This is a genomic window from Sphingomonas sp. BK036 (assembly GCF_004216825.1).
GTDB lineage: Bacteria > Pseudomonadota > Alphaproteobacteria > Sphingomonadales > Sphingomonadaceae > Sphingomonas.
The window spans coordinates 1-55,225 of the sequence record NZ_SGXR01000006.1; the positions used below are offsets into that span (position 1 = coordinate 1).

General features: G+C 67.2%; 58 protein-coding genes and 3 tRNA genes. 41 read left to right on the forward strand and 20 right to left on the reverse strand.

All coding sequences use genetic code 11. From position 1 onward, the window contains the following. Positions 1–15: 15 nt before the first annotated feature. A tRNA-Met gene (locus EV283_RS13260) sits at positions 16–92 on the forward strand. A gap of 202 nt (positions 93–294) precedes the next feature. Here the strand turns inward: EV283_RS13260 and EV283_RS13265 are convergent. Together EV283_RS13265 and ung are read right to left on the reverse strand one after the other, a co-directional pair. Further along, positions 295–606: an alkylphosphonate utilization protein gene (locus tag EV283_RS13265; protein ID WP_130326182.1), complete on the reverse strand. Its 312-nt coding sequence runs from the start codon at positions 604–606 to the stop codon at positions 295–297. Further along, a complete protein-coding gene (gene ung, locus EV283_RS13270) occupies positions 599–1,300 on the reverse strand; it encodes a uracil-DNA glycosylase (RefSeq protein WP_130326184.1) in 702 nt (233 codons plus the stop codon). The genes EV283_RS13265 and ung overlap by 8 nt, the downstream gene beginning before the upstream one ends. A 206-nt stretch (positions 1,301–1,506) precedes the next feature. On the opposite strand from ung, the gene aguB reads away from it, so the two are divergent. Beyond that, positions 1,507–2,367, forward strand: coding sequence for an N-carbamoylputrescine amidase (gene aguB, locus EV283_RS13275; protein ID WP_055874312.1), 861 nt, complete (start codon positions 1,507–1,509; stop codon positions 2,365–2,367). Between the two features lie 135 nt (positions 2,368–2,502). Here aguB and EV283_RS13280 read toward each other — a convergent pair whose 3' ends face one another. Continuing rightward, positions 2,503–3,078 (reverse strand): DUF4337 domain-containing protein, encoded by a 576-nt coding sequence (locus EV283_RS13280; RefSeq protein WP_130326186.1) that lies wholly within the window; start codon positions 3,076–3,078, stop codon positions 2,503–2,505. Positions 3,079–3,173: 95 nt separating this feature from the next. Between EV283_RS13280 and EV283_RS13285 the strand changes: the two genes are divergently transcribed. Then, the gene (locus tag EV283_RS13285; RefSeq protein ID WP_242615972.1) at positions 3,174–4,193 is read left to right on the forward strand and encodes an MBL fold metallo-hydrolase; all 1,020 of its coding nucleotides are present in this window, start codon (positions 3,174–3,176) and stop codon (positions 4,191–4,193) included. Between the two features lie 201 nt (positions 4,194–4,394). Here EV283_RS13285 and EV283_RS13290 read toward each other — a convergent pair whose 3' ends face one another. Then, positions 4,395–5,126, reverse strand: coding sequence for a uracil-DNA glycosylase (locus EV283_RS13290; protein ID WP_130326190.1), 732 nt, complete (start codon positions 5,124–5,126; stop codon positions 4,395–4,397). Positions 5,127–5,148: 22 nt separating this feature from the next. On the opposite strand from EV283_RS13290, the gene folK reads away from it, so the two are divergent. The 3 genes from folK (at position 5,149) to EV283_RS13305 (ending at position 6,483) form a co-directional block, all read left to right on the forward strand. Beyond that, entirely contained in the window at positions 5,149–5,667 is a 519-nt protein-coding gene (gene folK, locus EV283_RS13295) for a 2-amino-4-hydroxy-6-hydroxymethyldihydropteridine diphosphokinase (RefSeq protein WP_130326192.1), read from the forward strand. Positions 5,668–5,688: 21 nt separating this feature from the next. Continuing rightward, positions 5,689–5,764, forward strand: a tRNA-Lys gene (locus EV283_RS13300). Between the two features lie 239 nt (positions 5,765–6,003). Next, positions 6,004–6,483, forward strand: coding sequence for a phosphatase PAP2 family protein (locus tag EV283_RS13305; protein WP_165391787.1), 480 nt, complete (start codon positions 6,004–6,006; stop codon positions 6,481–6,483). Between the two features lie 227 nt (positions 6,484–6,710). On the opposite strand, the gene galE is transcribed toward EV283_RS13305, so the two are convergent. Then, on the reverse strand, positions 6,711–7,724 hold the full coding sequence (gene galE / locus EV283_RS13310) for a UDP-glucose 4-epimerase GalE (protein ID WP_130326196.1): 1,014 nt from the start codon (positions 7,722–7,724) through the stop codon (positions 6,711–6,713). Positions 7,725–7,783: 59 nt separating this feature from the next. Between galE and msrA the strand changes: the two genes are divergently transcribed. Next, the gene (gene msrA, locus EV283_RS13315) at positions 7,784–8,341 is read left to right on the forward strand and encodes a peptide-methionine (S)-S-oxide reductase MsrA (RefSeq protein ID WP_130326198.1); all 558 of its coding nucleotides are present in this window, start codon (positions 7,784–7,786) and stop codon (positions 8,339–8,341) included. A gap of 119 nt (positions 8,342–8,460) precedes the next feature. Here msrA and EV283_RS13320 read toward each other — a convergent pair whose 3' ends face one another. Continuing rightward, the gene (locus EV283_RS13320; protein ID WP_130326200.1) at positions 8,461–9,465 is read right to left on the reverse strand and encodes an L-threonylcarbamoyladenylate synthase; all 1,005 of its coding nucleotides are present in this window, start codon (positions 9,463–9,465) and stop codon (positions 8,461–8,463) included. 46 nt (positions 9,466–9,511) lie between these two features. Between EV283_RS13320 and EV283_RS13325 the strand changes: the two genes are divergently transcribed. Beyond that, positions 9,512–11,224 (forward strand): acyl-CoA dehydrogenase, encoded by a 1,713-nt coding sequence (locus EV283_RS13325; RefSeq protein WP_130326202.1) that lies wholly within the window; start codon positions 9,512–9,514, stop codon positions 11,222–11,224. A 268-nt stretch (positions 11,225–11,492) separates the two neighbouring features. Continuing rightward, positions 11,493–12,308 carry an arylamine N-acetyltransferase gene (locus EV283_RS13330; RefSeq protein ID WP_130326204.1) on the forward strand — a complete coding sequence of 272 codons (816 nt, stop codon included), beginning with the start codon at positions 11,493–11,495 and terminating at the stop codon, positions 12,306–12,308. A 146-nt stretch (positions 12,309–12,454) separates the two neighbouring features. On the opposite strand, the gene EV283_RS13335 is transcribed toward EV283_RS13330, so the two are convergent. Together EV283_RS13335 and EV283_RS13340 are read right to left on the reverse strand one after the other, a co-directional pair. Then, entirely contained in the window at positions 12,455–12,811 is a 357-nt protein-coding gene (locus tag EV283_RS13335; protein WP_107957659.1) for a GntR family transcriptional regulator, read from the reverse strand. A gap of 38 nt (positions 12,812–12,849) precedes the next feature. Next, complete coding sequence (locus EV283_RS13340; RefSeq protein ID WP_130326206.1) at positions 12,850–13,425, reverse strand: nitroreductase; 576 nt, start codon at positions 13,423–13,425, stop codon at positions 12,850–12,852. A gap of 117 nt (positions 13,426–13,542) precedes the next feature. Between EV283_RS13340 and EV283_RS13345 the strand changes: the two genes are divergently transcribed. Next, positions 13,543–15,336: a peptide MFS transporter gene (locus EV283_RS13345; protein ID WP_056477607.1), complete on the forward strand. Its 1,794-nt coding sequence runs from the start codon at positions 13,543–13,545 to the stop codon at positions 15,334–15,336. 107 nt (positions 15,337–15,443) lie between these two features. On the opposite strand, the gene EV283_RS13350 is transcribed toward EV283_RS13345, so the two are convergent. Both EV283_RS13350 and EV283_RS13355 read right to left on the reverse strand, forming a co-directional pair. Continuing rightward, complete coding sequence (locus EV283_RS13350; RefSeq protein WP_130326208.1) at positions 15,444–16,436, reverse strand: aldo/keto reductase; 993 nt, start codon at positions 16,434–16,436, stop codon at positions 15,444–15,446. After that, on the reverse strand, positions 16,411–17,673 hold the full coding sequence (locus EV283_RS13355) for a cation:dicarboxylase symporter family transporter (protein ID WP_130326210.1): 1,263 nt from the start codon (positions 17,671–17,673) through the stop codon (positions 16,411–16,413). Before EV283_RS13355 ends, EV283_RS13350 begins: the two co-directional genes overlap by 26 nt. 68 nt (positions 17,674–17,741) lie before the next feature. On the opposite strand from EV283_RS13355, the gene glmM reads away from it, so the two are divergent. The 7 genes from glmM to EV283_RS13390 all read left to right on the forward strand — a co-directional run bounded on the left by glmM (position 17,742) and on the right by EV283_RS13390 (position 24,667). Continuing rightward, positions 17,742–19,082: a phosphoglucosamine mutase gene (gene glmM, locus EV283_RS13360; protein WP_130326212.1), complete on the forward strand. Its 1,341-nt coding sequence runs from the start codon at positions 17,742–17,744 to the stop codon at positions 19,080–19,082. After that, the gene (locus tag EV283_RS13365; RefSeq protein ID WP_130326214.1) at positions 19,082–19,297 is read left to right on the forward strand and encodes a DUF1272 domain-containing protein; all 216 of its coding nucleotides are present in this window, start codon (positions 19,082–19,084) and stop codon (positions 19,295–19,297) included. Before glmM ends, EV283_RS13365 begins: the two co-directional genes overlap by 1 nt. Positions 19,298–19,589: 292 nt before the next feature. Beyond that, entirely contained in the window at positions 19,590–20,459 is an 870-nt protein-coding gene (locus EV283_RS13370) for a bifunctional hydroxymethylpyrimidine kinase/phosphomethylpyrimidine kinase (RefSeq protein ID WP_130326216.1), read from the forward strand. Beyond that, entirely contained in the window at positions 20,447–21,085 is a 639-nt protein-coding gene (locus tag EV283_RS13375) for a ribonuclease HII (RefSeq protein ID WP_130326218.1), read from the forward strand. Before EV283_RS13370 ends, EV283_RS13375 begins: the two co-directional genes overlap by 13 nt. Positions 21,086–21,260: 175 nt before the next feature. Beyond that, on the forward strand, positions 21,261–22,400 hold the full coding sequence (locus EV283_RS13380) for a site-specific DNA-methyltransferase (protein WP_130326220.1): 1,140 nt from the start codon (positions 21,261–21,263) through the stop codon (positions 22,398–22,400). A gap of 256 nt (positions 22,401–22,656) precedes the next feature. Next, positions 22,657–23,715, forward strand: coding sequence for a dihydropteroate synthase (gene folP / locus EV283_RS13385; protein ID WP_130326222.1), 1,059 nt, complete (start codon positions 22,657–22,659; stop codon positions 23,713–23,715). 67 nt (positions 23,716–23,782) lie between these two features. Beyond that, on the forward strand, positions 23,783–24,667 hold the full coding sequence (locus EV283_RS13390) for a bestrophin family ion channel (protein WP_107957670.1): 885 nt from the start codon (positions 23,783–23,785) through the stop codon (positions 24,665–24,667). A 38-nt stretch (positions 24,668–24,705) separates the two neighbouring features. Here the strand turns inward: EV283_RS13390 and EV283_RS13395 are convergent, their stop codons facing one another. Further along, positions 24,706–26,121 (reverse strand): sigma-54 dependent transcriptional regulator, encoded by a 1,416-nt coding sequence (locus EV283_RS13395; RefSeq protein WP_130326224.1) that lies wholly within the window; start codon positions 26,119–26,121, stop codon positions 24,706–24,708. A gap of 138 nt (positions 26,122–26,259) precedes the next feature. Between EV283_RS13395 and EV283_RS13400 the strand changes: the two genes are divergently transcribed. The 8 genes from EV283_RS13400 to EV283_RS13435 all read left to right on the forward strand — a co-directional run bounded on the left by EV283_RS13400 (position 26,260) and on the right by EV283_RS13435 (position 31,335). Further along, positions 26,260–26,382 (forward strand): aa3-type cytochrome c oxidase subunit IV, encoded by a 123-nt coding sequence (locus EV283_RS13400; protein WP_107957672.1) that lies wholly within the window; start codon positions 26,260–26,262, stop codon positions 26,380–26,382. A gap of 4 nt (positions 26,383–26,386) precedes the next feature. Continuing rightward, positions 26,387–27,508 (forward strand): NAD(P) transhydrogenase subunit alpha, encoded by a 1,122-nt coding sequence (locus EV283_RS13405; RefSeq protein WP_130326226.1) that lies wholly within the window; start codon positions 26,387–26,389, stop codon positions 27,506–27,508. A gap of 59 nt (positions 27,509–27,567) precedes the next feature. Next, positions 27,568–27,957: an endonuclease domain-containing protein gene (locus EV283_RS13410; RefSeq protein ID WP_130326228.1), complete on the forward strand. Its 390-nt coding sequence runs from the start codon at positions 27,568–27,570 to the stop codon at positions 27,955–27,957. A gap of 41 nt (positions 27,958–27,998) precedes the next feature. Next, on the forward strand, positions 27,999–28,214 hold the full coding sequence (locus EV283_RS13415; RefSeq protein ID WP_130326230.1) for a type II toxin-antitoxin system HicB family antitoxin: 216 nt from the start codon (positions 27,999–28,001) through the stop codon (positions 28,212–28,214). A gap of 19 nt (positions 28,215–28,233) precedes the next feature. Further along, positions 28,234–28,539, forward strand: a complete 306-nt coding sequence (locus EV283_RS13420) for an NAD(P) transhydrogenase subunit alpha (RefSeq protein WP_130326232.1) — start codon at positions 28,234–28,236, stop codon at positions 28,537–28,539. A gap of 113 nt (positions 28,540–28,652) precedes the next feature. Beyond that, positions 28,653–30,140: an NAD(P)(+) transhydrogenase (Re/Si-specific) subunit beta gene (locus EV283_RS13425; protein WP_130326234.1), complete on the forward strand. Its 1,488-nt coding sequence runs from the start codon at positions 28,653–28,655 to the stop codon at positions 30,138–30,140. Between the two features lie 113 nt (positions 30,141–30,253). After that, the gene (locus EV283_RS13430) at positions 30,254–31,195 is read left to right on the forward strand and encodes a MarR family winged helix-turn-helix transcriptional regulator (protein ID WP_130326236.1); all 942 of its coding nucleotides are present in this window, start codon (positions 30,254–30,256) and stop codon (positions 31,193–31,195) included. 64 nt (positions 31,196–31,259) lie between these two features. Then, positions 31,260–31,335, forward strand: a tRNA-Val gene (locus tag EV283_RS13435). A 16-nt stretch (positions 31,336–31,351) separates the two neighbouring features. Here the strand turns inward: EV283_RS13435 and EV283_RS13440 are convergent. Continuing rightward, positions 31,352–31,912: a helix-turn-helix transcriptional regulator gene (locus EV283_RS13440; RefSeq protein WP_130326238.1), complete on the reverse strand. Its 561-nt coding sequence runs from the start codon at positions 31,910–31,912 to the stop codon at positions 31,352–31,354. Positions 31,913–31,997: 85 nt separating this feature from the next. Between EV283_RS13440 and EV283_RS13445 the strand changes: the two genes are divergently transcribed. The 3 genes from EV283_RS13445 (at position 31,998) to EV283_RS13455 (ending at position 34,086) form a co-directional block, all read left to right on the forward strand. Further along, positions 31,998–32,474 carry a DUF6456 domain-containing protein gene (locus tag EV283_RS13445; protein WP_130326240.1) on the forward strand — a complete coding sequence of 159 codons (477 nt, stop codon included), beginning with the start codon at positions 31,998–32,000 and terminating at the stop codon, positions 32,472–32,474. Between the two features lie 39 nt (positions 32,475–32,513). Further along, positions 32,514–33,452: a diaminopimelate epimerase gene (dapF, locus tag EV283_RS13450; protein ID WP_130326242.1), complete on the forward strand. Its 939-nt coding sequence runs from the start codon at positions 32,514–32,516 to the stop codon at positions 33,450–33,452. A gap of 79 nt (positions 33,453–33,531) precedes the next feature. After that, entirely contained in the window at positions 33,532–34,086 is a 555-nt protein-coding gene (locus tag EV283_RS13455) for a fasciclin domain-containing protein (RefSeq protein WP_130326244.1), read from the forward strand. A 118-nt stretch (positions 34,087–34,204) separates the two neighbouring features. On the opposite strand, the gene EV283_RS13460 is transcribed toward EV283_RS13455, so the two are convergent. After that, the gene (locus EV283_RS13460) at positions 34,205–35,470 is read right to left on the reverse strand and encodes a nucleoside transporter C-terminal domain-containing protein (protein ID WP_130326246.1); all 1,266 of its coding nucleotides are present in this window, start codon (positions 35,468–35,470) and stop codon (positions 34,205–34,207) included. Positions 35,471–35,632: 162 nt separating this feature from the next. Here EV283_RS13460 and EV283_RS13465 point away from each other — a divergent pair, with 162 nt between their 5' ends. The 6 genes from EV283_RS13465 (at position 35,633) to EV283_RS13490 (ending at position 39,747) form a co-directional block, all read left to right on the forward strand. Then, positions 35,633–36,280, forward strand: a complete 648-nt coding sequence (locus tag EV283_RS13465; protein ID WP_130326248.1) for a queuosine precursor transporter — start codon at positions 35,633–35,635, stop codon at positions 36,278–36,280. A gap of 178 nt (positions 36,281–36,458) precedes the next feature. Then, entirely contained in the window at positions 36,459–37,376 is a 918-nt protein-coding gene (gene argB / locus EV283_RS13470; RefSeq protein ID WP_055874213.1) for an acetylglutamate kinase, read from the forward strand. Positions 37,377–37,632: 256 nt separating this feature from the next. Then, complete coding sequence (locus tag EV283_RS13475) at positions 37,633–37,935, forward strand: YggT family protein (protein ID WP_055874210.1); 303 nt, start codon at positions 37,633–37,635, stop codon at positions 37,933–37,935. After that, the gene (locus EV283_RS13480; protein ID WP_130326249.1) at positions 37,932–38,243 is read left to right on the forward strand and encodes a DUF167 family protein; all 312 of its coding nucleotides are present in this window, start codon (positions 37,932–37,934) and stop codon (positions 38,241–38,243) included. The genes EV283_RS13475 and EV283_RS13480 overlap by 4 nt, the downstream gene beginning before the upstream one ends. Next, complete coding sequence (gene folD, locus EV283_RS13485; protein WP_130326251.1) at positions 38,240–39,130, forward strand: bifunctional methylenetetrahydrofolate dehydrogenase/methenyltetrahydrofolate cyclohydrolase FolD; 891 nt, start codon at positions 38,240–38,242, stop codon at positions 39,128–39,130. The genes EV283_RS13480 and folD overlap by 4 nt, the downstream gene beginning before the upstream one ends. Further along, positions 39,127–39,747, forward strand: coding sequence for a MarC family protein (locus EV283_RS13490; RefSeq protein ID WP_130326253.1), 621 nt, complete (start codon positions 39,127–39,129; stop codon positions 39,745–39,747). The genes folD and EV283_RS13490 overlap by 4 nt, the downstream gene beginning before the upstream one ends. A 40-nt stretch (positions 39,748–39,787) precedes the next feature. On the opposite strand, the gene EV283_RS13495 is transcribed toward EV283_RS13490, so the two are convergent. After that, positions 39,788–41,575, reverse strand: coding sequence for an AcrB/AcrD/AcrF family protein (locus EV283_RS13495; RefSeq protein ID WP_207223142.1), 1,788 nt, complete (start codon positions 41,573–41,575; stop codon positions 39,788–39,790). A 90-nt stretch (positions 41,576–41,665) separates the two neighbouring features. On the opposite strand from EV283_RS13495, the gene EV283_RS13500 reads away from it, so the two are divergent. Together EV283_RS13500 and EV283_RS13505 are read left to right on the forward strand one after the other, a co-directional pair. After that, positions 41,666–42,091: a GtrA family protein gene (locus tag EV283_RS13500; protein WP_199861061.1), complete on the forward strand. Its 426-nt coding sequence runs from the start codon at positions 41,666–41,668 to the stop codon at positions 42,089–42,091. Between the two features lie 28 nt (positions 42,092–42,119). Next, on the forward strand, positions 42,120–42,848 hold the full coding sequence (locus tag EV283_RS13505; protein ID WP_130326255.1) for a class I SAM-dependent methyltransferase: 729 nt from the start codon (positions 42,120–42,122) through the stop codon (positions 42,846–42,848). A gap of 369 nt (positions 42,849–43,217) precedes the next feature. On the opposite strand, the gene EV283_RS13510 is transcribed toward EV283_RS13505, so the two are convergent. After that, on the reverse strand, positions 43,218–44,240 hold the full coding sequence (locus tag EV283_RS13510; RefSeq protein ID WP_130326257.1) for a glycosyltransferase family 2 protein: 1,023 nt from the start codon (positions 44,238–44,240) through the stop codon (positions 43,218–43,220). Positions 44,241–44,287: 47 nt separating this feature from the next. Further along, positions 44,288–46,393: a bifunctional (p)ppGpp synthetase/guanosine-3',5'-bis(diphosphate) 3'-pyrophosphohydrolase gene (locus EV283_RS13515; RefSeq protein WP_130326259.1), complete on the reverse strand. Its 2,106-nt coding sequence runs from the start codon at positions 46,391–46,393 to the stop codon at positions 44,288–44,290. Between the two features lie 146 nt (positions 46,394–46,539). Here EV283_RS13515 and EV283_RS13520 point away from each other — a divergent pair, with 146 nt between their 5' ends. Continuing rightward, entirely contained in the window at positions 46,540–47,013 is a 474-nt protein-coding gene (locus EV283_RS13520) for a helix-turn-helix domain-containing protein (protein ID WP_055874186.1), read from the forward strand. 12 nt (positions 47,014–47,025) lie between these two features. On the opposite strand, the gene EV283_RS13525 is transcribed toward EV283_RS13520, so the two are convergent. From EV283_RS13525 to EV283_RS13535, 3 genes are read right to left on the reverse strand one after another with little or no spacing between them, the layout of a single operon-like run. Next, positions 47,026–47,454, reverse strand: a complete 429-nt coding sequence (locus EV283_RS13525; RefSeq protein WP_130326261.1) for a thioesterase family protein — start codon at positions 47,452–47,454, stop codon at positions 47,026–47,028. Between the two features lies 1 nt (position 47,455). Further along, positions 47,456–48,232, reverse strand: a complete 777-nt coding sequence (locus EV283_RS13530; protein ID WP_130326263.1) for a sulfite exporter TauE/SafE family protein — start codon at positions 48,230–48,232, stop codon at positions 47,456–47,458. A gap of 7 nt (positions 48,233–48,239) precedes the next feature. Continuing rightward, positions 48,240–49,448 carry an LL-diaminopimelate aminotransferase gene (locus EV283_RS13535; protein ID WP_055874176.1) on the reverse strand — a complete coding sequence of 403 codons (1,209 nt, stop codon included), beginning with the start codon at positions 49,446–49,448 and terminating at the stop codon, positions 48,240–48,242. 301 nt (positions 49,449–49,749) lie between these two features. Here EV283_RS13535 and phaC point away from each other — a divergent pair, with 301 nt between their 5' ends. From phaC to clpS, 3 genes are all read left to right on the forward strand, one after another. Continuing rightward, positions 49,750–51,462, forward strand: a complete 1,713-nt coding sequence (gene phaC / locus EV283_RS13540) for a class I poly(R)-hydroxyalkanoic acid synthase (RefSeq protein WP_130326265.1) — start codon at positions 49,750–49,752, stop codon at positions 51,460–51,462. Positions 51,463–51,948: 486 nt separating this feature from the next. Continuing rightward, entirely contained in the window at positions 51,949–52,410 is a 462-nt protein-coding gene (locus EV283_RS19180) for a phasin family protein (protein WP_165391788.1), read from the forward strand. A 195-nt stretch (positions 52,411–52,605) separates the two neighbouring features. Then, positions 52,606–52,941 carry an ATP-dependent Clp protease adapter ClpS gene (clpS, locus tag EV283_RS13550; RefSeq protein ID WP_055875355.1) on the forward strand — a complete coding sequence of 112 codons (336 nt, stop codon included), beginning with the start codon at positions 52,606–52,608 and terminating at the stop codon, positions 52,939–52,941. Between the two features lie 66 nt (positions 52,942–53,007). On the opposite strand, the gene EV283_RS13555 is transcribed toward clpS, so the two are convergent. After that, positions 53,008–53,691 carry a Crp/Fnr family transcriptional regulator gene (locus EV283_RS13555; RefSeq protein WP_242615973.1) on the reverse strand — a complete coding sequence of 228 codons (684 nt, stop codon included), beginning with the start codon at positions 53,689–53,691 and terminating at the stop codon, positions 53,008–53,010. 216 nt (positions 53,692–53,907) lie between these two features. On the opposite strand from EV283_RS13555, the gene murA reads away from it, so the two are divergent. After that, entirely contained in the window at positions 53,908–55,191 is a 1,284-nt protein-coding gene (murA, locus tag EV283_RS13560) for a UDP-N-acetylglucosamine 1-carboxyvinyltransferase (protein WP_055874164.1), read from the forward strand. Positions 55,192–55,225 lie beyond the last annotated feature (34 nt).

Genomic DNA, 55,225 nt, shown 5'->3' on the forward strand with positions numbered 1-55,225 from the left:
CGCTAACGCGAATGTCGCGGGGTGGAGCAGCCCGGTAGCTCGTCAGGCTCATAACCTGAAGGTCACAGGTTCAAATCCTGTCCCCGCAACCAACCAAGCCCGCAAAGTCCACAAGACTATGCGGGCTTTGTTGCGTCTATAGACATTGCCTCTCTACAGCACTGTGCCCATTCGCTTTGAACCCAACGGGCCGTGCTTCTGAACGACCGTCGTCACGTCGGGCACTGTAAGCATCGTACGACGCAGCCTAGGGGACGCGGGACAAGACCGCGCGCCCCAGACAGTAGGACAGCCTCACCGCTTCCTGACGAACTCCGCGCGCAGCACCAGGCCCTTGATGCCCTCATACCGGCAATCGATCTCCTGCGCGTCGCCGGTCAGGCGGATCGACTTGATCAGCGTCCCGCGCTTTAGCGTCTGGCCTGCGCCCTTTACGGTCAGGTCCTTGATCAGCGTCACCTGATCGCCGTCCGTGAGCACGTTGCCGACCGAATCGCGCACCACAATCGCACCGTCGTCCGACGCGACAGGCGCCGCGCCCCCACCCGCGACCCACTCGCCGGTCGCTTCGTCGTACACATATTCGTCGTTGGCGGTCTCAGTCATCAGATGTCTCCGGCAGCGCCCAGTCGATCGGCTGGCGCCCATGGGTTTCGAGAAAGGCGTTGGCCTTGCTGAACGGCCGCGATCCGAAGAACCCGGTCCGCGCCGCCAGCGGCGACGGATGCGCGGACTGGATCACCAGGTGCCGCCCGCCCGTCGCGATATCGTCGACGAACGCCGCCTTCTTCTGCGCATACGCCCCCCAAAGGAGGAACACGACAGGTTTCGGTTGCGCGTTCACTGTGGCGATCACGGCGTCGGTAAATCGCTCCCAGCCGCGCTTCTGATGCGATGCGGCCGCCCCCATCCGCACGCTCAGCACCGCGTTGAGCAGCAGCACGCCCTGCTCCGCCCAGTGATCGAGCATGCCGTGGCGCGCGCGCGGGATGCCGAGATCGGCCTCGAGCTCCTTGTAGATGTTCACGAGGCTCGGCGGTGTCCGCACCCCCTTGCGCACCGAGAAACTCAGCCCGTGCGCCTGGCCCTCGCCGTGATACGGGTCCTGGCCGAGGATGACGCACCGGACCCGATCGAGCGGGGTGAGTTCCAGCGCGCGAAACCGATCCGCATCGTCGGGGAAGATGCGCGCGCCCGCAGCGCGCTCGGCCTCCAGAAACGCGTCGAGGTCTCGCATGTACGGCGCATCGAACTCGGGGCGGAGCGCCTGCCAGCTCGGTGGAAGAGGGGGTGTCGTCATCCCCGGCCGCATGTCGGACAGGGCAGGGGCGTGTCAATCTGCGCTACGTCTCGTTCCCCCGCGGAGGCGGGGGCCCAGCATCTCGCAGCGCAACGCCCGTAACCCTGGACCCCCGCCTGCGCGGGGGAACCGCGACCGTGCGTTGCCCTGCGAGATACGAGGCGAAAGGCTCGCACAACGCATGCGGGCTCATTATATGCGCCGCCATGACAGAGATCACCGTCGCCGCGCTGCAGCTGGGCTTCACGCCCAACATCGACCGCAACATCGCCAACGTCTCGCGGCTCGTCCACGAGGCCGCGGCTAAGGGCGCGCAGGTGATCCTGCCCCCCGAGCTGTTCGAGGGCGAGTATTTCTGCCGGGTCGAGGACGAGGGCCTGTTCGCCAATGCCGCCCCGGTCGGCGAGCACAAGGCGGTGCTCGCGATGCAGGCACTCGCCGAGGCGCTGAAGGTCACGATCCCGACCAGCTTCTTCGAGGCCGACGGCCCGCATCATTACAACAGCCTCGCGATGATCGGCCCGGATGGCAACATCCAGGGCGTCTATCGCAAGAGCCACATCCCCGACGGCCCGGGCTATGAGGAGAAGTTCTATTTCCGCCCCGGCAACACCGGTTTCAAGGTCTGGCCGCACGCGTCGGAGGCGGGGCGGACGACGCTCGGCGTCGGCGTCTGCTGGGACCAATGGTATCCCGAGACCGCGCGCGCGATGATGCTGATGGGCGCGGAAGTGCTGTTCTACCCGACCGCGATCGGCAGCGAGCCGCACGACACCTCGCTCGATACCGCGCGACTGTGGCGCCGGGCGATGGTCGGTCATGCGGTCAGCAACGTCGTGCCGATCGTCGCCGCCAACCGCGTCGGCGTCGAGCATGGCCAGACCTTCTACGGCACCAGCTTCATCGCCGACGAGCGCGGCGACATCCTTGCCGAACTCGGCCGCGAGGACGAAGGCGTGATTACCGCGACGATCGACCTCGACATCGTCAAGCGCCACCGCGCCGCATTCGGCTTCTTCCGCGATCGCCGGCCCGACCTGTACGGCCGGCTGGTCCAGGACATTTGAATCCCAATCCTCCTCCGCCAGGGGGAGGTGGCTGGCTTGCCAGACGGAGGGGGAGGATAGGAGAACTGCCGTTCCATATCCTCCCCCTCCGTCACCTTCGGTGCCACCTCCCCCTTGCGGGGGAGGATCGAGAACTTAGAACCACGCCATCCCTGCGAGCAGCGCGCCGACCAGCGCGGCCGTGCCCGCGACCCACAGCAACCACCGCCGCCCGGTCAGCGCGGTGATCGAGGCCAGCGCGATCGCAACCTGGATCGCGGTGACCGCCAGCGCCAGCTTCGTGTGCGGGCGCAACGCCTCGTCCGAGTCCAAATCCGCCGCAGCCGATCGCGCGTCGAGCGCGGTCGCCTCCCGCTTCAACGCGGCCCCGCGCGCCTTGTAGCGTGCGATATCGGCCCGCTGCGTCGCCATCCGCGCCACATCGACCCCGGGCGGGGCGAGATCGACCTCCATCTGTGCGATATGCCGCTTGAGGTCCTCCGCCTGGTAATAGCCCCATGCGTCCGACGCCTGCGCCTTGATCAGCACCGCCTCGTTCTTGTGAAGCAGCGCCTCGTTCTGCGTATGCCCGCCGAGAAAGCTGGTGACCGCCGCCAGCGTCGCCAGCACCGCGGTGAACAAGGCGATCCGCTGGTCGAATGCCTCCCCCTTGGCGGCGCGTTCCTCCGAGAGTTGCTCATGCATTCCGCGCACGTCGAAATCGTCGTCCATGGCGGTCGGCTTACGCTCCCGCGCGTGACTGGACGCTGATGGTCGGGTGACATATTTGTAAGTACGCCATGACGTTACGCCACATTCGATACCTTGTGCCGCCGCTGGTTGCGCTGCTCGTCGGCTGTGCAACACCGTCGGTGAAGAGCGTTCCCCCCAGCGATCATTTCGACGGCCGCCGCTTCTTCAACCCGGACGGCGTGCAGGGGAGCAGCGGCGAGCAGAAACAGGGCCCGGTCGCGCTGCTGCGCAATCTGGTGAAGCCGCCCTATCGCACCTGGCCCGAAATCCCCGTGACGCCATCGCGACCGCCGGCGCAGGTCGACGGCCGGACGATGCGAGTTACCTGGATCGGCCATTCGACCGTGCTGGTGCAGACGCAGGGGCTCAACATCCTCACCGATCCGATGTGGCTCGCACGCTCGTCGCCGGTGCAGTTCCTCGGCGTGAAGCGAGTCCGCGCGCCCGGCGTGCGGCTGGAGGACCTGCCCAGGATCGACCTGATCCTGCTCAGTCACGATCACCGCGACCATCTCGACATGCACGCGATGCGCCGCCTCTGGCACCGCGACAAACCGCTGATCGTGACGGGCCTGGGCAACGACCAGATCCTCAAGCGCAACGGCGTCCATGCGGAAGCGCGCGACTGGGGCGGGCGCGTCACGCTGCGCCCGGGCGTCGACGTGATCGTCGAGCGCGCGCATCACTGGAGCCAATACGACCCCGGCGACCGCGACACGACCTTATGGGCGGGCTTCACCGTGACGCTGCCCGGCGGCAACCTGTATTTCGCGGGCGACACAGGGCCGGGCGACATGCGCTGGGCCACCGAGGCGCGCCGCGCAGGCCCCGTCCGCCTCGCGATCCTGCCGATCGGCGCGTATCATTTTGCCGGCCACGAGACCGACAATCACATCGGTCCGGACCAGGCGGTGACCGCGTTCGACCAGCTCGGCGCGGCCTATGCGATCGGCGTCCACTGGGGCACGTTCGAGCTGACCTCGGAAGGCATTAACGAGCCGCCCGAACACCTCCGCGCGGCGCTGGCCCGCGAGCACATCGCCGCGGACCGCTTTCGGACGCCCGAAGCCGGCGAGGCCTGGGTGATCGAGTAGAGTCTACCGCAACCATCACGCCTGACCCCATTGTTTCCCACCGCCCCGGCGAAGGCCGGGGTCCAGTTGGGGAACGCCGCTAACTGAACGGTACGCTCCGTTACCGCGACCTTTCCAACTGGACCCCGGCCTTCGCCGGGGCGGTGTAGAAGTGCCTAGCGTCCGATCGCGGTCCAGTAGCCGCTCAGCTTGCGACGCGTCTCAAACCGTCTCGCGCAACGCCAGCGCCCGCGCGAACACCGCGTCGAACATTTCCGCGGTCAGCACGCCCGTATTCACGTTGTAGCGGGAGCAGTGATAGCTATCGATCAGGATGCGGCCATCGGGCATCACATGCTCCGCCCCGTGCGCGAACCGAGCCTTGGGCAGCCGTCCACCCAGCATCTTCACCGCAGACTGGTGCGCGATATGCCCCAGCGCCACGAACACGCGCGCGGTAGGCACCGCATCTGCCTGCGTCTCGAGAAACGGCCGGCAGGTCCGGATCTCTTCGGGGGTCGGCTTGTTCTCGGGCGGCAGGCACTTCACTGCGTTGAGGATGATCGCACCGTCGAGCGCCAGCCCGTCCTCGGCCTTGGCGCCATAGGTACCGGTGGCGAGCCCGAACCGCCCGAGCGTCTCGTACAGGAACTGCCCCGAATAATCGCCGGTGAACGCGCGGCCGGTGCGGTTCGCGCCGTGCTTGCCGGGCGCGAGGCCGATGATGCCGAGCCACGCCGCCGGATCGCCGAACGCGGGCACGGGGGCGTTCCACCAGGTCGGGAACTCGGTGCGCAACTGCTCGCGCACCGCGACGAGGCGGGGGCAGAGCGGACAGTCGCGCGGCGGCTCGGTCTCGGGCAGCGCGGCGACGGGCGCGAAGACGGTGGTGACGTCGATAACGCCGTCGTCAGCGGAGTCGGAAAGATCGGCGGTGTAAGGTGTGGAGTCCATGCGATTGCGCTAGGCGGACGAAATGTCGCCTGCAACCCCGCTCCCGCCGATCGCGCGTCCGGCAACGGCGTACGTGATCGCGCTCGGCTCCAACCGCCGCGGCCGGCACGGGGCGCCCGAGCGCGAGATCGCGGCCGCGCTGGCCACGCTGGCCACGCTGGGCGACGTCGTGGCGCGGTCGCCGACCGTCGCCAGCGCGCCGCTCGGCCCGTCGAATCGCCGCTACGCGAATGCCGTCGCGCTGATCGAGACGCCCGAGGATCCCGCCACGCTGCTCGTCCGGCTGAAACAAATCGAACGGCGCTTCGGCCGGCGCGCGGGGCGTCGCTGGGGGAGTCGCGTGATCGATCTCGACATCATCCTCTGGTCGGGGGGCGCATGGACGTCGTCCGGCCTCGTCGTGCCGCACGCCGCATTCCGCACGCGCGGCTTCGTCCTTGCCCCGCTCGCCGGCCTCGTGCCCGCCTGGCGCGATCCGCGGACGGGCAGAACGATACGGCAATTGGCGCAACTGGTTGACCGACGGCGGCCACGCGATTAGGTGCGCGGTCCACGATGGCGGGGGTCCGTAGCTCAGTTGGTAGAGCAAGCGACTTTTAATCGAGAGGTCCCGGGTTCGAGCCCCGGCGGACCCACCATCGATGCTCTAGGCCCTAGCTCGGCCGACGCGCCGAGCAAGCGGCGGCATGTCCCGGCGATTCTCGCGGGCGCATCGGTCGCCGCGGTCGGCATCGTCCTGATCCTCATCGTCGGTCTCGCGGTCGATAATTGGCCGTTCGCGTTCGATCGCTCGATCATCCTGGGCCTGCGCGCCTGGGGTGGCCCGTCATGGCTGCCCAAGGTCGCTGCCGACGTCACCGCGCTCGGCGGCGGAATCGTGCTGACGATCGTCGTCGTGCTCGTCGCCGGCCTGTTGATCGTCCAGCGGCTCTGGCTGACCGCGTTCGCGATCGTCGCGTCGAGCATCAGCGGCAATATCGTCGTCGAGCTGGTCAAGCTGCACGTCGCGCGCCCGCGGCCCGACATCGTCGAGCATCTCGTCGCCGTCACGCATATGAGCTTCCCCAGCGGGCATTCGGCCAACAGCGCGATCGTCTATCTCACGCTCGCAGGGCTAGCGTCGCAGGTCACCGAGCATCGCGCGACTCGGCGCTATCTGCTCGTTATCGCGATCCTGCTGGTCGGCGCGATCGGCTGCAGCCGGGTGTATCTCGGCGTCCACTGGCCAAGCGACGTGCTCGCCGGGTGGAGCTTCGGCACGCTCTGGGCGCTCGCCTGGTGGCTGGCGACCGCCCGCGCGCGCCGCGCGATCGGCGGCGAGCGCCACGCCTTCGGCACCCCGCCCGCCGACACCTGATCCCAAGGCCCGGACCCCACCCTCAAATCCTCCCCCGCCAGGGAGTGCGAGGTTGGATTGCCCCCGGCAATCCAAGATCATGCTGGGAGGATGATCGACCTCGCACTGTGGCGCCATAGGCGACGGAGGGGGAGGACACGCAACAGCGGCTTCCCTTTCCTCCCCCTCCGTCAGGCTACTGCCTGCCACCCCCCCCTGGCGGGGGAGGATTCGGGTCGCAGCCAGTCCTAGCGGCCCTTCTCGGCGAGCGCGCGCTCCCACGCCAGCGCGTCTCGGACGATGCCGTCGAGATCGGCGTGGCGCGGCGTCCAGTCGAGCGTCTCGAGGATCGCGCGATTGTCCGAGATCAGCATCGCGGGATCGCCCGCACGACGCCCTTCCAGCCGACGCTCGATCGTCCGGTTGGTGACCTTGTCGACCGCATCGAGCACTTCGAGCACCGAGAAGCCCTTGCCATAGCCCGCGTTGAGCGTGTGGCTCTCGGCAGGCGCGGCGACCAGTAGTTCGAGCGCTGCGACATGCGCTGCGGCAAGGTCGCTGACATGGATATAGTCGCGCACGCCGGTGCCGTCGGGCGTGGCGAAATCGGTGCCGTAGACGCCAACATGGCTCCGCTTGCCGGTCGCCGCCTCTACCGCGATCTTGATCAGGTGAGTCGCGCCGACCGTCGACTGGCCGCTGCGCCCCTGCGGATCCGCGCCCGCGACGTTGAAATAGCGCAGCGCGGCATAGTTCATCGGGTGCGCCGCCGCGACGTCGCGCAGCATCGCCTCGGTCATCAGCTTCGACATGCCATACGGGTTGATCGGCACGGTCGGATCGCCCTCCGCCACCGGCACCTTTTCGGGCGTGCCATAGGTCGCGGCGGTCGACGAGAAGATGAAGTGGGGCACGCCCTCGACGACCGCGCTCTCGATCAGCGCGCGGCTGGCGGCGGTGTTGTTGCGGTAATATTTGAGCGGGTCGCTGACCGATTCGGGGACCACCACCGACCCGGCGAAGTGCATGATCGCGCGGACGCCGTGGTCGCGGATCGCCGCGCGGACCTTGGCATCGTCGGCAACGTTCGCCTCGACCAGCGTAGCACGCGGATCGACCGCCCAGTCGAACCCGGTGACCAGATTGTCGAGCACGACGACGTCGTATCCCGCGTCGAGAAGTGCCAATACCGCATGGCTGCCGATGTAACCGGCGCCGCCGGTGACCATTACCTTACCATCGAGCTTTGGGCCGTCGATCATGTACGTCTCCTCTTTGTTGCGCGGTAGCGGCTTCCTATCTTGGGAGAAAGGAGATCATAATGACGGATTATGTAACGCTGGCCGGCGGCTGCTTCTGGTGCACCGAGGCTGTGTTCAAGGACGTGATCGGCGTCGAAAGCGTCGAGAGCGGCTATATCGGCGGGCATGTGCCTGATCCGACGTACAAACAGGTCTGCGGCGGCGACACCGGCCATGCCGAGGCGATCCGCATCGGGTTCGATCCCGAGCAGCTGAAACTCGGCGATCTGCTCGACATCTTTTTTGCGACGCATGACGCGACGACGCTCAACCGGCAGGGCAACGACGTCGGCACGCAATATCGCTCGGCGATGTTCCCGATGGATGATTCGCAGCGATCGGAGATGCAGGCGGCGCTCGAGCGCGCACAGGCCGACAGCCCCAAGCCGATCGTCACGACGATCGAGGCGCCGCAGAATGCGGTGGCATCGACCTGGTACGAGGCCGAGGGCTATCACCAGGATTATTGGGAAACGTCGGGCCGCTCGAACCCTTACTGCATGGCGGTGATCCCCCCCAAGCTGCAGAAGCTGCGCAAGAGCTTTGCGGCACGGTCGAAGGCGGCTGTGAACGCGTAATCTTTAAACCAGCCGGCCGAGCCACACCCCCCCGTCATCCTGACGAAAGTCAGGACCCAGGGTTACAGGGGGTGTCGCTCGGGACTCTGGGTCCTGACGGTCGTCAGGATGACGAGGCGTCAGCGATGCGCGGCGCGGCGCAAGCGATCGTTGATCGCTTCGCCGATGCCGTGCGCAGGGATCGGCGCAATGGCGATGCGAGCGGCGCCGTTCGCATCAGCCGCGTGGAGCAAGTCGAACAGCCGCGCCGCGGCTTCGACCAGATCCCCCGACGCAGAGAGCGACACGTCGCCCGCAACCTCCCCAAACCCGATCAGCCACTCGTCGCGCTCTGCAACAGTCGCGCCCAACCGAAGCGCCTTGCTCGGCGCATAGTGGCTCTCAAGCTGCCCCGGCGCCGTCACTACGCTCCCCCCCGGCGAAGGCCGGGGCCCAATTGGGGGGCGATGATGATCCGCGTCGCGCTCCGTTACCCCAGACGTGCCAATTGGGCCCCGGCGTTCGCCGGGGAGGTGCTGGTGGAGAGCCTCCGCCGTCACCGGCCCAGGCCGCAGCACGCGCCGCCCCGCCACGATCGTCGACTCCAACCCCGCCTCGGTCGCCCCATCGTCGAGGATGAGCGGCACGTTCGCCCCCAGGCTCGCCGCAACATGCGACGCCGTCGTCGGTGAAATCCCCCCGCTCGCATTGGCCGACGGCGCCGCCAACGGCCGCCCCGACGCCGCGAGCAGCCCCTGCATCGCGCGGTGCCGCGGCACCCGGATCGCGATCGTCTCCAACCCCGCGGTCACCAGCGCCGCGATCCCCGAACCGCTGCGCACCGGCAGCACCAGCGTCAGCGGCCCCGGCCAGAACGCCGCGGCCAATATCCTCGCGTCCGTATCGAACACCGCGATCCGCTCCGCCGCCGCCAGATCGGCGACATGCACGATCAACGGATTGAAGCTCGGACGCCCCTTGGCGGCATAGATCCGCGCCACCGCCTCGGCATTGGTGGCGTCCGCCGCGAGCCCGTACACCGTCTCGGTCGGCACCGCGACGATGCCGCCCGCGCGAATCAGCGCAGCGGCCTCGGCGACCGCGGCCGTGCCGTACGGTAAAATCACTGGGTGTGGACGGGTCATTCTGAAGGCCTATAGCGGGCGCAAAGCATAGCGATAAGAGGATGCGATGGCCTTCACCCCAGCAACCACCGAACAGCGTTTCGTGCTCGACCATGTCGTGCGGATCGCCGAGCTCGCGAATACCGAACGCTATTCCGCCGCCAGCGACGACGTCGTCGACGCGGTCCTGGAGGGCGTCGGGCAGCTCGCCGCCGGCGAATGGGCGCCGCTCAACCGCACCGGCGACACCGTCGGCGCCAAATGGACCCCTGACGGCGTCGTCATGCCCGACGGCTTCGCGCAGGCGTACAAGGATTATGTCGAGGGCGGCTGGGGCACGATCGGCGTCGAGGAAGAATGGGGCGGGCAGGGGCTTCCCTTCGCGATCCAGACCGCGGTGCTCGACACATTGGGCTCGGCGAACATGGGCTTCGCGCTCTGCCCGACGCTGACCGTCGGCGCGATCGAGGCGCTCCAGCATCACGGTAGCCCCGAGCAGCAGGCACTGTATTTGCCGCATCTCGCAACCGGCGAATGGACCGGTACGATGAACCTGACCGAGCCGCAGGCAGGCTCCGACGTCGGCGCCCTTCGCGCGACCGCGACGCCACTCGGCGACGGCAAGTGGAGCATCAAGGGCACCAAGATCTACATCTCGTTCGGCGATCACGACATGGCGCCCAACATCGTCCACCTCGTCCTCGCCCGCACCCCCGGTGCCCCGGCCGGAACGAAGGGCATCTCGCTGTTCCTTGTGCCCAAATACCGGCTTCAGGACGACGGCACGCCGGGCGACTTCAACGACGTCCGCGTCGTCTCGATCGAGCACAAGATGGGGCTCCACGCCTCGCCGACCTGCGTGCTGAGCTTCGGCGATAACGATGACTGCATCGGCGAGCTGATCGGCGCGGAGCTGGGCGGTATCCGCGCGATGTTCACGATGATGAACAATGCGCGCCTCAACGTCGGGCTCCAGGGCGTCCAGGTCGCCGAGGGTGCGACGCAGGGCGCGGTCGCCTATGCGCTCGACCGGGTCCAGTCGGCGCGCGCGGGCTCGCCGAACAAGGAGTCGGTCAAGATCGTCGAGCATCCCGACGTCCGCCGCATGCTGATGCGGATGAAGGCGCAGACCCAGGCGGCGCGTGCGCTCGTCTACTACGCCGCCGGGCAGGTCGATCGCGCCAACATGGGCGATCACGCCGCGCGCAACCGCCTCGAACTCGTCACCCCGCTCGCCAAGGCGCACGGCACCGATCTCGGCAACGAAGTCGCCTCGCTCGGCATCCAGGTGCATGGCGGCATGGGCTATGTCGAGGAAACCGGCGCCGCGCAGTATTTCCGCGATGCGCGCATCACGCCGATCTATGAAGGCACCAACGGCATCCAGGCGGCCGATCTGGTCGGCCGCAAGCTCGGCCTCGACAATGGCGGCGCGTTCGCCGCGCTGATCGCCGATATCCGCGCGGAAGCGAAGGACGAGCGGCTGCTGGCGCTGGTCGACGCGTGCGAGGCGATCGGGCGTCGCCTGGCCACCGCGGACGCCGACGACAAGCTCGCGGCAAGCTATCCGTTCCTGACGATGCTGTCGGTCGCGACCTGCGGCTGGCTGATGGAGCGGCAGGGCGGCGTCGCCGGCACCGACGACTTCGGCCGGATGAAGACCGCGGCGGTGCGTTTCTACCTCGACCAGATCGTCCCCGAGGCGATGGGGCTCAACGCGGCCGCCAATGCGAGCGCGGCGGTGCTGTACGCGATCGAAGCGGACCTGTTCGCGGCCTGAGCTGCCCATAATCAACCCCCGTCATCCTGACGAAAGTCAGGATCCAGAGCCACGCGCACCGGCGTCCGTGGCTCTGGATCCTGGGTCGAGCCCAGGATGACGGAGGTGGGGTAGGGGCCCGCCCTCGCACATTGCCCTCTACCCCCCGTTCGATCCTCCACCGTCCGTTCGCCCTGAGCGAAGGCGAAGGGCCGGTCCCACGCTCAGGTGCTTCGACTTCGTCCAGCACGAACGGTAAGGGGGGAAGAAATCTGTGAAAGCCCGACCGATGTTCGATCTCGAAGCCTATCTCACCCGTGTCGCCATGCCCGCCCGCCCGACGCTCGACTCGATCGGCCTGGCACGCCTCCAGCACGCGCACCGGCTGGCGATTCCGTTCGAGGATCTCGACGTCGTGCTCGGCCGCGGCATCGCGATCGACGGCGCCTCGGTCTTCGCTAAGCTCGTCACCGCGCGCCGCGGCGGCTATTGCTTCGAGCATAACCGCCTGTTCCTCGACGCGCTCGCCGAGCTCGGCTTCATCGCCCGCCCGCTGCTCGCGCGAGTCTGGATCGCAGCGGTCGGCGTCCCGCCGCTCACGCATACCTTCGCGCTGGTCACGATCGACGGGCAGGACTGGATCGCCGACACCGGTTTCGGCGGCAGCTACACGCCCGTCCTCCCGCTGACGGACGGCGCCGAGGCGACCGCGCCCGACGGCGCGCGCTTCCGGCTCGATGCGACCGAGCAGGGCTGGCTGCTGCTGCGCGACGGCGATCCGATGACCACCGATGGCCGCGGCGAGCCCGGCGGGTTCCAGCCGCAATACAGTTTCACGCTCGCCGAGGTCTTCGACGCTGATCTCGCGCTGTCGAACCACTGGACGTCGACTGCGCCCGCCAGCCGGTTCACGCAGACCGCGATCGCCAGCATCGTCCTGCCCAACGGCTTCGCGTCGCTGGTCGGCCGCAACTATCGGCGCCGTTCGGGAACCGACACGACCGCCGGCGAGATCACCGATCCGCGCGTCTACCGGATCCGCATGAGCCTGTTGTTCGGGATCGACCTCAGCGTCGAGGACGTCGCGTCGCTGGGGCTGTTCTGAAGACTCGCTGTAGAGTCACCCTCCATAGCGTTACCACCCCGACGAAGGCCGGGGTCCAGTTGGGGAACGTCGCTAACGAAACGCAGCGCGTTGCAACTGCGGCCTTGCCACCTGGGCCCCGGCCTTCGCCGGGGTGGTGCCAGCGCCTAAACCCGCTCGCGCTCCAGCAGGTCGCGCGCGTTCAGCCCCAGCAGGTCAATATGCCCCAATATCCGCGGCCACTGCGTCGTCACGAAATTCTCGCGCTCGGCGATCCGCAACGCCTCCGCCGCGCCCGGCATCACGAACATGCCGACGCCGCGGCGAACCTCGACATAGCCGTCGTCCTGAAAGCTCTGATACGCCTTGGCGACCGTCAGCGGGTTGGCGCCCTGCTCGGCGGCAAACGCACGAACCGAGGGAAGCTGGTCCCCCGCGCGATAGTCGCCTCGGAGGATCCCGGCGGCAATCGTGCTACGGAGACGGATATATACGGGGCTGTCGTCGCTGCTGAGCGCTGTCATGCTGTTCTAATACAGCAATCGGGCGAATAGTCGAGTCCTCAGGATCCCCAATGGCTTACCAACCGTGCCATATCCGGGCGGGGCCGTTCGTCGAGCGCGCGCGACGGCGTGCCGATGAACATGAAGCCGGCGATCTTTTCCGATGCCGAGCCGAACGCATCGCGCACCGTGTCCGAGAACGCCGCCCAGCCGGTCAGCCAGCCGCCCGCGAAGCCCTCGGCATGGACCGCGTGCAGCAGGTTCATGCACGCCGCGCCTGCGGACAATTCCTGCTCCCAAAGCGGAATCTTGCTCTCCTTGGGCGACGACAGGACGACGACCAGCGTCGGCGCCTGGTGCGCGAACTGGTCGAGCGACTCCAGCTCGAGCCGCGACGCGTCGGGACGCTCGGCGAGATAAGCGTCGGTGATCAGTGTCGACAGCGCCTTGCGGTGGTCGTCGCCGACCACGACGAACCGCCACGGCGCCAGCTTGCCATGATCGGGCGTCCGCGCCGCGATCTCGAGGATGGTCGCCAGCTGGTAGGAATCGGGGCCGGGCGCGACCAGGTCGCGCGGCTTGCCCGAGCGGCGGGTGGCGAGCAGCGACAGCGGCGTGGAACGATCGTTGAGCATGGCATGTGAGATAGGCTTTGCCCTGCGATATTTACAGTCCGGGCTTTGTCGTTAAGTTGCGCGCGCATAACGACGCCGCGACCGACGGCGGCCAGACGAGTATTAGGGAGCGTAAGCATGGTGGACACCCCGACCGCGGATACCCCGCGAGAGCCGGATATCACCCATATCAATCCGGCCGCCGGGGAAACCTGGTTCGGGCACCCACGGCAGCTCGCGCGGCTGTTCACCACCGAGATGTGGGAGCGGTTCGGCTATTACGGCATGCGCGCGCTGCTCACGCTGTATCTCACCAAGCATTTCGTGTTCGGCGATCGCGAGGCGACCGGCCTGTACGGCGGCTACACCGCGCTGGTGTATCTGACGCCGCTGGTCGGCGGTTATCTTGCCGACCAGTATCTCGGCTCGAAGCGCGCGGTGAAGTTCGGCGCGATCATCATGGCGATGGGCTATCTGCTGCTGTGCTTCGGCGGCGAGACCGCCAAGCCCTATGCGACCATCGCCAACCAGCGCTACGAGATCCAGGTCGTCGAACAGGCCGACAGCGAGGTCCGCTACCTCGTCGACGGCGCGAACAAGCTGAAGATCAAGGGCAATGACGACGGCACCGTCTCACTGCTCGCAGCTGACGGATCGACCGCGCGGACGGTCGAGAAGGGCGGCTTCGAATCCGGCGCGGAACGCAGCAGCTTCTACGTCACGATCATGCTGCTCGCGCTTTGCATGATCTCGGTCGGCAACGGCTTCTTCAAGCCCAACATCTCGACGATGGTCGGCGAGCTCTATGCGCAGGGCGACAAGCGCCGCGATGCCGGGTTCACGATCTTCTACATGGGGATCAACCTCGGCTCGCTGTTCTCGCAGCTGCTCTGCCCGTTCCTTGCGGTCGCGTTCGGCTGGTGGGCCGGCTTCGGGCTGGCGGCGATCGGCATGCTGTTCTCGTGGACGCTGATCCAGTTCGATGGCGGCAAGTTGAACGGATACGGCGAGCCGCCGGTGCGCAGCGGCCCCGACCGCGCGCTCGGCATCTATGCGCTCGCGCTGCTCGGCATCCCGATCTTCTACCTGCTGTTCGTCAACCTGATGAACGCCGAGCCGCCGGTGCCCGGTTCCGGGATCATCGGCTACATCGTCTCGCTGTCGCTGATGGGCAAGCTGCTGTTCGGCACGTTCCTGGTCGCGGTGCCGGGCATCCTGATCTGGTCGTTCGTCAATGGCGAGCGGCGCGAGTTCCAGATGATGCTCGCAGCCATGGTGCTGATCGTGTTCAACGTCGTGTTCTGGACGCTGTTCGAGCAGGCGGGCTCGTCGCTGACGCTGTTTGCGGATCGCAACACCGATCTCAGCGTGTTCGGGCTGTTCAGCATCTCGGCCGGGCAGACGCAGTTCTTCAACGCGTTCTTCATCGTCGCGCTCGCGCCGGTGATGTCGATCCTGTGGACCAAGCTGGCCGCCCGGGGCATCGAGCCGTCGATCCCGGTCAAGTTCGGCATCGCGCTGATCGGCGTCGGCGTCGGCTTCCTGTTCCTCGTCTGGGGTGCGAGCATGGTCGGCCCGACGTTCAAGGTCGCGATCTGGTGGCTGGCGGGTCTCTATTTCATCCACTCGTTCGCCGAGCTCTGCATCTCGCCGGTCGGGCTTAGCATGATCACCAAGCTGTCGATCGCGCGCGTCGTCGGGCTGATGATGGGTGTCTGGTTCCTGTCGATCTCCGTCGCGCAATATGTCGCGGGCATCGTCGCGCAGGTCGCGAGCGTCGAGACGGTCGGCGGGCAGGTGACCAACCTGAAGGTCAGCCTCGACACCTATGCCGGCGTGTTCTGGACGATCGGGCTGGTCTCGGCGGGGATCGGCGTGCTGCTGCTGCTGATCTCGCCGCTCATCAAGAAGTGGATGCACGGCGTCCAGTAAGCCCGCAATTCCCCTCCCGCTTGCGGGAGGGGTTAGGGGAGGGCGCGACGCACGTACTGGCGTCCGGCCAGTGGGGCGCACCCCTCCCGCAAGCGGGAGGGGAGTAGTCAGATCCGCGTCATCGACAGCGCCTTCTCGCCGTACCGCGGCCCGGCCGTCCCACCCTTCGGCGCGGCCGCATCGAGTTTCGCCAGATCGTCCGCGGTCAGCGCGACATCCGCCGCCTTCATGCTGTCCTCCAGCGTAACGCGGCGCTTCGATCCCGGGATCGGCACGATATCGTCGCCCTGCGCCAGCAGCCACGCCAGCGCGACCTGCGCCGGGCTCGCGCCATGCGCGTCCGCGATTCCCTTCACCACCGCGACCATTGCCATGTTCGTGGCGAAGTTCTCCTCCGAATAGCGCGGATCGTTGCGCCGATAATCGCCCTCGGGCAAATCCGACCGTGCGGTAATCTGCCCCGTCAGGAACCCGCGACCCAGCGGCGAATAGGGCACGAACCCGATCCCCAATTCGCGGCACAGCGGCAGGATCTCGTCCTCGACCCCGCGCTCCCACAGCGAATATTCGCTTTGCAGCGCCGCGATCGGATGCGTCGCCGCAGCACGCCGGATCGTGTCGAGCCCCGCCTCCGAGAGCCCCAGATGCCGCACCTTGCCCTCGCGCACCAGCTCGGCCATCGCGCCGACCGTATCCTCGATCGGCACGCCCGGATCGACGCGGTGCTGGTACAGCAGGTCGATCGTCTCGACCCCCAGCCGCTTGAGCGATCCCTCGCACGCGCGCCGCACATTGGCGGGCGTCGAGTCGACCCCGGTCATCCCGTTGTCGTCATAGCGGAAGCCGAACTTGGTCGCGATCACGACGCCGTCGCGCTTGCCGCGGATCGCCTTGCCGAGCAGCTCCTCGTTGATCAGCGGGCCATAGATTTCGGCGGTGTCGAACAGCGTCACGCCAAGCTCGATCGCGCGGTGGATCGTCGCGATGCTCTCGTCGGCATTGGCCTCGCCGTACATGCCCTTGCCGATGCCGGCCATCGGCATGCAGCCGAGGCCCAGCGCGGAAACCTCGAAATCAGGGCCGAGCGTGCGATATTTCATGCGGAATCTCCTTGGCGTCACTGCGCGCTGAAACGGAGATGGTGACGGCGGTATCCATCGTCACGTTGCCGACGGTGCGAAATAGGTCGGGAACCGTCTCGACCGCGATGAACAGCCCCAAGGCCTCGATCGGCACCCCCATCGCGATCGCGACCGGCGCGACCGAGGCGATGAAGCTGACCGTCCCCGGCAGCGACACCGATCCCATCGTCGTGATCGCCGCGGTGGCGATCCCCGCGGCGAGCTGCCCCGGCCCGATCGGCACCCCGACGAGATGCGCGACGTACAGCGCCACCGCGAGGTTCATCGCCGGACTTGTCGCGCGAAAGACGGCGACGGCAAGGGGCAGCACGATCCCCGCGGTAGCGGGCGAGGCACCCAGCTCGACCGAACCCTTCAGCATCGCCGGCAGCGACGCAAGCGACGACTGCGTGCTGATCGCCACCGCCTGCGCCGGCGCAACCGCGCGCGCAAAGGCGGCGAACCGCACCCGCCCGCCGATCATCCCGACCGGATAGGCCGCGATCAGCACGATCACGCCGATCGCCGAAACGCACACGATGTAATGCACCAGCGCACCGAACGCCGCGGTCCCGGTCCGCGCGCCGACTCCGTACGCCAGCGCGGAAATGCCGATCGGTGCGAGCTTCAGCACCCAGCCGATCACGATCAGCAGCGCATCGACCACCGCCTGGAAGAACCCGGTCAGGATGCTGCGCTGCGCGTCGGGCAGCTGCGTGACCGCGAACGCGAACGCCAGCGCGAACACCGTCAGCGGCAGGAACGCATCGCCCGCCGCGGCCGCGACGACGTTGGTCGGCACGATCGTATCGAAGAACGCACCGATCCCCGGCACCGTCCCGACCGGCGCGCTGGTCGTCAGCGCGGTACGCAGCGCAGTCGCAAGGCCGGCGGGCAGCGGCCAAGCCTCGAGCAGCAGCGGCGTCACCAGCGCCGACATGATCGTCACCGCCCACAGGATCGCGACCATCATCGCCAGCGCACGCACCGTGATCCGCCCGGCGCGCGCCGCTTCCGCGGTCGCGCCGATCCCGGTGACCAGAAGCGAGACGATCAGCGGCACGATCACCATCTGCAGCCCGTGCAGCCACGCCGACCCGATCGGCTGCGTCACCGCGGTCACCGCGATCGCCTGCGTCGGCGCCAGCGCGGCGGCGAGGATGCCGATCGCGATACCACCAACCAGGGCGATCAATATCCGTGTTGCCTGCGACATGCTCGCCCTTCGTGTTGCATCGCGCTATCAGCGATGGCGAACCCGATACCGGACGGAAAGTACAAGCGATGGCAAGGAAATATTTCGGCACCGATGGCATTCGTGGCGCCACCAACGTCTCGCCGATGACGGCCGAGATGGCGATGAAGGTCGGGATGGCGGCGGGCGCCTATTTCCAGCGCGGCGATCACCGCCACCGCGTCGTGATCGGCAAGGACACGCGGCTGTCGGGCTATATGCTCGAATCCGCGCTGGTCGCAGGCTTTACCAGCGTCGGCATGGACGTCGTCATGGTCGGGCCGATGCCGACCCCCGCGGTGGCGATGCTCACCCAGTCGATGCGCGCGGATATCGGCGTGATGATCTCCGCCAGCCACAATCCCTATGCGGACAACGGCATCAAGCTGTTCGGCCCCGACGGCTACAAGCTGTCCGACGAGGCCGAGGCCGCGATCGAGGCACTGATCGACGGCGACGTGCCGCTCGTGGCCTCGGACCAGATCGGCCGCGCCCGCCGGATCGAGGACGCGCAGGGCCGCTACATCCATTTCGCCAAGTCGACCTTCCCCGAAAATCTCCGCCTCGACGGCATGCGGATCGTGATCGATTGCGCGAACGGCGCCGCGTACAAGGTCGCACCCTCGGCGCTCTGGGAACTCGGCGCCGACGTCGTCGCGATCGGCGTGACGCCCAACGGTACCAACATCAACGACGGCGTCGGCTCGACCGCACCGCAGACGCTCGCCGAGACGGTGGTCGCGAGCGGCGCGGACATCGGCATCGCGCTCGACGGCGACGCGGACCGGCTGATCGTCGTCGACGAGACCGGCACGATCGTCGACGGCGACCAGCTGATGGCGACCATCGCCGCAAGCTGGGCACGCCAGGGCCGGCTCGCCGGCGGCGGGCTGGTCGCAACCGTCATGTCGAACCTCGGGCTCGAACGCCATCTGGCGGCACAGGGGCTCGGGCTCGTGCGCACCAAGGTCGGCGACCGCCACGTGCTCGAGAAGATGCGGTCGAGCGGCTACAATGTCGGCGGCGAGCAGTCGGGCCACATCATCCTGTCGGATTATGCGACGACCGGCGACGGCCTCGTCGCCGCGCTCCAGATCCTCGCCGAGGTCAAGCGCTCGGGCGCGCCGGCGGGTGAAGTGCTGCACCGGTTCGAGCCGTTACCGCAATTGCTCAAGAACGTCCGGTTCGGCGGCGGCAAACCGCTCGACGACGAATCGGTCAAGGCGGTGATCGCGCAGGCCGAGGCCGAACTCGCGGGCAAGGGCCGCCTCGTCATCCGCCCGTCGGGCACCGAGCCCGTGATCCGCGTCATGGCCGAGGGCGACGATCTCGGCCAGGTCGAGCGCGTCGTCGACCGGATCTGCGACGCCGTACGGAAAGCCGCCGCCTGATGCTCGAGATGCGCCCCACCTGCGAACGCTGCGCTACCGAGCTCCCGGCGGATGCCCCCGGCGCGCTCATCTGCTCGTTCGAATGCACCTTCTGCGCGGAATGCGCCGACGCGCTCGACGAGCGTTGCCCGAACTGCGGCGGCGAACTGCTCGACCGCCCGACGCGGCTCGGCGAAGCGCCCCCGCAGAAACCCGCCGCGGGCAGGCGGCACTAGGGTCCTCCCGCAACCCGACTCTTCTACCACCCCGGCGAAGGCCGGGGCCCAGTTGGAAAGGTCCAGGTAACGGACCGCGACCCTCCGTTAGCGACGTCCCCCAACTGGACCCCGGCCTCCGCCGGGGTGGGGGGGCAGGGCATAACCCTGTCCTACATCGCCCCGGTTATGCCATAGCCCCGCAGATGACCTCCACCCTCGCCAAACCCCGTGCAGCGGCCCCAAACCGCCTCACGACCAAACCGCGCGAGCGTCTATACTTCCTATACTTCACTTTTCCCGCAGCCCGCCGATGACCGCCAGAATCCTCATCATAGCCGGCTCCGATTCAGGCGGCGGCGCGGGCATCCAGGCCGACATCAAGACCGTGACGATGCTCGGCGGTCACGCGATGACGGCCATCACCACGATCACCGCGCAGAACACGTTGGGCGTACAGGCGGTCCACACGGTGCCCACCGACATTGTCCTCGCGCAGATTGACGCAGTGGTCAGCGACATCGGCGTCGACGCGGTAAAGATCGGCATGATCGGCTCGGCCCAGACAGCCAACGCCGTAGCCGACCGCCTAACCTCCCTGACCTCCTTGTTCTCCCGCAAAGGCGGGAGCTCAGACTGGACTCCCGCCTTCGCGGGAGAACAAGGAGGGGCAGGGCGCCATCACCAAGCACGCATCCCGATAATCTTCGACCCGGTCATGATCGCCACCAGCGGCTCCGTGCTCGCCAACCCGGCGACCATCGCGGCCTTCGCCCGCCTCATGCGGATCGCCACGCTCGTAACCCCCAACCTCCCCGAACTCGCAGCACTCGGCGGCGAGGCAGCGGTACGCGCGCTCGGCCCGGCCGTGCTGATCAAGGGCGGGCACGGCGAGGGCGCGCAGATCACCGACCGCCTCGTCACCGACGCCGGCGAAACGCGCTGGACCAACCCCCGCATCGAAACCCGCCACGCGCACGGCACCGGCTGCACGCTCGCCAGCGGCATTGCCACCGGCCTAGCCCAGGGCATGCCGCTCGACGCCGCGATAGAGCGTGCGATCGCGTTCGTTCGCGCTGCGCTTGCGCACGCGCCGGGGCTCGGTGCAGGGCACGGTCCGATGGGACACGCGCTCGGCGTCAGCCCGTTCGACCAGTTGAAAGACCGCCAATGCCCGGCATGAAACACGAAAAGCTCTGCGTCGGCCCCGTCGCCGGCGTCGACGAAGCCGGCCGCGGTCCGCTCGCCGGGCCGGTCGTCGCGGCCGCGGTGATCCTGCCCGCCAAGGGCGTCCCCCGCGGCATCGACGATTCGAAGAAACTCTCCGCCTCCGAACGCGAACGGCTCTGCGCGCGCCTCAAGGGGTGCGCGATCGTCGGCATCGGCATCGTCGAGCCCGACGAGATCGACACGCTCAACATTTACTGGGCGACGATGAAGGCGATGACGCTCGCGGTCGACGCGCTCGCCATCGAACTCGGCCACGCCCCCGGCCACGTCCTGGTCGACGGCAACCGCCTGCCGCGCTGGACCTACCCCGCCACCCCGCTGGTCGGCGGCGATGCGAAATCGCTGTCGATCGCCGCCGCGTCGATCGTCGCCAAGCACACGCGCGACCTGATCATGATCGCCGCCGCCGACGTCCATCCCGAATATAACTGGCATTCGAACAAGGGCTATGGCTGCGCGCATCACATGAAGGCGCTGCGCGACCACGGCCCCACGCCGATTCACCGCCGCAGTTTTGCGCCCGTCGCCGCGGCTTATCTGGCGTGCGAGGGACTTTTCGCAAAGGAAGCGACGAGCTGAGTCTTTCGCGCCACACCCCAAGGGCTTGAGCCGCGAGTCTGTCACGACTCAACATCTGGCGCGCGCCGACTCATTTGGTCGCATCGACGGAATCGCGGCGAAACGCCGTTAACGATTGTTTGCTTGACGGAGTCGGACAATTCCGCCGCTATGGGGGTGATAAGGGGCGGAAAACATGGGTTTGATCGACACGATCGCGCGGCCGCGCGCGAAGAAGGCAGCGGAACCGGCGGTTAAGCCAGTCCTCCCGCTCGACCAGATCCTGCGCGGCGACTGTATCGAGCGCATGAAGGCGCTCCCGTCGAATTCGATCGACATGATCTTCGCGGACCCCCCCTATAATCTCCAGCTCGGCGGCGAACTCTATCGCCCCGACGGCAGCCATGTCGACGCGGTCACCGACGACTGGGACAAGTTCGACACCTTCGCCGCCTATGACCGCTTCACCCGCGCCTGGCTCAAGGAAGCACGCCGCATCCTGAAGGACGACGGCTCGCTCTGGGTCATCGGCAGCTATCACAACATCTTCCGCGTCGGCGCGGCGGTGCAGGATCTCGGCTACTGGATCCTCAACGACATCGTCTGGCGCAAGACCAACCCGATGCCCAATTTCCGCGGCACGCGCTTCACCAACGCACACGAGACGTTGATCTGGGCGTCGAAGGGCGAGAAGGCGAAGTATCACTTCAACTACCGCGCAATGAAGACGCTTAACGACGAGCTCCAGATGCGCAGCGACTGGGAATTCCCGACCTGCGGCGGCACCGAGCGGCTGAAGAAGAACGGCACCAAGGTCCATCCGACGCAGAAGCCCGAGGCGCTGCTCTACCGCATCCTGCTCGCCTGCACCGAGCCCGGCGACGTGGTGCTCGATCCGTTCTTCGGCACCGGCACGACCGGTGCGGTAGCCAAACGCCTCGGCCGCAGCTGGATCGGCATCGACCGCGAGGGCGACTATATCGAGGCCGCGCACGAGCGGATCGAGGCGGCGTTGCCGCTCGACGAATCCGCGATCCGCACGATGATGAGCCCGCGCACGCAGCCCAAGGTCGCGTTCGGCGTGCTGGTCGAGAACGCGTATCTCGCACCCGGCACGGTGCTGACCGATTCGAAGCGCCGGTGGCGCGCGACGATCCGCGCGGACGGCTCGCTGCTCAGCGATTGCGGCACGATCGGCTCGATTCACAAGCTCGGCTCGACCTTGCAGAACGCGCCCGCCTGCAACGGCTGGAGCTTCTGGCATTACGAGAGCGACAAGGGGCTCAAACCGATCGACGATCTCCGCCAGACGTACCTGCTAGCGACGACCGTCTGAGCCACACCGCGCTCGAGTAACCGCGTCACCTAGCCAATCAGGTCCCCCAGCCAATCTCGTCACCCCAGCGAACGCTGGGGTCTCCCACGGTGAAGCGCAGTGGACGCAGCGGGAGATCCCAGCGTTCGCTGGGATGACGGTCGGGGGGCATGATAACCCTTTGCCAACATGACGGACGTGCCGCCGTGCCGGCCACCGTGGTTTAATAGGACGTCGCGGCTTTCGCAGAGCGGACGCCATGGAGTAGATCCCGGCGATGACCAGCCTCCACCTCCGCCCCGTTCAGTTCGTCGACACCCCGATCGGCCACCCCGACGGCAATGCCGCGCGGCTCGCCGGCGGCATGCAGTGGTTCGCAGCCTATGAGGTGATCGAAGGCCGCGCCCGACGCACGATACCGGTCGCCGACGTCGCGACACTCGGCGATCGTGCCGCGCGCCTCCACGCCGCCATCACCAGCCCCCGCGCCGCGCTCCAGCTCGGCGACCGCACGCTCCGCTTCGACCAGCCCGTCATCGCCGGCATTCTCAACGTCACCCCGGACAGCTTCTCCGACGGCGGCAAGCATGTCGACGACCCCGCCGCGGCGGCCGCCGCCGGGATCGACATGGCGGCGGCTGGCGCGACGCTGATCGACGTCGGCGGCGAATCGACCCGCCCCGGCGCGGCGGCGGTCTGGGAAGGCGACGAGATCAAACGCCTCGTCCCCGTCGTCGAGCGCCTCGCGTGCGCCGGCGCGATCGTCTCGGTCGACACGCGCAAGGCGGCAGTAATGGAGGCCACGCTCGCCGCCGGCGCGCATATCGTCAACGACGTCGCCGCGCTGCTGTGGGACGATCGCGCGCTGAGCGTGGTCGCCAGAAGCGGTTGCCCGGTCGTGATGATGCACTCGCCCGATCCGAAAAAGGGCGGTCACGGCGACGGCGGGTACGCCAACGTGCTGACCGACGTCTTCGACTGGCTCGAAGCGCGCATCGCCGCGGTCGTCGCGGGCGGCGTCGATCGGTCGCGGATCATCGTCGATCCCGGCATCGGCTTCGGCAAGACGCTCGCGGAGAATCTCGCGCTGCTCAACGGCCTTGCGATCTTTCACGGGCTCGGCTGCCCGATCATGCTCGGCGCCAGTCGCAAGCGGCTGATCGGCGCGCTCTCGAACGAAGCGCCCGTCGACCAGCGCCTGGCCGGGTCGCTGGCGCTCGCGGTGAAGGGGGCCGAGGCGGGCGTCCAGATTCTGCGCGTCCACGACGTCGCCGAGACGGTGCAGGCGGTCAGGATCTGGCGCGGGCTGCGCGATCAGTCGCTGGTGGGGGGCTGATCGCCGCTGCATTGCAGCGAAACGCCGCTTCGCGCATTAGTTGCAGACCTTAACAAGGAGCTGTCGCTTGATCGTTACTGCAACACCACGTCTCGGCCAGATCCTGAGCGAGGTCTGGCGTCCGCTGCTGGGCCTGTTCGTCTGGGACGTGATCGTCACGATCACTTACTATGTGCTGCCCTTCCACGCGCCGGCCTTGCCCCTGACGCTGTTCGGCACCGCGCTCGCGCTGTTCCTCGGATTTCGTGACAATTCCGCGTATCAACGCTGGTGGGAAAGCCGCGGCCTCTGGGGCTTGATGATCAACGCCTCGCGCAACCTTGCGCGGATGGCGCGCAACATGCTGCCCGAGCCCGAGGGGCACGACATGAAGCGGACCATCGTCCTGCGCCAGATCGCCTATGTGAACGCGCTGCGCTGTCAGCTGCGCAAGCAGCCCGCGCCACCCGAGGTGCTGCGATTCCTGTCGAAGGAAGAGGCCTCGTTTGCGCTCGATCGCACAAATATCGCCAACGGCCTGCTCGACGGTACGGGACGCCGGATCGACATCGCGCGGCGCAACGGCTGGATCGACACGATCCAGCAGACCCAGTTCGAGGCAATCCTGGTCGATATCGCCAACGCACAAGGCGGCATGGAGCGGATCAAGAACACCCCGCTTCCCAACCAATACCGGTTCTTCCCGAGCCTGTTCACGCGGTTGTTCTGCGTACTGCTGCCGATCGGTCTGGTTGAGTCGCTGGGCTATGCGACGCCCGTAGGCTCGACGATCGCCGGACTGATGTTCCTCGCGGTTCTGCAGATCGGCGACGATCTGGTCGATCCGTTCGCGGACACGATCCACGACGTGCCACTGAACGCTATGTGCCGGACGATCGAGATCGACCTGCTACAGGCGATCGGCGATCCCGCCCCCGAGCCGCTTAAACCCGAGAAGGGCGTGCTCTGGTAATTGGGAGGTGCTTGCCTAAGTCCGTCTGACCAACCCGTTCACGCGGCGTTGTCGATCCCCAAATCGCTAAGTTTGCGGTACAGGGTCGAGCGGCCGATGCCGAGGCGGCGGGCGACTTCGGTCATGCGGCCGCGATAGTGGCCGATCGCAAGGCGTATGACGTCGGCCTCGATCTCGTCGAGCGCGCGCAGATTGCCGTCGGGGCGAAAAAGCGTCACGCCGCCACCGCCCGCGGCCACGGTGGCCGGGCCACGCTGGCGATTACCAAGTGCGGCGATCTGCGGGAAATCTTCCTCGGTTAGCGCTGCCCCCTCGCACAACACGGCGGCGCGGAAGAGCGCGTTCTGGAGCTGGCGGACGTTGCCCGGCCAGTCGTAATGGACCAGCAGCGCAAGCGCGGCGTCGGTAATACCCAGCGGTCGCAGTCCCGGTTGCTCGGCGATCCGCGCTAGCAAGTGGCGGGCGAGTGCGGGGATATCGCCGGTCCGTTCGCGCAGGGGCGGGATCGTAACTTGGACCGCGTTCAACCGATAATACAGGTCTTCGCGGAAACGCCCCGCCTCGACCTCGTCGAGCAATCGCTGGTTGGTCGCGGCGATCACTCGGACATCGACCTCGCGCGACTGCCGCCCGCCGATCGGCTGGACTTCGCCGGTGTGGAGGAGGTGAAGAAGCTTGGCCTGCGCCACGAGCGGCATCTCGCCAATCTCGTCCAGGAACACCGTACCGCCATCGGCATCGTGGAACCGACCGATCTTGCGCTCGAACGCGCCAGTAAATGCGCCCATTTCGTGCCCGAACAGTTCCGATTCGATCAGATTGGCAGGCATCGCCGCGCAGTTGATCGTGATCATCGGCTTCTTGGCGCGAGGCGAGGCGGCGTGGATGGCTTCGGCGACGACGGCCTTGCCGACTCCGCTCTCGCCCTCGACCAGCACCGCGACGCGCGCGCGCGCTGCCTTTGCCGCGATTGCTAGCGCCGCGCGAAAATCGGGTGAGGAACCGATGATCTCGTCGAACGCGAGGAGGGCCGGGATTTTTTCGGTAAGCGGGCGGAGCTCGCCCGCAGCGGTGCCGGCAACGGCTGCTTCGAGTGCGGCGAGCACCCGGTCGGGCGCGAGCGGCTTGACGAGGAAGTCGGTGGCACCGGCGCGCATCGCGGCGACCGCATGCGCGACCGAACCATTGGCGGTGAGCATGAGGATCGGCAGCGCGGGGCGGCGGTCGCGGAGTTCGGCGATCAGCGCGGTCGCATCGCCGTCGGGCGCGGAATGATCGAGCAGGATCGCATCGAGCTGCATCCCGTCCTGCGTGCCGAGCGTGGCGATCGCCATTTCGCTATCTGTCGCAAATACCGTGCGCCAGCCGCCACGCGAGGCAAGCGTCGCCACCAGCCGGCGCTGCGCGGGCTCGTCGTCGATCAGCAATACTAGGCGCTGGCCGTTGCGCGTCATGGCGAATCCTGTCCCGTTCCGGTACGGGCAATAGCGCAACCGAGTAAAGGGCGCCTTAAATGTCGCGCTTGGCGATCCCGAATGTGCCGGTTAAGGTCTGGGTGTAGAGGTGGCACACAAAGGATTGGGACAAGAACCATGGCCGGCAATGGAGACATGAAGGCGCATTCGGCGACCTATTCGAGCGTGACCGGCATGATGAAATGGGGCGCGGTCGGGTGCGCACTGGTCGTCGCGCTCGTCATCTGGCTGATTTCGTAACGCCATGAAGATCGCCGTCCTCAAAGAGCAAGCGGACGGCGAGCGGCGGGTGGCCGCGACGCCGGAAACGGTCAGGAAATTCATCGCGCTCGGCGCGACGCTGGCGGTCGAGACGGGCGCCGGCGAGACCGCGTCGATCGCGGACGCCGCCTATGCCGACGCCGGCGCGTCGGTCGGGGATCGTACCGCGACGCTGGCAGGGGCCGACATCGTGCTCGGCGTGCAGGGCCCCGACCCGGCGACGCTCGGCGGCGTCGCGCCGGGCGCGTGGATCGTCGCCAGCCTCAACCCGTTTGGCGAGCGCGCCCGGGTCGAGGCCTATGCCACGGCGGGGTACGAGGCGCTGGCGATGGAATTTATGCCGCGGATCACGCGCGCGCAGTCGATGGACATCCTGTCGTCGCAGTCGAACCTGTCGGGGTACAAGGCGGTACTCGACGCGGCCGCCGAATATGGCCGCGCCTTCCCGATGATGATGACCGCGGCGGGCACGATCAGTGCGGCCAAGGCGTTCGTAATGGGCGTCGGCGTCGCCGGGCTCCAGGCGATCGCGACCGCGCGGCGGCTGGGCGCGCAGGTGTCCGCGACCGACGTCCGCGCCGCGACCCGCGAGCAGATCCAGTCGCTCGGTGCCAAGCCGATCTTCGTCGAGAATGTAGCAGGCATCGAAGGCGAGGGGACGGGCGGCTATGCCGGCGAGATGTCGCCCGAATATCAGGCGGCGCAGGCCGAGCTCGTGTCCGGGCACATCGCCAAGCAGGATATCGTCATCACGACCGCGCTGATCCCCGGGCGCCCGGCGCCGCGGCTGATCTCGGCGGCGCAGGTGGCGAGCATGAAGCCGGGCTCGGTGATCGTCGATCTCGCGGTCGAGCAGGGCGGCAATGTCGAGGGTTCGGTCGCAGGCGAGGTGGTCGTCGTGAACGGCGTGACGATCGTCGGCCACCGCAACGTGCCCTCGCGCCTCGCGACGGACGCGAGCGCGCTGTTCAGCCGCAACCTGTTCAATTTCCTGAGCGCGTTCTGGGACAAGGAGGCTGGGCGACCGGTGCTCGACGCCGAGATCGGCGACGCGATCCGCCTGACCCAAGGCGGCAGAATCGTGAACGCGCGGCTGGCGTCGTGATATTCCTCCCCGGCACGGGGAGGGGGACCGGCGCAGCCGGTGGAGGGGGCGTCCCGCCTATGCTGCGTCCTGAAGTATCGCTGGCGCGCCGACTACGCCGCGAGATGAGCCTTCCAGAGGTGCTGCTTTGGGAGCATCTGCGAGGACAGAAGACCGGCTTCAAATTCCGCCACCAGCATCCCATCGGCCCCTATGTCTGCGACTTCTACTGCGCTGCTGCCAAGCTGGCGGTAGAGGTCGATGGCGAATTCCATGGCCGCGGCGATCGCGTTCAGCGCGATGCTGATCGCGACCGATTTTTCGCGCAGAATGGCCACCGGGTGCTGCGTGTGGCCGCCAGCGATGTGCTGGGGGATATCGAGGCCGTGGTGACGATGATCGTGTCGTCTGCGGCCCGCCCCCTCCACCAGCCTGCGGCTGGTCCCCCTCCCCGTGCCGGGGAGGAATGATGTATGGTATCGTTGCTTCTATGGCTCTTGTGGAGCGGACGATGAAACCTCAGGTTTATGAAGTCGTGATCCGGCCGCTTCCGGTGGCCGATGGTGGTGGGTATCTTGCGGTCGCCCCCGCGCTGCCGGGATGCAAATCCGATGGCGATACGCCGCAGGATGCGCTCTCGAACGCCTATGATGCGATCGCCTGCTGGATCGAAGCCGCCGAAGAATTGGGACGCGCCGTCCCTGCCGCGACACGCGCCGCAGCGTGAGAGAGTTGGGAACCGAATAATGGACTTTATCGCGATCCTGTCGATCTTCGTGCTGGCGTGTTTCGTCGGGTATTTCGTCGTCTGGGCGGTGACGCCCGCGTTGCATACGCCGCTGATGGCGGTGACCAATGCGATCTCCAGCGTCATCATCGTCGGCGCGCTGATCGCTGCCGCCGCTGCCGGGATCGGTGCCGGTTCGGGCGTCGCCAAGGCGCTCGGGCTGGTCGCGGTGGTGCTGGCGAGCGTCAACATCTTCGGTGGCTTTGCGGTCACCGCGCGGATGCTGGCGATGTACAAGAAGAAGGAACGGCCGGTCGCGAAGTAGCGACCGTCATCTCGGCGAAGGCTGGGATCTCGCGCGGCGTCAGTGCCGCGCGAGCAACCGGGAGATGCCGGCCTTGGCTGGCATGACGACGTGGGTAAGTGGGGATGGACGCGATGCATGAACTGACGGTCAGCCCCTGGGCTTCGCTCGCCTATCTGGTCGCGGGGGTGTGTTTCATTCTCGCGCTGCGCGGGTTGTCGAGCCCGGCGTCGAGCCAGCGCGGCAACCGCTTCGGTATCATCGGCATGACGATCGCGGTCGTGACGACGCTGGTGACGCATGTCCCGTTGCGCTCGGTGGCGGTGCCGCTGGGGAACCCGCACGCTGCGATGATCGACTGGGTCACGGTCGTCGAGATCCTCGCGGCGATCGGTGTCGGCGCCGCGATCGGCCTCGTCACCGCACGCCGCATCGCGATGACCGCGATGCCGCAGCTGGTCGCCGCGTTCCACAGCCTTGTCGGGCTCGCCGCGGTGCTGGTCGGGGTCGCCGCCTATCTCAACCCGCAGGCGTTCGGGATCTCCGACCTCGTCGTGCCGATGATCGGTCAGCCCTTCGCGGTGATCCACCCGGTCAGCCGGATCGAGCTGGGGCTCGGCGTCGCGATCGGTGCGATCACGTTCTCGGGCTCGGTCATCGCGTTCCTGAAACTCAACGGGAACATGGGCGGCAAGCCGATCATGCTGCCGGGGCGCCACGTCATCAATCTCGCGCTGCTCGCCGGTATCCTCGGGCTGATCGCGTATTTCGTCACCGACCAGTCGGCGTGGATCTTCTGGACGATCGCAATCCTCAGCTTCGTCATCGGCTTCCTGCTGATCGTCCCGATCGGCGGCGCGGACATGCCGGTGGTCGTCAGCATGCTCAATTCCTATTCGGGCTGGGCAGCGGCGGCGATGGGCTTCACGCTCCACAACAGCGCGATGATCATCACCGGTGCGCTGGTCGGCAGCTCGGGCGCGATCCTGAGCTACATCATGTGCCGCGCGATGAACCGCAGCTTCATCAGCGTGATCGCCGGCGGGTTCGGCGCGGTTGCGGATACCAGCGGCGGCGGTACGGCGATCGATCGCCCGTGGAAGCGCGGTTCGGCGGAGGACGCCGCGTTCCTGATGAGCCAGGCCGAACAGGTCATCATCGTCCCCGGCTATGGCATGGCGGTGGCGCAGGCGCAGCACGTCCTGCGCGAGATGGGCGACAAGCTGAAGGCCGAGGGCGTCCGCGTGAAATATGCGATCCACCCGGTCGCGGGGCGCATGCCGGGGCATATGAACGTGCTGCTGGCGGAGGCGAACGTGCCGTATGACGATGTGTTCGAGCTCGAGGACATCAACAGCGAGTTCGCGCAGACCGACGTCGCGTTCGTGATCGGCGCGAACGACGTGACCAACCCCGCCGCCAAGACCGACAAGAGTTCGCCGATCTACGGCATGCCGGTACTCGACGTGGAAAAGGCCAAGACGGTGCTGTTCATCAAGCGATCGATGGGCGGCGTCGGCTATGCCGGTGTCGATAACGACCTGTTCTACCGCGACAATACAATGATGCTGCTTGCCGATGCCAAGAAGATGGTCGAGGATATCGTCAAGGCGCTCGACTAGGCGACCGGTTTGGCGCTGGCGCTAAGTTCCCCAACTCGAACGAAAGTCGATCCAGTTCGGGTGTAATACGTGCGAGCGCCAAGGCTAGTCTTCGCAACCCAGCGGAGATAGCCATGACCCCACTCGACGGCGACTTTATCGATACGCGGTACGACACCGGGATCGACGCGATCCTGATTACGGCAGAGGCCGCACCCGACCGTTTCGCCGCGGCGCTGGCGGCGGTCGGCGGGCGGATCGTCGCCCGGATCGGGTGGGAGGCGCCGTTCGGCCTGCACGCCACACCGCAGCTGGTGGTGGTCGAGGCGGCGGGCGTGGACGCCGCCGTCCTTGCCGACCATCTGCCGCGGATCGTCGCGCGCGCGGCCGTCCTGGAGGCCGCGCTGGTAGTCGCGATGGACGACGACCAGATCGATGCGGTCGCAGCGGCGACCCTGGGCGGCGGCACGACTCTGCTGGTCGATCCCGGCGTTGCGGACTGCGTGGCGGCGATCGTGGTCGCTGCCGAGCGCGCGCGCAGTCCTGCGGGCGTGTTCGATGCCGGGCGCGAGACCGATGGCATGCGGCTGGAGCGGCTGAACACCGAGGTGGCGCGGATCGCCGAGGCGCTCGCGCGGCTGACCCGGGCGGAGTTTGCAGGCGATGCGCCCGCCGCGCCGATCGTCGGCGACCGGACGACCCGCTACGGCGCGCAGCCGTCGCTCGCCACGCCGAGTGCTGCGGACGTCCGGCGGGCGATCCGCGCGCGTCGGTTGCGCGACCAGTTTTTCGGCACCGCGTTGTTCGAGGATCCGGGCTGGGACATGCTGCTCGACCTTTACGCCGCCGAGCTCGAACAGGCGCGCGTCTCGGTATCGAGCCTGTGCATCGCCGCCGCGGTCGCGCCGACGACGGCGTTGCGCTGGATCGCGCGGATGACCGACACGGGGCTGTTCGAACGCCGCCCCGACATGCACGACCGGCGGCGCGCGTTCATGGTGCTCTCCGAGCGCGCGAGCGAGGCGATGCGGGGCTATATCCTGGCCACGACGGGGGCGAATCTGCGGATTCCGTGACCGCGCCCGCCCTTTTAGCTTGCCCCGGCCGCCGGGCTTTGGCATCGCACCTCCACCCGAGAGGGGGCGATTAGCTCAGTTGGTAGAGCGTCTCGTTTACACCGAGAATGTCGGCGGTTCGAGCCCGTCATCGCCCACCATCCCCGCATTTGATCGTTACAGGTCGCGGACGAGCCGGATCGCGACCGCTATCCAGGCGGGGTCCTTGATCGTCTGTGGCTGCGTGCCCGCGCCCGGCGGCAACAGGGTGACGCCGTCGCCGCATCCGATCAGCCGTCCGAACGCGAACCGGCCTGCGGGTTGCGGGACGAGCACGTCGCGGTTGAGCATGGTCGCAAAGCCCTCGGGCGCGACCATCGCACACCAGATCACGTCGCCCACGCGATAGTCGCCGATGCCGCCCGACACCGTCACCGCGATCTGACCCGATGCGACCTGCGGCGGCGCGACCGTCGTGGTGCGCCGGGGGGCGTGTGCGCCGCGCGCGTCGAGGATCGCGGTGACGGGCAGGTCGGCGCGGTCGGGCAGCGTGACGAGATCGGCGGCGTCGACGCCCAGCGCGGCGGCGATGCGGTTGAGCCAGCCGACCGAGACGGTGCGCGTGCCGGTTTCGAGCCGGCCGATCGTCTGCGCCGTCGTCGGCGGGACGCAGCGTCGCGCGACCTCCTCGAGCGTCAGGCCCTTGGCGCGGCGGACTTCGCGGATGGCGGTGATCATCGGCAGGCTCCAAACCAGATGGGTTATTCCTCTGTCCTACAACCGTGCCGATATGGCAACCGGAAGCGGCAATGGGAGACGGTGGATGCGCGAACTGGTGGAACGGTCGATCGATTCGGAGGGCGTGCCGCTGCCGTCGGGGGCTCGGCGCGGGCGGACGGTGACGGTGAACCTTGCCGAATCGCCGCTTGGGTGGCTGCGCGCGCGCGGGCTGGTCGATGCACGACAGTTCGCGGCGGGGGAGCGACTGCGCGCGGATTACGAGCGCGCATCGATCGCGCCGAGCGTGACGATGCGCTGGGCGGAGCGGGTCGATGGTGCCCGGTATGACGGCGGCCATGACGGGCTCGATCCGACGTCGGCGCAGATCGCGGCGAAGGCGCGGTTCGATTCGGCGCTGGCGGCGGCGGGGCCGGGGCTGGCGGATATCCTGTGGCGCGTGGTCTGCGCGGGCGAGGGGCTGCCCGACGCGGAGAAGGCGTTGCAATGGCCGGCGCGGGCAGGGCGGCTGGTGCTGACGCTCGCGCTCGATCGGGTGGCGGCGCATCATGCGATCGGTTAGGCGCTCGCTTTGGCGCGGTCGCATGACTAGATGGCAGGCATGCGCTTCGATCTCGTCAAATGTCATGGTTCCGGTAATGATTTCCCGCTGATCGACGCGCGCGCGTCGACGCTCGGCGATGCGGCGTGGGCGGCGGTCGCGCGTGCGCTCGCGGATCGGCAGGGCCCGGTGGGCGGCGACGGGCTGTTGCTGCTCACCGACGGCGATGCGGATCGCGCGTTCGGGATGCGGATGTTCAATTCGGACGGCAGCGAATCCGAGACGTGCCTCAACGGGCTGCGGTGCGTGGCGCGCGCGGGGTTCGCCGCGACGGGTACGCAGACCGCGACCGCGCTGCTCAAGACGAGCGATGCGGTCGTGGTGCGCGACGCCGATATCGCGGCGGGCGTCTATACCGTCCGCGAGATTGCGGGGCCGGCGTCGCTCGACGTCGCGGCATGGCCGATGGCGGTGGGGGCAGACTTGGTGGTCGACGCGCCGATCGCGGGCTTGCCGACGGCGCGTGCGTTCACCGCGGTGGCGATGCCGAACCCGCATCTCGTGACGTTCGTCGATACGATCGACGAGGCCGAGCTCGTCCGCGTCGGCGAAGCGTGCGAGGCCGCGCCCGACTGGCTGCCGAACCGCGCCAATGTCAGCTTCGTCGAGCTGCGGGGGCGCGACCTTTTCGTGCGGACGTTCGAGCGCGGGGTCGGGCTGACCGACAGTTGCGGCAGCGCGATGGCGGCGTCGACCTATGCCGCGTGCCTGACCGGGCGGATCGCGTACGACACGCAGACGACCGTGTTCAACAAGGGCGGGCTCGTCCGGGCACAGGCGAGTGCGGCGGCGATGGTGACGCTGTCGGGCAATGCGACGTTCGAATGGAGCGGCTCGGTCGAGGTCGATCTGACGACCGCGACTGCCAGCGACGTGGTGGTGACGCGACGCTATGAGGACGAGCGCGCGGCTTGGTCCAAACTCGTTGCAACTCTCTGACGGCGGCTGCATCCTTCCATCAGACTGCGCGTATCTCCGGGCAGTGGGCCGCACACAGGCTCCGTGCAGGAGAGAAGCCATGAATCACGTGTTTCGTACCGCGATCGTCGCCGCTGCCATTGTCGTGAGCGGCAGCGCCATCGTCGCCGCGCAGACCAACCCGACGGTTGGCGGCGCCGCGATGTACCCGACCAAGAATATCGTCGAGAACGCGGTCAATTCGAAGGATCACACGACGCTGGTCGCCGCGGTGAAGGCCGCCGGTCTGGTCGAGACGCTGTCGGGCCCGGGTCCGTTCACGGTGTTCGCGCCGACCAACGCCGCGTTCAAGAAGCTGCCCGCCGGCACCGTCGACACGCTGCTCAAGCCCGAGAACAAGGCGCAGCTGGCGGGCGTGCTAACCTATCACGTCGTCCCCGGCACGATTACCGCCGCCGACATCGCCGCCAAGGCGAAGGCGAATGGCGGCACCGCGAGCTACACCACCGTGCAGGGTGAGCCGCTGATGTTCCGGAAGGTCGGCAGCGGCTGGGGCATCATGGACGGCAAGGGCCATAAGGGCCGCGTCACGATCGCCAACGTCATGCAGTCGAACGGCGTAATTCACGTCATCGACACCGTCATGCTGCCGTAATCGACTATAAGAGTCAGTATCTGCCCCTTCCCCCCCAAAGGCAGTGTCGTCGGGCCCGTCGCCAAAAGGCGGCGGGCCCGATTACGTTTTCCGCGCCGTCACTCTGGCGGCAGGGGGATCAGCCGATCAGCAGCCCCGCGAGCGCGGCGGACATCAGGTTGGCGAGGCTGCCCGCGGCCAGCGCGCGCAGGCCGAGCTTGGCGATCATCGGCCGCTGGTTGGGGGCGAGGCTGCCCGTCACCGCCATCTGGATCGCGATCGACGAGAAATTGGCAAAGCCGCACAGCGAGAAGGTGATGACCGCGATCGTGCGTGCGCTCAGCCCCTGCTGCGTGCCGAGCGAGATATAGGCGACGAATTCGTTCAGCACGATCTTCTGCCCGAACAGCCCGCCGGCAATGCCCGCTTCGCTCCACGGCACGTTGAGCAGGAACATGATCGGCGCGAACACATAGCCGAGCAGGCCCTGGAAGCTGAGCCCGGGCAGGCCGATCATGTTGCCGAGCCCGCCGAGCAGGCCGTTGGCGAGCGCGACCAGCGCGACGAACGCCAGCACCATCGCGCCGACCGCGACCGCGAGGCGGACGCCGGTCTGCGCACCCTGCGCGGCGGCCATGATCAGGTTGGCAGGCTTTTCCTCGTCATGCGTCGCCTGCGGCATGGGTTCGCCCGCGGACGTTTCGCCGGGCAGGTCGCCGAGCGCGAGTTCGCCCTCGGGCGGGGTGACGCGGTCGGGCATGATGATCTTGGCCATCAGGATGCCGCCGGGCGCCGCCATGAAGCTGGCGGCGAGCAGATAGTCGATGCGGATCCCCATCGACGCATAGGCGGCGAGGATGGTGCCCGCGACGCCAGCCATCCCGCTGGTCATCACCGTGAACAGCTGCGCGGGCGTGAGGCCTGCGAGATAGGGGCGGATGACGAGCGGCGATTCGCTCTGGCCGACGAAGATGTTCGCGGCCGCGCACAGCGATTCGACCTTCGAGACGCCGATGACCTTCTCGATCCCGCCGCCGACCCAGCGCACGACGAACTGCATGATGCCGAGATAATAGAGGATCGAGACGAGGCTGGCGAAGAAGATGATGACCGGCAGCGCGGCGATCGCGAAGCTCTGGCCGCCGATTTCAGGCGTCGCCATCTTGCCGAACAGGAACTCGGTGCCCTTTTGCGAATAGCCGAGCAGGTTGGCGACGCCGCCCGACATCTCGCCGAGCATGACCTTACCGAAGCTGGAATAGAGCACGAGCACGGCGATGCCCGCCTGCAGCGCGAAGGCGGCGCCGACGATCCGCAGGCGGATCGCGCGGCGATCGCTGGACAACAGCACGGCGATGCCGAGGATGACGGCGATACCGCCCAGGCCGATGACTAGTCTTTCCATGGACGCCCTGCGTTCTCGTACGATGACACACGCGGCCCCCCGGCTGCGCAAGCGGCCGACATGACACGGGCGGGCGCCGGTCGCCAGTCATTTGAGGACAGGCCGGTTTTCAGCCCCGCTTGTCATTTGACGGCGCGCGCGTTTTCGCTAGCGTCCGCGGCGATGAATACAGACCTTCCCGCGTTCCCGCGTTCGCTCTTCATTTTCTCCGTGCTGTATGGCGGCATGGTGTGCATCGCCGGCGTGCTGGGGGTCAAACAGGTCGCGCTCGGCCCGCTCGCGGTCGAGGCGGGGATCTTCGCATTCCTGCTGCTGGTCGTGCTCAGCAGCGCGATCGCCGAGCTGCACGGACAGAAGACCGCGACGTTCCTGGTCCGCCTCGGTTTTATACCCTTGCTGGTGTCCGCCGCGCTGATCCAGCTGGTGCTGGCGCTGCCGCACGATCCGGGCATGTACCCGCCCGCGGTCGACGCGTTTCCGATCGTCGTGGGGCAGGGTGCGCGGATGATGATGGCGGGGCTGATCTCCTACGGCATCTCGCAGACGCTCAACGTCCTGATCTTCGCCAAGCTGGCGGGGCAGGTCGGCAGCGGCGAGGGCAAGCTGGTGTGGCTGCGCGGGATGATCGCCAGCATCGTCTCGCAGGTGATCGACACGGTGTTGTTCATCACCATCTCGTTCCTCGGCGCGCGGCCGATCGTCGAGCTGATGGCGGGGCAGATGCTGACCAAGGTCGTGCTGTCGATCGTGCTGGTGCCGTTCATGATCACGTTCTTCGTGAAGCTCGGGCGGTGGCTGGACCGGGGTTGAGCGTGTCACCAAGCCCGGCATCCTGACGTCCGTGCCTCCGTCATCCTGACGAAAGTCAGGATCCAGAGCCACGAGGGACGCCGCCCGTTACCCTGGATCCTGACTTTCGTCAGGATGACGGAATTGGTGATATGCGGTCCGGCTTTCGCTAACCCCGCGCACTGGTTAAGGGACGCGGATGACCGATCACACGCCCGATCCCGCCCTGCTCGCCAAGGCCGAAACGCTCACCGAGGCGCTGCCCTACCTCCAGCGTTATGCGGGCAAGACGTTCGTCGTGAAATATGGCGGCCACGCGATGGGCGACCCCGAGCTGCAGCGCGATTTCGCCGAGGACATGGTGCTGCTGAAGGCGGTCGGCATCAACCCGGTCGTGGTGCATGGCGGCGGGCCGCAGATCGGCGCGATGCTCAAGCGGCTCGGCGTCGAATCGCGCTTCGTCGACGGCTTGCGCGTGACCGACGCGGAGACTGCGCAGATCGCCGAAATGGTGCTCGCGGGCTCAATCAATAAGGAAATCGTCGGCTGGATCGGCCAGGCGGGCGGCCGCGCGGTCGGCATCTCGGGCAAGGACGCAGGCCTCGTGCTCGCGCAGAAGGTCGGCCATGGCCGCGAGCCCGACAAGCTCCAGGGCATCGAACGCCATGTCGACCTGGGCTTCGTCGGCGAGCCGATCGCGGTCGACCGGACGATCCTCGACACGCTGATCGCCGCCGACATCATCCCGGTGATCGCCCCGATCGGCATCGGCGCGGACGGCCACACGTACAACATCAACGCCGACACGATGGCGGGCGCGATCGCCGCCGCGATGGGCGCCGCACGCTTCTTCCTGCTGACCGATATCGTCGGCGTGCTCGACAAGGAGGGCGAATTGCTGACCGATCTCGATCCGGCGCGGATCGCCGAACTGCGCGCCGACGGCACGGTGACGGGCGGGATGATCCCCAAACTGGAAACCTGCGTCGCCGCGGTCCAGTCTGGGGTCGATGCCGCGGTGATCATCGACGGCCGCGTGCCGCATGCGATGCTGCTCGAGATCTTTACCAAGCAGGGCGCGGGGACTCTGGTGAGCGCGACGGGCGCGGCGCGGTAGGGGCGGGCCGCCGTCATCCTGACGAAAGTCAGGATCCAGAGCCAAGCAGCGGGGCGATCCCGCAACCCTGGATCCTGACTTTCGTCAGGATGACGGAGAAGGAGTGATCGGAACGCCGCGCGCGCGCCAATCGGGAGACCCCAGCTTTCGCTGGGGTGAGGATGTTTAGGGGGATACGAGCGCGAGCGACAGCGCAGGCCTTCTCGTTCTCCCTCCGCTCCCTTATATTACTATCATACCAGCGGAGACCCACGCCTTGATCGCCCTTCTTCAGATCGTCCAGTTGCTGCTCAATCTCGTCTGGTGGGTCATCGTGATCCAGGCGGTGCTGTCATGGTTGATCGCGTTCAACGTCATCAACACGCAGAGCGATTTCGTCCGCACGGTGTGGAACGCGCTGCAGAAGATCACCGAGCCGCTCTATCGTCCGATCCGTCGGATCCTGCCCGATTTCGGCGCGCTCGATCTGTCGCCGCTGGTCGTGCTGCTGATCCTCTACATCCTGACCAACATCGTCATCCCGAACATCGCGCAGAATTATCTCGTCGCGGCCTATTGAACGGACCGGCTGCCTGGCGCGCGGTCGGTGACGGCCTGGCGATCGCCGTCCGGGTGACCCCACGCGGCGGTCGCGATACGCTCGCCGCCGGCACCTCCGAGCATCTTGCTGCGCGCCTGGCGGCGGCGCCCGTCGATGGTGCCGCGAATGCCGGGCTGATCGCCCTCGTCGCCAAGAGCTTCGGTGTGCCCAAGCGCGCGGTGACGATCGTCTCGGGCGAAACCGCGCGGCTGAAACGCCTCCACATCGCCGGTGATGTCGCTACGCTGGCGGAAATCGCGTCCGCGCTCTATGGGCCGCGGGCATGAGCGCGACCATCATCGACGGCAAGGCCTTCGCCGCCGGCCTCCGGGCCCGTATCGCAGACGGCGTCACCGCCTTTCGGACACAGGCGGGCCGCGCGCCCGGCCTTGCCGTGGTGCTGGTCGGCGAGGATCCCGCGTCCAGCGTCTATGTCCGCTCGAAGGGCAAGGCGACGCGGGAGGCGGGGATGGAGAGCATCGAGCACCGGCTGCCCGCCGACGTGTCGGCCGACGCGCTGCTCGCGCTGGTCGCGACGCTCAACGCCGATCCGGCGATCGACGGCATCCTGGTCCAGCTGCCCTTGCCAAAGCATATCGACGAGCAGGCGGTGATATCGGCGATCGATCCCGACAAGGACGTCGACGGCTTCCACCCGATCAACGCCGGCCGGCTCGCGACCGGGCTGCCGGGGTTCGTGCCGTGCACGCCGTTCGGCTGCGTGCTGTTGCTCAAGAGCGTGTTGCCGAACCTGAGCGGGCTGGAGGCGGTCGTCGTCGGGCGCTCGAACATCGTCGGCAAGCCGATGGCGCAGCTGCTGCTCCGCGAAAGCTGCACCGTCACCGTCGTGCATAGCCGGACGAAGGACGTGCCCGCGCATATCCGCCGCGCCGACATCGTCGTCGCCGCGGTCGGGATCCCGCAGATGATCCAGGGCGACTGGCTCAAGCCCGGCGCGACGGTGATCGACGTCGGCATCAACCGGACCGAGACGGGGCTGGTCGGCGACGTCGACTTTGCGAGCGCGGTCGATGTCGCGGGCGCGATCACGCCGGTGCCGGGGGGCGTCGGGCCGATGACGATCGCTTGCCTGCTGCGCAACACGCTGGTCTCGGCGGGGCGCCGCGAGGGCGTTGCCGTCGACGAAGCCATGCTCGATCGGGCCGGGCTGTGATCGAGCTCTATATTTCGTCGCTGATCACGTTCTTCGTGGTCATCGATCCGCCCGGCTGCGCGCCGATCTATGCCGGGCTGTCCGCCAGCGCGTCGGCGACGCAGAAGCGGGCGATGGCGATCCGTGCGGTCGGCGTGTCGGCGGCGATCCTGTTCGTGTTCGCGCTGTTCGGCGAGGCGTTGCTGAAAGGGCTGGGCATCAGCCTGGCGAGCTTCCGCATCGCCGGCGGCATCATGCTGTTCCTGATCGCGCTCGAAATGGTGTTCGAGAAGCGTACCGAGCGCCGCGAGGATCGCGCCGCCAAGGTGGCGAGCGACCCCGAGGCCGAGGACGTCTCGATCTTCCCAATGGCGATGCCGATGATCGCCGGGCCGGGCTCGATCGCGTCGGTGATGCTGTTGATGAGCCGCAACAGCGGGCTCGAGCGCTCAGCGGTGGTGCTCGCCGCGATGGTGACGATCCTGCTGCTGACGCTGGTCGCGCTGCTGGCCGCGGGGCCGATCATGCGGATCCTGGGGGCGAAGATCGAGGCGGTGATCACCCGCCTGCTCGGCGTGCTGCTGGCGGCGCTGGCGGTGCAGTTCGTGCTCGATGGCCTGTCGGTGGTGCTGCACTAGGCCGTCATCCTGACCTTCGTCGGGATGACGGCGGTGGGCATCAGTCCACCTTGAACAGCCGCAGCGGGGAATTGCGCGGCAGCGGGAGCGGCGTCAGCCACGCCGGCACCTCGTTCCTGGCGAGTTCCGCGTAGAAGCCCTTGGGGCTGCGCGCCTTGTAGTTGGTCGATTCCGCCGCGTTGGGGCAGAGCAGCATCATCGTCGCGCCGTGGCGCTTGACGATCGCATGCGCCTGGTCCGCGGTTCCCCCAAAGGCGTGCTGGACGTCGAGGATCGCGTCGCCGTTGCGGTGATACGGCCCCGCAATCGCATCGTGATGCGTGATCGTGATCAGCCGCGGGCCCATGTCGACGAAGGTGAAGATCGTCTGCGCGGGGTATTTGTTGAGCGCGAGCAGCACGGTCGTCCGCAGGCAGTTGCCGGTCGCCATGTTGACGCGCTTTTCATAGGGCTTGGGGCGGTCGATCGGGAAATACTGGATCACCATCCCCGCGAACAGCCCGGAGACGATCAGGAACGCGCCGACCGTGCCGAGCACGCGCACCGCCAGCGATCGGTTGCCGAGCAGCCGCGGCAGGATCAGCCAGCCGAGCGCGGTCGCTCCCGGAATCGCCAGCAGCTGCGCGGCGGGGCCGGCGCGGACCTGCCAGAGCAGCATCGCGCAGGCGAACGCGGTGAACAGCGCGACCGCCGCCCAGCCGACCGCGCGGGGATCGCGCCGCGCACGCCAGGCGGCGACGATCGCGCCGATCAGGCCGATGATCGGCAGCGTCGCCAGCGCGAAGCCGACGCGGAAGCTGTGCTTGTAGATCGGCTTGGCCTCGCGGACATTGTCCAGCCAGTTGCGCTGCAGCTCGGGCGAGATGCCCTCCGGCCGGCCCAGGCACTGCGGGAAGACGAGCGCGAACCCGGCGACGATCGCCGCGCCGGCCGCCACCGCCAGCGCGAGCCGCGCGCCGCGCGAGGCGGGCCCGAACCGCGCGAGCAGGAACAGCAGCATCCCCGCCGCGATCATCACGCTCAGCCACACCGGGGTCAGCGCGTCGCAGCGCATCGCCTGGTTGGCGTTCGACGCGAACAGCGCGAACCCCAGCGTGCTGCCGCCGCCCAGCGTCAGCGCATAGATCGACAGCCGCTCCGCCTCCGCCCGGTCCCATACCCAGCGCAAGCCGATGATCGCGCCCGCCATCGCCGCATAGGGCAACAGCTCGAGCCCGATCGACAGCGATACCGCGCTCGCGATGCCGACCATCGCGCCGCCGCGACGGCCGTTGGGGTCGCACAGCCCTGCGACCGTCAGGCTGAGCATCGCCAGCTGCCAGCCGTGATGATCGATCCGCTCGGGCATGAACATCAGCATGGTGCCGGTCGCACCGACCATGAACACGATGGCGAGCGGCCACGCATAGGGGCTGATCAGCCGCCGTACGGTCGCGCCGATGCCGAGCATCGCGATCGACAGCGGCAGCAGCGGCGCGATCCCGCACGCCAGCCGCTCCGCCCAGCTGTTGGTGGTGAACAAACGAAAGAACAGGATCAACCCGGCGATCGGTAGATCAACGATCCGGCTCCAGTGGATATCGAACCCGACCGGCGGGTTCAGCCGGTAGTTGCGCAGATCATACCAGCCCTGGCCGTCGAGCAGCGCGCGGACCTGCATCAGCCGCATATTGTCGTCGGTATCGCCGAGCGACAGCCAGCGGACCTGCCCCCAGCGATCGACCATCGACCATGCCGCCACCGCCACCCAGGCGAGCAGCGACAAGGCGATCCAATGCCGATCGAGTGCGTCGAGCAGCGTATTCCGCCGCGGTGGTGCCTGATCCAAAACGCTTTCCTCCGGCCCGCACGCACTCTAGATGCGCGGGCATATCTCAAGCGTCGCTCTATCGCGGTGTTGGTAAAGAACAAGGCGGGCATGCAGGCGATTTGGCGACAGGTAGAGCAGATGCGGGCGAGCGGCGTGCTCGGCCAGCTCGTGCGCTTCGGGATTGCCGGCGGCCTGTCGAGCCTCGTCTATTCGCTCGTCTACCTGCCGCTGACGGCGTATGTCTTCCCGCCACGCCAGGCGGTGGCCGCGGTGCCGTTCGCGTTCGTCGTCGCGGTGGTCGTCGGGTTCTTCCTGCACAGCCGCTGGAGCTTCAAGGGCCATGCGAAGGAGCCTGGGGCGGGGCGGCATATCAAGTTCGTGATCGTCCAGGGCGCCGGGCTCGCGCTCAACGCGCTGATCACCTGGATCGGCACCGCGCTGTTTCACCTGCACCCGTGGATCCCGCTGATCCCCGCGGTGCTTCTTGCCGCGATCCTGAGCTTCGTGCTCAACCGCCTTTGGGTTTTCAACTGATGCTTCCAACGAACTGGGCGAATTACTGATGGACCGCATCGTCTACGACCGGATGGCCGCGCATGATTCCACGCATTGGTGGTATCGCGCGCGCCGCGACATCCTCGCCGATTACCTGACCCGCTACGGCAGCCTGCCGAAGGACGCCAAGATCCTCGAGATCGGCTGCGGCACCGGGCACAATCTGCCGATGCTCGCCGCGTTCGGCAGCATCGACGCGATCGAGATCGACCCGGCCGCGCGCGAGATCGCGAGCGAGCGGCTCGGCAAGCCCGTCGGCGCGGCGCCGCTGCCCGAACTGCCGGGCGTGCCCCGTGGCCATTACGACCTGATCGCGGTGCTCGATGTGGTCGAGCATATCGAGGACGACGTCGCAGCCCTGAAGGCGATGGCGGATTGCCTCGCGCCCGGCGGCAAGATCCTCATCGCGGTCCCGGCGCACCAGTGGATGTGGAGCGCGCACGACACCGTGAACCACCACCACCGCCGCTATTCGAAGGCGACGCTGAAGGCGGCGATCGAGACCGCGGGGCTCAAGCCCGAGAAGCTAGGCTATTTCAATTCGCTGCTGTTCCCGCTGGCGGCGGCGGCGCGGATCGCCGGGCGGATGACGGGGCGCGACGACAGCGACGACTCCCCGCCGCCCAAGCCGGTCAACGCGCTGTTCGAGACGATCTTCCGGCTGGAACGCCATCTGGTCGGGCGCGTGCCGATGACGCCGGGGGTTTCGATCGTGACGTTGGCGGTGCCGCGGTAGGTTTCTGACAAACCTCGCCCCCTCCAACCGTTCGTCCTGAGCGAAGTCGAAGGACACGCCGCGCGCGCAGGTGCTTCGACTTCGCTCAGCACGAACGGGGTGGGGCCGCGCGCGCAGGTGCTTCGACTTCGCTCAGCACGAACGGGGTGGGGCCGCGCGCAGGTGCTTCGACTTCGCTCAGCACGAACGGAATAGGCGTGGCGCACCTGCCCGAGTTGGCAAGCAAGCACCAAGCAATCACCACCCCGGCGGAGGCCGGGGTCCAGTTGGGGGACGGTGCTGACTGCGGGTGCGCGTCGTTACTGCGACCTTTCCAACTGGGCCCCGGCCTTCGCCGGGGTGGAGGCGTGATGGGGCAGGCGGGGTTCGTTATTCAGAGCGAACGGGGAGGGGGCGGTCAGGCGCCTGCACCGGCTCGAGCGGCTCCGCGCGGAACCCCAGCGTTGCCTTGCCCTGGATCGGGCCGGCGATGTCCGCGACGATATAGAGCGGCCGGCGCTTCGACTCGACGTAAAGCCGGCCGAGATATTCGCCGATCATCCCCAGCACGAACATCTGCACCGCGCCCAGGAACACGGTGACCAGCATCGTCGAGGTCCAGCCCTGCACCGCGCTGCCCGACAGCCAGCCGATCGCGATATAGACGAACAGCAGCAGCGACACGCCGGTGAGCGCGAGCCCCGCATGGCTGGCGAACCGCAACGGTGCGGTCGAGAAGCCGGTGACCGCGTCGAAGGCTAGGCGGATCATCTTGGCGAGCGGGTAGTTCGTCTCGCCGGCGAGCCGCTCGGCGCGGTCATAGGGGAAGGGCACCTGGCGGAAGCCGATCCAGGCGACCATGCCGCGGATGAAGCGCGCTTGTTCGGGCAAGCTTAGGAAAGCATCCAGCGCCCGCCTGCTCATCAGGCGGAAATCGCCCGTGTCGAGCGGGATCGGCGTTTCGGTCATCCGAGTCAGCAGGCGATAAAAGGCGGCGGCGGTGGCCTTTTTGAACACCGTCTCGCCCGCGCGCTGGCGGCGCACCGCATAGACCACGTCGGCCTGGCTTGCCGCCATCGCCGCGCGCATGTCGGACAGCAGTTCGGGCGGATCCTGCAGATCCGCGTCGATGATCAGGATCTGCTCGCCCGCGCACAGATCGAGGCCCGCGGTGAGCGCCAGCTGGTGGCCATGGTTGCGCGACAGGTTGATCGCGACCAGCCGCGGGTCGGCGCTGGCGAGGCGTTGCATCACGTCCCAGCTGTCGTCGCGCGAGCCGTCGTTGATCAGGACGATCTCGTAATCGTCGCCGACCGCGACCTTGGCCGCGCCGGAAATGCGGGCGTGCAGGATGTCGAGGCACGCGGCCTCGTTATAGCAGGGCACGACGATCGAGAGAGAGGGACGGTTCATCGCCCCCGTCTAGCGTCCGCTGCGCCCGCCGTCATCGTCGGATGTTTCTACACCCGCTCCACGGTGTGCACCGCGTCCGCCGCACGCAGGCCCGCCATAAGCCGCATCAGCTGCTGCACGTCGTGCACCTCGACATCGATCTCGTTGGTGTGGAAGCTCTTGTCGCGCGTATCGAGCCGCAGGTTGATGATGTTCGCCTTGTGCCCACCGATGATCGTCGAGACGATGCCGAGCGAGCCCGGCTCGTTCTTCACCATCACTGATATCCGCGCGACCGCACCCTCTGTCTCGTCGCCCCACGCCACGTCGACCCAGTCGGTCTCGTTCTCCGATCGCTCGGCGAGTTCGCCCAGCACGCGGCAGTCGATCGCATGCACCTCGATCCCCGCATCGGGGCGGCGCAGGCCGACGATCCGGTCGCCCGGGACCGGATGGCAACAGGTCGCGAGGTCGTAGGCGACCCCGGGGGTCAGGCCCTTGATCGAGATTGCGCTCGATTGCGGCGCCAGCGCATGCGTGACGTCCGCGCCCGCGGAACCCGGCATCAGCGCTTCCATCACCGCGGCATCCGACAGCGTGCGCCGCGCGATCGCGACCATCAGCGAGGATTCGTCGGGTAGCTTCAGCCGCTTGAGCGCGTGGCTGAGCGCATCGGTGCCGATCTGCGCGGGTAGCCGCGTGACGATGTCCTCGTACAGGGTCTGGCCCAGCGCGATCTGCTCGACTCGCTCCTTCTGGCGCAGATGCCGGCGGATCGCGGCGAGCGCCTTGCCGGTGGTCGCGACGTTCAGCCATTGCGGCTGCGGCGACTGGCCCTTCGAGCGCAGGATCTGCACCTGGTCGCCATTCTCGATCACCGTCGACAGCGGCACGACGCGGCCGTTGACCTTCGCGCCCACCGCCTGGTCGCCGAGATCGGTGTGCACCGCATAGGCGAAATCGATCGAGGTCGCGCCCTTGGGCAGCTGGATGAGCTCGCCCTTCGGCGTGAACGCGAAGATGCGATCGGTGTACATCGCCATGCGCGTATGTTCGAGCAGCTCCTCGGGGCTTTCGGCCGTATCGAGGATTTCGACGAGGTCGCGGATCCAGCTGACCTGCCGGTCGCTGCCGTTGATCTGCTGTTTGTACGCCCAGTGCGCCGCCAGACCGAACTCGGCCTGCGCGTGCATGTCGGCGGTGCGGATCTGGATCTCGATGCGCGCGCTGTCGGCGTGGATCACCGAGGTGTGCAACGAGCGATAGCCGTTGCGCTTGGGCGTCGAGATGTAATCCTTGAACCGCCCCGGCACCATCGGCCAGCGCTGGTGGATGATGCCGAGCGTGCGGTAGCAATCCTCCTCGGTCGGCACGATCGCGCGGAACGCCATCACGTCGGACAGCTGTTCGAAGCTGATGTGCCGCTCCGACATCTTGCGGAAGATCGAATAGGGATGCTTCTCGCGCCCCGAAATCTCGGCCTCGACGCCGGCGCGCGCGAGCACCGATTTCAGCCCCGACGCGATCTTGGCGATCCGGTCGCCATCGCCCTGTTTCAGCTGTTCGAGGCGGCGATGGATCGATTCGGAGGCTTCGGGCTCGAGCTGTTCGAACGCCAGCGACTGCATCTCGCGCATGAACTCGTACATGCCGATCCGCTCGGCGAGCGGCGCGTAGATGTCCATCGTCTCCTTGGCGATGCGACGGCGCTTCTCGGGTTTCGCGATGTGGTGCAGCGTCCGCATGTTGTGCAGGCGGTCGGCGAGCTTCACCAGCAGCACGCGGATGTCGTCCGACATCGCCAGCAGGAACTTGCGGAGGTTTTCGGCGGCGCGCTCGTTCTCGGTCTGCGCCTCGATCTTGCTGAGTTTGGTGACGCCGTCGACGAGGCGCGCGACCGACGCCCCGAACAATCGCTCGATCTCCTCGGGCGTCGCGACGGTGTCCTCGATCGTGTCGTGCAGGATCGCGGTGGCGATCGTCTCGGCATCGAGGTGCAGGTCGGTGAGGATTCCCGCCACCTCGATCGGATGGCTGAAATACGGATCGCCGGACGCGCGCTTCTGGCTCCCGTGCGCCTGCATCGAGAAGACATAGGCGCGGTTCAGCAAAGCCTCGTCGGCGTCGGGATCGTAGTCGAGGACGCGATCGACCAGTTCATATTGGCGCAGCACGGATCGTAGATGGGGCCGCGGAGGGACTTTTGGCAACAAAAAGCGTCGGATCACTGTGATCTAATGGCTGCATGAAGGGCGAATGCGTGGGGCGTTTCGCTTCTGCGACATATGCGGTACGCTCGCCCACGGACGAGGATGACGTGATGGGCAAGTTGCGCGAACCCCTGCTGGAATGCAGCCTGCCCGCCGCGCTGGAGGCGATGGGCGAGCGCTGGTCGTTCCTGATCCTGCGCGCCGCGTTCAACGGCCTGCACCATTTCGAGGAGTTCCAGTCGGAGCTCGGCATCGCGCGCAATATCCTGGCGAACCGGCTGGCGCGGCTGGTCGAGCACGGCATCCTCGAGCGGCAGCCGATCCCGGAAGACCGCCGCAAGATCGCCTATGGCCTGACCGACAAGGGTTTCGCGCTGCTGCCGACGATGATCGCGCTCCGGCAATGGGGCGAGCGGTGGGAGACATGCGTGCCGGCGTTCCCGATCCTCGTCGATGCGCGCGATCGGCGGCCGTTGCAGCCGGTCTCGGTCCGCGCGCATGATGGCCGCGTGCTGGGGAAGGGCGACCTGATCTGGGCGCTGCCGGGCGAGGTTGCTGGGGAAGAGGCCGAGGCGGCGGAGTAACGCCACCCTTCGTCAGGATGACGAAGGCAACGCCTCCAGCACCGCGCGGATCGAGTCCGGCAGCGGCACCGGCCGCCCGGTTTCCAGATCGACATGCACGCTGACCATCGTGATCACCGTATGCAGTTCGCCCGTCTCGGCATGCGCGAGCTCGAATCGCTTCGTGAGGCTGGACGTGCCGAGCTTCTCGATCCGCACGAACGCCTCGACCGTATCGCCCAGGCGGAACGGCTTCAGATAATCGATCTCGGTGCGGCGCACATTGAACTCGGTGCTGGGCCACACCTCCGGCAAAGCCGTGGCAATCCCGGTCCAGTCCCAGAACTCGGTGACCGCGACATCGGCATATTCGAGATAGCGCGAGTTGAAGACGATGCGCTGGCCGTCGATCTCGGCATAGCGCACGCGAAACCGCGTCGAGAAGGCGAAACCCGGGCGCATGTCAGATGATCAGGCGGATGCCGACAATCGCCAGCACGGTGGCCAGCACCGGCACCAGAACGCGGTCCGACACGCGCGTCGCGATCAAGCTGCCGATGATGATCCCGGGGATCGAGCCGATCAGCAGCGACACGAGCAGGTCGACGTCGACCGAGCCGAGGATCCAGTGCCCGATCCCGCCGAGCAGGGTCAGCGGCACGGCATGCGCGATGTCCGATCCGACCAGCCGGTTGATCGGCAGCTTCGGGTACAGGATCAGCAGGGCGGTCATCCCCAGCGCGCCGGCACCGACCGAGGTCAGCGAGACCAGCACGCCGAGGACGGCGCCGAGCAGGATCGTCAGCATCGCCTGACGCTCGCCGCCGACGGTGCCGATCCGCGGGGTGAGCCACGCGACGATCTTCCCGCGAAAGAAGGTCGCGACCGCCGACAGGACCAGCGTCACGCCGAGCACGACGGTGATCGCATGGCCGGTGTCCGACGATTTCTCGCCGAGATGGTTGAGCACGAGCAATGTCGCGATCGCCGCGGGAACGCTGCCGGTCGCGAGCCGCCGCACGACTCGCCAGTCGACCGTCCCGCGCCAGCCATGCACGGTCGTGCCCACCGTCTTGGTCGCCGAGGCGTAGAGCAGGTCGGTGCCGACCGCGGTGGCGGGGTGGAAGCCGAAGACGAGCACCAGCAGCGGCGTCATCAGCGATCCGCCACCGACACCGGTCAGCCCGACGATAAGGCCGACGAGCACGCCGGCCACCGAATACAACGGATTAATATCCACGCTAGAGTCAGCCGGCCCCACGCGCGGGTGTGTTGACGCCCATCGACTGGAGATATTTCTTCACGTTGCGCGCCGCCTGGCGGAGCCGCTGTTCGTTCTCGACCATCGCGATCCTCACATAGCCTTCGCCGTTTTCGCCGTAGCCCACCCCTGGGGCCACCGCGACATGCGCGTGAGTCAGCAATTGTTTGGTGAACTCAAGGCTACCTAAATGCGCGAGGGCGGGCGGCAAAGGCGCCCAGGCGAACATCGACGCGCGGGGCGACGGGATATCCCAGCCGGCGCGGCCGAAGCTTTCGACCAGCACGTCGCGGCGCTTGTGATAGAGTTCGCGGTTGCGCGCGACGATATCCTGCGGGCCGTTGAGCGCAGCGCAGGCCGCCGCCTGGATCGGCGTGAACGCGCCGTAATCGAGATAGGATTTCACGCGGGTCATCGCCGCGATCAGCGTCTTGTTGCCGACCCCGAAGCCCATCCGCCACCCGGCCATCGAATAGGTCTTGCTGAGCGAGGTGAACTCGATCGCAACGTCCTTCGCGCCGGGCACCTGGAGGATCGAGGGGGTCGGCTTGCCGTCGTAATACAGCTCCGAATAAGCGAGGTCGGAGATCACCCAGAGCTGGTGCTTCTTCGCGAACGCGACGACGCGTTCGTAGAAGGCGAGGTCGACGACTTCGGCGGTCGGGTTCGACGGATAGCCCATTACCAGCACCGACGGGCGCGGCACGGTGAACGCCATCGCGCGTTCCAGGCTCTCGAAATACGCCTCGTCGGGCGTGGTCGGTACCGCACGGATCGTTGCGCCGGCGATGATGAAGCCGAAGGTGTGGATCGGGTAGGACGGGTTGGGCGCGAGCACGACGTCGCCGGGCGCGGTGATCGCGGTGGCGAGGCTGGCGAGCCCTTCCTTCGAGCCCATCGTGACGACGACCTCGGTCTCGGGATCGACGTCGACGCCGAAGCGGCGGCCGTAATAGTTCGCCTGCGCCTTGCGCAGGCCGGGAATGCCCTTCGACTGCGAATAGCCATGCGCGCTGGGCTTGCGCGCGACTTCGACGAGCTTTTCGATGACGTGCTCGGGTGGCGGCAGATCGGGATTGCCCATGCCGAGATCGATGATGTCCTCCCCGCCCGCGCGCGCCGCCGCCCGCATCGCGTTCACTTCGGCGATGACATAAGGGGGCAAGCGTTTGATGCGGTAGAAATCTTCGGACATGATCAGCCTCAAGCTGGAGGAGGGGATGCTGTACCGCAGCTAAAGGGAGGCGTCATCCGCCTCATTCGTCGCGCGCGCGAAAGCTGGGATATTCGGGATGGAGGCAGACGAGCGACCCCACACATCCTCCGTCATCCTGACGAAAGTCAGGACCCAGGGTTACGGGCGTTGGCGTTTGTGGCTCTGGGTCCTGACTTTCGTCAGGATGACGGGAGGGATGGTGCAGGCAGCGGGCTTGTCGAGCGTCGTCCTTCCGCTCGGCCAACGTCTCGGCTAAGCTCCCGAAAAATCAGAGGACGCCATGGCCGAAACTCCTCCCGCTCCGAGCCTGCCCGATCTCCAGCACTGGACCTGGGTGATGGGCCGTGCGCAGCAGATGATGATGGAGCAGGGGCTCGCCGCGATGCAGGCGCCGCCGGAGGGCATCCCGGCGATCCCGGGCTTCACCGATCCCGCCACGCTGGCGCGCGCACGCGATTTCTGGAGCGAGAGCTTCACGCTGTGGCAGCGGTTCCTCGATCCCGCCAAGGCGGCCGAGCTCGCGCCGGTCACCGACAAGCGCTTCAAGGCGCCGCAGTGGCGCGAACCCGTGTTCGACCTGATCCGCCAGAGCTATGAACTGATCGGCGATCACATGCTGCGCAGCGTCGAGGCGGTCGACGGGCTCGACGCCAAGCAGAAGGAGCAGTTGCGGTTCGCGACCAAGGGGTTCGTCGATGCGATGAGCCCGACCAACTTCGCGCTGACCAACCCGCAGGTGATCGAGAAGACGATCGAGACGCGCGGCGAGAATCTGCTCAAGGGGCTGCAGAACATGATGGCCGATCTTGCCCGCGGGCAGGTGACGCACACCCCCGACGGCGCGTTCGAGCTGGGCCGTAATCTCGCGATGACGCCGGGCAAGGTGGTCAAGCGCACGCCGCTCTACGAACTGATCCAATATACGCCGACCACCCCCAAGGTGCTGGCGACGCCACTCGTCATCTTTCCGCCCTGGATCAACCGGTTCTACATCCTCGACCTGACGCCCGAGAAGAGCTTCATCCGCTGGGCGGTCGAGCAGGGCATCACGGTGTTCATGGTGTCGTGGAAATCCGCCGATGCGAGCATGAAGGACGTGATCTGGGATGATTATGTCGCCGCGCAGGTCGATGCTATCGACACGGTGCGCGCCGTGCTGAAGGTGCCCGCGGTGCACACCATCGGCTATTGCGTCGCGGGGACGACGCTGGCGGCGACTCTCGCGCTGCTGGCGGCGCGCGGCGAAGCGGCGAAGGTCGCGAGCGCGACGTTCTTCACCGCCCAGGTCGACTTCGCGCAGGCGGGCGAATTGCAGCATTTCATCGATGACGAACAGTTGAAGATGGTCGCGTCGCTCTCGCCCGAGGGGTTTCTCGACGGGCGCTACATGGCGACGACGTTCAACCTGTTGCGCGGGCGCGACCTGATCTGGAACTATGTCACGCAGAACTACCTGCTCGGCCAGGATTACGTGCCGTTCGACCTGCTCCACTGGAACGGCGACACGACCAACCTGCCCGCGAAATGGCATCTGAGCTATCTGACAGATCTGTACCGCGACAATCTGCTGGTGCAGCCCGGCGCGATCAGCGTCGCCGGCACGCCGCTCGACCTGACCAAGGTGACGACGCCGAGCTATATCCAGGCGGGGCGCGAGGATCATATCGCACCGGCCGAGAGCGTGTGGAAGCTGACTCAGCTGTTCGCCGGGCCGCTGAAGTTCGTGTTGGCGGGGTCGGGACATATCGCCGGAGTCGTGAACCCGCCGGCCGCCGGGAAGTATCAGTATTGGACCAATCCCTCGGCGCATACGACGCTCGCGGACTTCGTCGCGGGGGCGACCGAGACCAAGGGAAGCTGGTGGCCGGACTGGGTCGAATGGGTCCGCGCGATCGATGCCAAAACCGTGTCGGCAAAAGGGGTTAGGATACCCGGCGCGGGGTCGCTCGCAGCGCTGTGCGATGCGCCCGGGACGTACGTCAAAGGCCGGTAGCGCTACCTTCCGTTCACGTCATGGTGCAGCGCACAAGATATTTGTGCGCCGCCGCGAATCGTGTATAAAGATCGCGACATTACTCCGAAGAGAGGTGCGTGGATGACGGATATCGTAAAACCGACGGCCAAGTCCGACTCGAAGCCGCTCGTCACCGCGAAGGCTCCTCGGACTGTCGCCAAGCCGGCGCAACCGGCATCCGAGTCGATCGCTGTCCCCCCGGCGCCTGCGCCGGTCGTCACGGCTCCGGCGCCAGCGCCAGTCGTCATGGCTCCGGCGCCTGCGCCAGTCGTCATGGCTCTCGCACCTGAGCCGGTCGTTCCGGCTCCGGCACCCGCGCCGGTCGCCATGACGCCTGCGATCGAACAGCCCCCTGCGGCAGACTGCGTACCGCCGCATCCCGACTCTCCAGCCCCGATACCAGCCGCCCCGATCACGGCCGCCGCGCCCCCGGGGATTCCTGCCAGCGAAACGAAGGACGCCATCATGGAAACGATCCAGAGCATCACCGAGAAGACCAAGTCCCTGTTCACGAACGGGTTCAGCGGCACGACCACCACCGATTTTACCGAGCAGGCCAAGGGCGCGATGGAAAAGTCGGCGAAGATGGCGGAAGATTTCGTCGCCTTCGGCAAGGGCAATATCGAGGCGCTGGTCGAATCGTCGAAGATCGCCGCGAAGAACGTCGAAGCGCTCGGGCAGGAAGCTGCCGATTACGCCAAGACCTCGTTCGAGCACGCGACCGAAGCCGCCAAGACGCTCGCCGCTGCCAAGTCGCCGACCGAGTTCGTGAAGCTGCAGAGCGACTATGCGCGCACCGCGTTCGACACGATGATCGCCGAGGGCTCGCGCTCGACCGAGCGGATGCTCAAGATGTTCGGCGAGTTCGCGCAGCCGATCTCGAACCGAGTCGCGGTTGCGACCGACAAGATGAAGATGCCGGCCTAAGCCTATGCCGCGTCGCCTTCGGGTGACGCGACAGGATCAGACGCGACCGGAGGGGGTGGCCGTCACGCGACGGTCGCCCCCTTTCGCGGTTGCGGTTTTAGCGCGCCGTGTGTCGGCGCCCCCTTGCTCTTGCCCGACGGGATGCCATATTTTGACGGCATGGTGGTGGACTCTGAAATGATGGCCGTAGAATCGATGGCCGAGCGCCGTGACGATGGCGAGGATGGTACCGGCGGCACGGGCGCTGGCATTGCGACCAAGACGCGTGCGAAGACCAAGCAGCCGACACCATACCGTGTGCTGATGCTCAACGACGATTACACGCCGATGGAATTCGTCGTGCTGTGCCTCCAGCGGTTCTTCCGCATGGATATGGAGGCTGCGACTCGCGTCATGCTCCACGTCCACCAGAAGGGCGTCGGGGTGTGCGGCACGTTCAGCTATGAAGTGGCCGAGACCAAGGTCAGCCAGGTCATGGATTTCGCCCGGCAGAACCAGCATCCGTTGCAGTGCACGCTCGAAAAGGCGTGAGCCTCACCGCTTGAACCGATTTCCTTGCTAATCCTCCCCCTGGCGGGGAAGGAGAGTAGGCAATTTTTAGCGCGCGGGCGGGAGCCAGCGCAGGTCGAGCCCGTCGAAGCGTTCGATGTAATTCGCCGCCTGCGCGAGCAGCGTCTCCTTGAGCAACGTCACCCGGCTGCCCTCGCGCCGGATCAGCCCGTCTTCCTCGAGCTGGCGGAGCATGCGGTTGACGTGCACCGCGGTGAGCCCGGTGGCATCGCCGATCTCCTCCTGCGTGACGCCGAGCGTGAAGCTATTGCCGATCGCCTGGTCGCGGCTGCGCAGCCGGTTGTGCATCTCGATCAGCAACGCGGCGATCCGCGCCTTGGCGGAGGTGCGGCCGAGCGCGGCGAGCCGGTCGGTCAGCGCGACCTTTTCCATCTGGTTCATCACCATGATGATCGCGGACAATCGCGGATGATCGGTCACCAGCGCAGTCATCACCGAGCGATCGAACGGGCAGACCGTGCAATCGGTCAGCGCGACCACCGTCTCCGGGGAATCGCGATACACCAGCGCCGACACGCCGAGCATGTCGCCGGTATGGAGGAAGCGGAGGATCTGGCGGCTGCCGTCGTCGAGCAGCACATAGCTCATCGCCATGCCGCGCTGCAGGATGAAGAGCTCGGGCTGCGGATCGTTCTCGCGCAGCAGGATCGCGCCGCGACGCAAGTCGCGCGGGCGCTCCTCCAACCGCGCTAACGCAGCCCTTTCGTTCATCGACAAGTCGATGAGATCGCCGACGCGTTCGGCGAAGCAGCTGTCCGGCACTCTGTGATGGTCCCCCATGTTCGAGGGCACAAAGAGCAAAGCTATGATTCCCGCGCATTAAAGTCGATCAAGCGCGTGCATTCGGGTGTCGTGCGCGCGAGTCCGCTCGTCGGGTCCGTGCTGCGTGGCCCTTGCGCGCACCGCCAGCCGCGATACACACCCGGGATGGACCGTATTCTCATTCGTGGCGGCAACCGCCTGTCCGGGCGCCTGCCCATTTCCGGTGCGAAGAACGCAGCACTCACGCTGATGCCGTGCGCGCTGCTGACCGAAGAACCGCTGACGCTGCGCAATCTGCCGCGGCTGGCGGACGTCGACGGCTTTGGCCATCTGCTCAACCAGCTCGGCGCATCGACCGCGATCCAGGGGACGCGGCCCGAGGATTTCGGCCGGGTCATGACGATCCGTGCGGGCAATCTGACCTCGACCGAGGCGCCCTACGACATCGTCCGGAAGATGCGTGCGTCGATCCTCGTGCTCGGGCCGCTGCTCGGGCGCGGCGGCGAGGCGACGGTGTCGCTGCCGGGCGGCTGTGCGATCGGCAACCGCCCGATCGACCTGCATCTGCGTGCGCTCGAGGCGATCGGTGCCGAACTCGAGATGGCAGCGGGCTATGTGAAGGCGACCGCGCCGGGCGGGCGCCTGCCGGGTGGACGCTATCGCTTCCCGATCGTGTCGGTCGGCGCGACCGAGAACGTGATCATGGCGGCGGTGCTCGCCAAGGGGACGAGCGTGATCGAGAACGCCGCGCGCGAGCCCGAGATCGTCGATCTGTGCAACTGCCTCGTCGCGATGGGTGCGTCGATCGACGGGATCGGCACCGAGACGCTGACGATCGAGGGCCGCGACCGGCTGCACGGCGCGACCTATGCGGTGATGCCCGACCGGATCGAGGCGGGCAGCTATGCCTGCGCCGCGGCGATCACCGGTGGCGACCTGGAACTGGTCGGCGTGGCGATCCCCGACATGGGCGCGACGTTCGATGCGCTGGTCGAGGCGGGCGTGTCGGTGACGCCGACCAAGGACGGCGTGCGCGTCGCCGCGGACGGCGGACTGAAGCCGCTGACGCTGTCCACAGCGCCGTATCCCGGCTTCGCGACCGACATGCAGGCGCAGTTCATGGCGATGCTCTGCAAGGCGGACGGCGCGAGCGTGCTGACCGAGACGATCTTCGAGAACCGCTACATGCACGTGCCCGAGTTGGCGCGGATGGGTGCCGATATCCAGGTGCGCGGGCGGACCGCGGTGGTGCGCGGCGTCGACAAGCTCGTGGGGGCGCCGGTGATGGCGACCGACCTGCGCGCGTCGATGAGCCTAATTTTGGCGGGTCTCGCGGCGGACGGCGAGACGTCGGTCGGCCGGGTGTACCATCTCGACCGGGGGTATGAGCGGCTGGAGGAGAAGCTGAGCGCGGTCGGCGCGGATATCGAGCGCGCCAGCGACGGGTGAGGGCTGGTTTGCGCCGCTAGCCCTCTCCCCTCCG

Coding starts and splice junctions, on each gene's coding strand:
- EV283_RS13340 (WP_130326206.1), bottom strand. CDS start 13,425: ATGCTCAACGATCGTTCCACGCCGCTGTCGCTGCTCGCCACCCGCCGC.
- EV283_RS13405 (WP_130326226.1), top strand. CDS start 26,387: ATGAAGATCGCCGTCCTCAAAGAGCAAGCGGACGGCGAGCGGCGGGTG.
- EV283_RS13425 (WP_130326234.1), top strand. CDS start 28,653: ATGCATGAACTGACGGTCAGCCCCTGGGCTTCGCTCGCCTATCTGGTC.
- ung (WP_130326184.1), bottom strand. CDS start 1,300: ATGACGACACCCCCTCTTCCACCGAGCTGGCAGGCGCTCCGCCCCGAG.
- EV283_RS13460 (WP_130326246.1), bottom strand. CDS start 35,470: ATGGAAAGACTAGTCATCGGCCTGGGCGGTATCGCCGTCATCCTCGGC.
- EV283_RS13265 (WP_130326182.1), bottom strand. CDS start 606: ATGACTGAGACCGCCAACGACGAATATGTGTACGACGAAGCGACCGGC.
- folP (WP_130326222.1), top strand. CDS start 22,657: ATGACCAGCCTCCACCTCCGCCCCGTTCAGTTCGTCGACACCCCGATC.
- folD (WP_130326251.1), top strand. CDS start 38,240: ATGAGCGCGACCATCATCGACGGCAAGGCCTTCGCCGCCGGCCTCCGG.
- EV283_RS13290 (WP_130326190.1), bottom strand. CDS start 5,126: ATGGACTCCACACCTTACACCGCCGATCTTTCCGACTCCGCTGACGAC.
- EV283_RS13505 (WP_130326255.1), top strand. CDS start 42,120: ATGGACCGCATCGTCTACGACCGGATGGCCGCGCATGATTCCACGCAT.
- EV283_RS13525 (WP_130326261.1), bottom strand. CDS start 47,454: ATGCGCCCGGGTTTCGCCTTCTCGACGCGGTTTCGCGTGCGCTATGCC.
- EV283_RS13440 (WP_130326238.1), bottom strand. CDS start 31,912: ATGATCACCGCCATCCGCGAAGTCCGCCGCGCCAAGGGCCTGACGCTC.
- aguB (WP_055874312.1), top strand. CDS start 1,507: ATGACAGAGATCACCGTCGCCGCGCTGCAGCTGGGCTTCACGCCCAAC.
- EV283_RS13445 (WP_130326240.1), top strand. CDS start 31,998: ATGCGCGAACTGGTGGAACGGTCGATCGATTCGGAGGGCGTGCCGCTG.
- EV283_RS13395 (WP_130326224.1), bottom strand. CDS start 26,121: ATGACGCGCAACGGCCAGCGCCTAGTATTGCTGATCGACGACGAGCCC.
- EV283_RS13400 (WP_107957672.1), top strand. CDS start 26,260: ATGGCCGGCAATGGAGACATGAAGGCGCATTCGGCGACCTATTCGAGC.
- EV283_RS13465 (WP_130326248.1), top strand. CDS start 35,633: ATGAATACAGACCTTCCCGCGTTCCCGCGTTCGCTCTTCATTTTCTCC.
- msrA (WP_130326198.1), top strand. CDS start 7,784: ATGACGGATTATGTAACGCTGGCCGGCGGCTGCTTCTGGTGCACCGAG.
- EV283_RS13500 (WP_199861061.1), top strand. CDS start 41,666: ATGCAGGCGATTTGGCGACAGGTAGAGCAGATGCGGGCGAGCGGCGTG.
- EV283_RS13430 (WP_130326236.1), top strand. CDS start 30,254: ATGACCCCACTCGACGGCGACTTTATCGATACGCGGTACGACACCGGG.
- glmM (WP_130326212.1), top strand. CDS start 17,742: ATGGCAAGGAAATATTTCGGCACCGATGGCATTCGTGGCGCCACCAAC.
- EV283_RS13330 (WP_130326204.1), top strand. CDS start 11,493: ATGTTCGATCTCGAAGCCTATCTCACCCGTGTCGCCATGCCCGCCCGC.
- argB (WP_055874213.1), top strand. CDS start 36,459: ATGACCGATCACACGCCCGATCCCGCCCTGCTCGCCAAGGCCGAAACG.
- clpS (WP_055875355.1), top strand. CDS start 52,606: ATGGCCGAGCGCCGTGACGATGGCGAGGATGGTACCGGCGGCACGGGC.
- EV283_RS13320 (WP_130326200.1), bottom strand. CDS start 9,465: ATGACCCGTCCACACCCAGTGATTTTACCGTACGGCACGGCCGCGGTC.
- galE (WP_130326196.1), bottom strand. CDS start 7,724: ATGATCGACGGCCCAAAGCTCGATGGTAAGGTAATGGTCACCGGCGGC.
- folK (WP_130326192.1), top strand. CDS start 5,149: ATGTCGCCTGCAACCCCGCTCCCGCCGATCGCGCGTCCGGCAACGGCG.
- EV283_RS13420 (WP_130326232.1), top strand. CDS start 28,234: ATGGACTTTATCGCGATCCTGTCGATCTTCGTGCTGGCGTGTTTCGTC.
- EV283_RS13375 (WP_130326218.1), top strand. CDS start 20,447: ATGCCCGGCATGAAACACGAAAAGCTCTGCGTCGGCCCCGTCGCCGGC.
- murA (WP_055874164.1), top strand. CDS start 53,908: ATGGACCGTATTCTCATTCGTGGCGGCAACCGCCTGTCCGGGCGCCTG.
- EV283_RS13335 (WP_107957659.1), bottom strand. CDS start 12,811: ATGACAGCGCTCAGCAGCGACGACAGCCCCGTATATATCCGTCTCCGT.
- EV283_RS13345 (WP_056477607.1), top strand. CDS start 13,543: ATGGTGGACACCCCGACCGCGGATACCCCGCGAGAGCCGGATATCACC.
- EV283_RS13520 (WP_055874186.1), top strand. CDS start 46,540: ATGGGCAAGTTGCGCGAACCCCTGCTGGAATGCAGCCTGCCCGCCGCG.
- EV283_RS13280 (WP_130326186.1), bottom strand. CDS start 3,078: ATGGACGACGATTTCGACGTGCGCGGAATGCATGAGCAACTCTCGGAG.
- EV283_RS13510 (WP_130326257.1), bottom strand. CDS start 44,240: ATGAACCGTCCCTCTCTCTCGATCGTCGTGCCCTGCTATAACGAGGCC.
- EV283_RS13325 (WP_130326202.1), top strand. CDS start 9,512: ATGGCCTTCACCCCAGCAACCACCGAACAGCGTTTCGTGCTCGACCAT.
- EV283_RS13415 (WP_130326230.1), top strand. CDS start 27,999: ATGAAACCTCAGGTTTATGAAGTCGTGATCCGGCCGCTTCCGGTGGCC.
- EV283_RS13365 (WP_130326214.1), top strand. CDS start 19,082: ATGCTCGAGATGCGCCCCACCTGCGAACGCTGCGCTACCGAGCTCCCG.
- EV283_RS13410 (WP_130326228.1), top strand. CDS start 27,568: ATGCTGCGTCCTGAAGTATCGCTGGCGCGCCGACTACGCCGCGAGATG.
- EV283_RS13380 (WP_130326220.1), top strand. CDS start 21,261: ATGGGTTTGATCGACACGATCGCGCGGCCGCGCGCGAAGAAGGCAGCG.
- EV283_RS13455 (WP_130326244.1), top strand. CDS start 33,532: ATGAATCACGTGTTTCGTACCGCGATCGTCGCCGCTGCCATTGTCGTG.
- EV283_RS19180 (WP_165391788.1), top strand. CDS start 51,949: ATGGAAACGATCCAGAGCATCACCGAGAAGACCAAGTCCCTGTTCACG.
- EV283_RS13355 (WP_130326210.1), bottom strand. CDS start 17,673: ATGTCGCAGGCAACACGGATATTGATCGCCCTGGTTGGTGGTATCGCG.
- EV283_RS13350 (WP_130326208.1), bottom strand. CDS start 16,436: ATGAAATATCGCACGCTCGGCCCTGATTTCGAGGTTTCCGCGCTGGGC.
- EV283_RS13555 (WP_242615973.1), bottom strand. CDS start 53,691: ATGAACGAAAGGGCTGCGTTAGCGCGGTTGGAGGAGCGCCCGCGCGAC.
- dapF (WP_130326242.1), top strand. CDS start 32,514: ATGCGCTTCGATCTCGTCAAATGTCATGGTTCCGGTAATGATTTCCCG.
- EV283_RS13370 (WP_130326216.1), top strand. CDS start 19,590: ATGACCGCCAGAATCCTCATCATAGCCGGCTCCGATTCAGGCGGCGGC.
- EV283_RS13535 (WP_055874176.1), bottom strand. CDS start 49,448: ATGTCCGAAGATTTCTACCGCATCAAACGCTTGCCCCCTTATGTCATC.
- phaC (WP_130326265.1), top strand. CDS start 49,750: ATGGCCGAAACTCCTCCCGCTCCGAGCCTGCCCGATCTCCAGCACTGG.